Source organism: Streptomyces sp. NPDC088252 (assembly GCF_044740965.1).
GTDB lineage: Bacteria > Actinomycetota > Actinomycetes > Streptomycetales > Streptomycetaceae > Streptomyces.
This window is the reverse complement of sequence record NZ_JBIURS010000027.1, coordinates 1-55027: the sequence shown is the minus strand read 5'-3', so window position 1 is coordinate 55027 and position 55027 is coordinate 1. Positions and strand designations below refer to the sequence as shown.

Below are 55027 nucleotides of genomic sequence, written 5' to 3'. Positions count from 1 at the left end.
AGTACGGGATGGTGTGAGGGCCACTTCCGTTCGGGTACCGCCGGCCGCGGCAGCACAGCGGCCTCGACAACCCGGCAGGTTGATCTGGTGGCCGAGGCCGCACATCGACTCCGAACCGGCAGCGAGCAACACCACGTCGACAAGATCCTCAGAGATCGCGGCGTCGGATTCATGGAACGAAGCCGCATCCTTACCGCAGCCAAGAATCTCAGCAAACGCTCCTGAGCATCGACCTCCGCATCAGCAACCGAGAGGTCTCCCGGCCTGGCGGCGTCCGCGTACCGTTTGACGGTTCGGCTCGTCATGCCGGGCTGCCGCTGGATCGCGCGACGGCTGTGCCGCGCGGAACGGCATGCACGGTGTCGAGGCTTGGATCAGCGCCGGGTGACACCCGCGGCGGGGGCCGGTTCCGGTGACGGGTCCGGTGGTGTCGGCATGGTACGGGCGCTCTCCTGCACGGCGACAGGTGTGTTGCTGCTTGCCGCAGTGATGGCGAGGAAGCGTTGGCCGGGCGCCGACTTCGCGGAGCTCGGCGGCGTCAGCACCTCGCGTAGCAGCCCGATCATTGACTCACCTGTGCGCCCGCGGCGTTGGCGGTGAACATGGTGAGCGCCTGCTTGCGACCGGAGGGCGCGGTCCGCCGCTCCGTGAGCCAGAGTGTGTACGTCTTACCGGGCACAAGTCCCGTCGCCGCGACCTGGATCAGGTCAAGGGCGCCGAGCGCGTTCACCGAGACGGTGGCATGCGCACGCCCGCCCTCGCCCATCCGCGCGGACAAGCTTCCGGTGCGGGCCTGTCCCTCCCCCTCGCGTCACTGCCTGAGACGCGTCCCGGTGAGCCACGGGCGTTGCCGCCAGGCGGCTCCGCATCACGCCGATCCCCCGCTGCTGGGTGACAATGATCTCCTCCGCCAGCCTGCGCGGGACGGGGTCCTTGCCGTGCTCCAGAACCGCCTTGGCCAGGCGACGGCTCCCTGGTGGTGAGGGACCATCATGGCCGCGAAGTCACGGTCGGCGTCACCCGTCATGGGAGCGTCCGCCATGGCCTTCACCATGGTCTCCATGCTCGCGTCCCTCTCTGCGACGAAGGGGCTGTGCGCGCCGCTCGCGTGAGCCACACGCGCTTGTGGTGAGTCGGGCGCCTGCCCGGCCTGGCAGGCGATCAGGCCCCATGCCATGGCACCCGCTGTCGCGGTGATGCGGAGCCGACGATGTGCGGTGCATGCCACGGCTTTCTCCCTGGCTGTCACCCTTGCGCTTGCATCGGCCCCGTCTTCTCGGTCGACGAAGGGGTGTCACCTTCAGGCGTGCAGGCAGGTGATCCGCGGGGCCGCACATTCGGCTACGTGTGGGCTGCTCCGTCCTCGGCACAGGGCGCGGGCCTCGGCCTCGGCCTCGACGTCGTAGCCGTACATCCGGGGCATGCCGGAGATCGGGGCTTCGTCCGCAGCCTTGAGGTCAGCGTTGCACCGGGAGCCCTGCTGGAACCGGGCCGCACGATCGCACCGCAGTGTCTGGCAGCGGTGCCTGGTTGGCGCCCGGCCTCATATTCGGCAGCACCGGATGAGCCGCGACGCCGAGCAACGCAAGCAACTGTCATAGGGAGATGGCTTTGTGACTGCTCGTCATCGAAGCACGAAACCCGGCACCATGTCGTCGTCGGGGTCGACGATGAACCGGTGCTCGCCGGTCTGGTAGGCCCGGCCGGTGACCACCGGCACCACGGCCTCCCGGCCCGCCTCGTGCGTGGTCCTTTGCACCCGCGCAAGCCAGGTCGCCTCGGTGATCGAGCTGTGCGCGAGCACTTGGCCGGGCTTGAGCCGGCCGGTCGAATGCAGCGCGGCGACCCGCGAGCAGGTACCCGACCCGCAGGGCGAACGGTCGACCTCGCCGTCGGCGAACACGGTGACATTGCGCTGCCGCAGGCTGCCGTCGGGACCGATCCCCTGGTCGTCGACATAGATGACGCCGTAGATGCCGCTCAGCCTGTCGTCGAGCGGGTGCTCGGCGAAGGCGGTGGGATTGAGGAAGCCCTTGATCTCGCGGCTCAGCTCGATCAGCGCGGTGAGCGAGGCCACACTCACGTCGAGGCCGACCGCTGCGGCAGGGACGTGAGCATAAATGGCGCCACCGAAGCTGATCCCGCACCGGACCTCCCCGCGCGAGGTCGGCACCGCCACCTCGTCGTGCAGGACGTAGCTGGCAACACTGACGAAGTCGACGCTGACGACCCGGTCGCCGTCGGTGGCCACATGGGCGCGGACCCGTCCCGAGGGCACGTCGATCACCACCTCCGTGACCCCGCCGGGATCGATCGGAACCCGGCCGCTACGCACCGCCCACGCGCCAAGAGCGATGGTGCCGTGACCGCAGGCGGTCGAAAAACCGTCCTTGTGCCAGAAGAGCACACCGAAATGGGCCCCCGCGTCGTTGGGCGGAACAATGAACCCGCCGTACATGTCGGCGTGGCCGCGGGGCTCGGAGCACAACAGGGCACGCAGCCCGTCGATCCCGGGATCGGAGATCGCGCTCACACGCTTGTCCGCCACGGTGTCGCCCGCGATCACGGGCACGTCGGTGACGATCCGGAACGGCTCGCCGCCGGCATGGTAATCGACGGTGCGGATGTCGGTGGTGGTCATGGTGGGGTCCGATCCTGATAGGGGACAGCGGGGCGGGCCGTCAGGCCATGGGCGCAGAGGGGGAGTTCGGCCGGCGCGGCGAAGGTCCCCTTGATCGACCGTGCGGACACCCGACACCTCCCGAGCCGGCCTCATTGCCCGCGAGTGAACCATGTGACATGGCACTGCGCAATGACACATCCGGGATTCTCCGCGGAGCTACCCAGCGAACGCCGACCGCCATTGCCGAAAGCCCGATCCATGCCGCCGCCCAGCGGGGCGGCAGATCGTGCGGCAGGCAGTCGGGCCGTGCCCCAAGGCCCGCCTGCGGTACCCGGCCGTCAGCCGGTTGGTCCGGCAGCGGCGGCGGGCGTCGCGGGGCCGCCCAGGCCGAGCCGGTGTCCGAGGCCGACGCCGTGCCGGTAGAGGGCCATTCCTTCAGCGAGCCGGTTCTTCTCCCACGCCCGCAGGGCGCCGTCAAGGGAGGGAACCTGCTGCAGGGCGGTGAAGAGGGTGATGGCGTCGGCGGCCGCCTTCTCCGCGCTGGCCGCGGTGTGCGGCCGGACGACAAAGGCCGCGTCGCCGGTCAGCAGCATCCGGTCGTCGCGCATCCGGGTGACCCGCCCATCGAGGATCGCCTGCGCGAACGGCTCCCTGGTGTGCTCCACGAGCTCACGCATGGGCTCGGGAAGCAACTTCCGCGTGCGGTCCAGGAGCTCGTCGTGCACCCGCGGGGCCATCAGCCCCGGGGGCAGGGAGAGTCCGTGGGCGGTGCCGTTCCGGTCGGTGGTGATGCGGTCCAGGCCGGCCGCGTCGGCCCGTACGTACCACACCCAGTTCATCCGGCGCTTTCCCGGCGTGGTCGTGCCGAAGTCGCCCGGGATGAAGTAGCACAGGAACTGGGTGCGGTCCCCGTCGTAGAAGCTGAAACGGTCGCGGAAGACTGCGCTCAGGCCCTCGGAGAGGTCAGCCTCGCCGATGACGCCCCGGTAGGCGACATACCCGGCGTAGCGGGGAGCACTGTCGGGTGCGACGAGCCCGCGATGGCGAGAGGCGGAGCCGTCGGCGATGATTGCGAGGTCCACGGAGCGGACGGTGTCACCGAGGTGGACGTCTACGCCGTCGGGCCTGGGTGCGAGCGCCGTCACTTGCTGCCCGTCGTGGTAGCGCGCGGGGTCGAGGCCGTCCCGCAGGGATGTGTAGAGCGCGCCCCAGGAGATCATCTGTTGCCGCATGAGCGTGTGATGGCTTCGCCCGTCCCGGCTGAAGAACTGCCGGTGCGTGACGGGCACGCTGATCCGGTCGGGGTCGACGCCGCAGAACATGTTGAGGAACCAGGCAACGCTCGGCTGGAGCACGATCCCCGCCCCGCGGTCGTCGGGACGGCCGGAGGACCGCTCCCAGACGGTGACGTCCAGTCCCAGCTCGGTGAGCGCGACCGCCTGGAACAGGCCCCCCAGCGAACCGCCGACGACGCCCACTGACTCGATGTCCGGCACGGTGGTCACAGCGAGCACACTCCGTTCTCGCACACGGCGCCGTCCGGCGCCTGGGTGGCATGGCGTCGAAGGATCTCCACGAGCGTGCCGGTGCCGACGGCGCCGTTGATCGCCTTGCCGCCGGTGATCAGCAGCGGCACTCCGCGAAGGCCGATGCGTTCGGCCAGTTGTTCGTCCTTCGCCACGGCCGTCTCCGGCGCAGGGTCCGTCAGCCGTGTGGCCACGTCGTCGCCGAGCCCCACCTCCTTGCCGATCCGGGCCAGCACGTCCACATCGCCGATGTCCTGCCCCTCGGAGAAGTAGGCCACGAGCAGGCGGTCGGCCATGGCCGCACTCGGCTGTGCGCTCTGCTCGGCCAGCGCGATCAGCCGGTGTCCGGCCCGGGTGTTCGGTGTCCTGGTGATCGCCTCGTAATCGAAGACGATGCCCTCGTCCCGGCCGACCGTCACCGTGCCGGCGTCCAGCCGCTGCGAATGCTCCCAGCTGCCGAACTTCTCACTGCGATAGGTACGCCGGTCCACACCGACCGTCGGCATCGCCGGGTTGAGCTCGAAGGCGTGGTGGCGGATGCGGAACTCCTGACCGGTGCGTTCCGTCACGATGCCGACGGCCCGTTGCAGCCGGCGCCCGCCGATGTAGCACCAGGGGCAGATCAGATCGCTGAACACATCAAGGTCGATCATGGGTAGAGCCTCCCAATCGAACCGACTAGTCTGTTCGATGACAACGGCGGTGGGGCCTCCCCCATTCCCGCGCTTCACCGGAGGTGCCGATGACCGCTTCTGAGACCACCCGCGCCAGGATCGTCACGGCGGCGGCCGACCTCTTCACCCGCTGCGGCGTGCGCGCCGTGGGTATCAATGAGATCTGGCGCGCCTCCGGGGTGGCCAAATCGACCCTGTACCAGCACTTCCGCTCCAAGGACGAACTCGTCGCCGCTGTTCTGCGTCGGCGCAACGACGCGTGGTGCGCGCGCCTGCGCGCAAGCGCCGCGGCCGTGAGGACGCCTCAGGACCGGCTCCTTGCGATCTTCGACCTGCTGGCCGGGGAGTTCGCCGACCCCGCCTACCGCGGCAGTGATCTGGTGAACGTCGCCGCCGAATACCCCGACCCCGACCACCCCGTGCGTGTCGCCATCCGCGACCACAAACGCGAAATCCTCCACTACCTGGGAGCACTCGCCGAGGAGGCGGAGGAGATGGATCCCGAGGCGACCGCGGCCACCGTGCTCATGCTCGCCGACGGAGCGGCCTGCGCCCGTGTCAGCCTCGGCGACACTGCCGCCGCCGGCCTGGCCCGGAAGGCGGCGTCGCGTCTGCTGGCGCACGCCTGAACAGGGCCGGATCAGTCGCCGACGCGCTGAGTGCGGGCATCTGCCCCGGCAGAAGTGGATGCGCACCAGCCACTACGGACGACGAGGCCACGCACCACCGGAAGCCGACCCACCGTCCCCGTGGTGTTCCTCGGCTTCGCCCTGACGGGAGCCGAGGGCCTGTCCGCACTCGCCTCCGTCGTCTCTCTGGCCGCCTTTCTCACCGGCGCGCTGGCCGGCGGCCGCTTCGGCGTCCGGTTCGCCATGCACCGAGGCCGGTTGCTCGCCTCGGCCATGGCCGTACAGGCGGTGCTGTTCGCCGGAGCGCTCGGCACGACCGTCGCGGGGCACGGCAAGGTGGGGACCACCGTCCAGTACACCCTGATCGTGCTCCTCGGCCTCGCGATGGGGCTGCAGAACGCGGTCGCCCGGCGGCTCGGCCTCCCCGACCTGACGACGACCGTGCTCACCCTCACCCTCACCGGGCTCGCCGCCGACTCCGGCCCGGCCGGCGGATCCTGTCCGTGCCGGCGATGTTCCTCAGCGCCCTCGTCGGAGCCGTACTCCTGAAGATCGGGATCTCCCTCGTCCTGGCGGTGGCGCTGGCACTGCTCGCCACGGGCGCGGCGGTTCTGTGGCGATTCTCGGTCCCGGGTGCGGGGTGGGCCGCAGCGCCGTGAGCCGGATCATGCGCTTCAGCGGGAGGGGGTCTCCCGTACCGGGTGCTTGCTCAGGATCGAGACCCGGTTGAAGGCGTTGATGGTGATGGCCACCCAGATCACAGCGGACAGCTCGTCGTCGCTCAGCGCCTCGTGGGCCTCGGCGTACGCCCGCTCCTGGGCGAGGGCGTCGGCGGGGTGGGTGGTGGCCTCGGCGAGAGCGAGGGCGGCGCGCTCGCGGGTGGTGAAGAGTTCGGTGTCGCGCCAGGCCGCGAGCACGCCGAGGCGCCGGGTGGTCTCACCGGCCCGCAGCGCGGCCCGGGTGTGCACGTCGAGGCAGTAGGCGCAGCCGTTGAGTTGGGAGACACGGAGGTTGACCAGCTCGACCAGGATCCGGTCGAGACCCGCATCGGCAGCGGTGGTACGGACGGCGTCGGCCGCCTTCACCAGTGCCTGGTACGCGGTGGGGCTCTGCTTGTCGAGGTGGATCCGTCCGGTGGACCGGAGGGCCGCCGTGACCTGTGCCGTCTCGCTCACCCTGTGCTCCTTCGTCTGTTGCCGGGCGTTGTCGTCACGACTATCATCCTCCATGATTGTTGAAATCAAAACTAATTGGAGGGGTCAGGAGATGGGTGACACAGAGGTCGAGGTCCTCACGGCCCGGGACGTCCCGCTGGGCGGCCCGCGCGCCATGACCGTACGCCGCACGCTGCCCCAGCGGGCCCGGACACTCATCGGGGCCTGGTGCTTCGCCGACCACTACGGCCCCGACCTGGTCGCCGACTCCGGCGGCATGGACGTCGCCCCTCACCCGCACACCGGACTGCAGACCGTGAGCTGGCTCTTCACCGGCGAGATCGAGCACCGCGACAGCCTGGGCACCCACGCCTTCGTACGGCCCGGAGAGATCAACCTCATGACCGGCGGACACGGCATCAGCCACACAGAGGTCTCCACACCCGACACCACCGTCCTGCACGGCGTCCAGCTCTGGCTCGCCCTTCCCGACGAACACCGCCACGCCCCTCGCGACTTCCAGCACCACGCCCCGGAGCCGCTCCGCGTCGACGGCGCCGAACTCAGGGTCTTCCTGGGCACGCTGGCCGGCGAGACCTCCCCCGTCCGCACCTTCACCCCGCTCCTCGGCGCCGAACTCCTCCTCGACCCCGGCGCCACCGTCACCCTCGACGTCGACCCGGCCTTCGAACACGGCCTGCTCGTCGACGAAGGCGACGTCCACCTCGCCGGCACGGTCCTCCACCCCGCCGAACTCGGCCACGTGGCCACGGGGCGGACGACACTCACCCTCACCAACGCCTCCGACCACCGCGCACGGGCGGTCCTGCTCGGTGGCACGCCGTTCGACGAGGAGATCGTCATGTGGTGGAACTTCATCGGGCGCAGCCATCAGGACATCGTCGAGGCGCGGGAGGAATGGGAGCGGGCCTCCGACCGTTTCGGCAGCGTCGACGGCTACCCCGGCGACCGGCTGCCCGCCCCCGCCCTGCCGAACGCCGTCATCACACCCCGCAAGAACCCCTCCCACCGCTGAACCCCCCACCGAAAGGACCGTCATGAACGAGCCGACCACCACCCCCCTCGTCCGACGCGTCGACGCCCGCCACCGCTACGAGATCCTCGTCGACGACAAGCGCGCCGGCCTGACCGCCTACCGCGACCGCGACGACCGGCGGGTCTTCTTCCACACCGAGATCGACGACGCCCACGCCGGCCAGGGACTCGCCGGGATCCTCGTCGAGCAGGCCCTGATCGATGTCCGTGCCTCCGGGATGCGGATCGTCCCCGTCTGCCCGTACGTGGCCAAGTTCCTCAAGAAGCACCAGGAGTTCGCGGACATCACCGACCCCGTGACCCCCGAGGTCCTCACATGGCTCGACGCCCGGCTGGGACGCTGACGCCACCGGACAAACAGCTCGAGCCGACCGAGCAAGGCGTAAAGTGTGGACGGGCGCGGCGTGATCACGAGGAGTAGGTGTGACCGCGGTCAGCCTTGAGCACGCCACTGTCCCCGCCGACACCGGCGAGGTGACCCTTCTGACAGCCGGCCGGGTGGAGCCCGGTTACGAAGCCGCCTTCGCGCCGTGGGCGAAAGGCATCCTCGACAGCGCGGCCGCCTTCCCCGGCCGTCTGGGACACGGACTCTTCCGCCCCTCCGGCGGCGACGCCCTCTGGCTCCTCGTCCACCGCTTCCGGGAGGCGGAGGCCTGCCGGGCCCGGTAGGAGTCGCCTGCCACTCTCCGTGGGCGTGGGCGCGGACATGTCCCTGTCGTCTCCCCGGACTCAGGCCGTGTGCAGTGTGCAGGGCCGCGTGCAGCGTGCGAACGGCCAGGTCGATGGCGGCCTCCGCGGCGTAGGTGCCGCGCAGCACGTTGAGCGTCACGAAGTCGTGGATGAGGCCTGGAACCGGACGGCGGTGACGGGTCTGCCCGCCTCGCGGAGCTTGTTGGCATAGGCCTCGCCCTCGTCGCGCAGCACATCGGCCTCGCCGGTGATGACGAGGGCCGGCGGCAGTGACGCTCGTGCAGACCGCCTCCAGCCTGCCCGTCGTGCTGCTGGCCCTGCCCTCCGGGGTGATCGCCGACCGCTTCGACCGCCGCTCGGTGCTGCTGGTCGCGCAGTTCGCGATGCTCGCGTGTCCGGTGCGCTGGCCGTGCCGGCGTTCACGGACGCGCTGTCGCCGACGGTGCCGCTCGTCCTCACCTTCCTGTTGGGGTGCGGTACGGCACTGATGGGCCCGGCCCGGCGCGCGATCCAGCCGGAGCTGGTGGAGGGCCGACGGCTCGGTCAGGCGGCGGCGCTGGGCGCGGTGATCCTCCGATCGCCGGGCACCTGAGGACTACGACGGCGGGTTCCTCAAGTAGTCGACGGCGGCGAGGTCGTCGTTGTCGTGGCCGGCTGCGACGGTCGCTTCGAGGCGGTCACGGACGGCCTGGAGCAGAGGGGTGGGATTGGCGGCCGCTGCGGCCAGTTCGATGTCCTTCAGGGCGAGTTGCACCGCGAATCCGGGCGTGTACGAGGCATCGTCCATGACGCCTACCTTCTGCAATTCGTACGGCATGGCGAGCGGGCCGGCCTCAAGCACCCGGACGAACGTCGTGTGATCGACGCCGAGCGCGTCGCACAGCACGAGGACGTCGCTCATGGCGACCGTCGAGGCGGCCATCCACGCGTTGACGACGAGCTTGACGGCGCTGCCCTCGACCCCTGTTCCGACGTGGAGCACGGACGAGCCGAGATCGTCGAGCAGGGGACGCGCCCGTTCGAGGACGTCCTCGGGGCCGGCTGCCAGCCAGACAAGCCTGCCCTGCCGAGCGGGCGCGGTACTTCCCGAGACCGGTGCGTCGAGGTACGCAACACCGTGATCACGGGCCAGAGCGGCCAGCAGGCCGGCGTGCCGCGGCCCTACCGTGCTCGCCTGCACCCAGACGGCATCGCTTTCGAGCCGACCGAGGGCATCCGACATGACTTCCGCGACCGCATCGCCGTCACGGAGCACGGTGATGACGACGGGCGCGCCGGAAACCGCATCGCCCACCGTCCTCACCGCCGTGACCCCGGCAGCGTGCTCCGCCACCGTACGGGCCCTCTCCCCCGTGCGGTTCCAGAGCCGTACCTCGTGGCCGGTATCTCCGAGGCGCATCGCCATCGCGGCGCCGAGTGCGCCTGCTCCCAGAACAGCGACGGTGGAAGCGTGAGACATGGAAGACCCCTTCTCTGTTCCCCTTGTCCATGTTCCGCCGGCAACCCGCGTCCCGGGGTATCCGGGTCCCGGGCGCCGGCGTCTTCGACGCGGGCACTCACGGTTTGGCGGTACGCCGCACGGTCAACTCACCGCCACGCCGTAGGGGCTGGCACCGAGAGTGACGGTCGCGACGACCTTGTGGGAATTCGGGTCGATGACCTTGAGGGTGCCCGCTCCCTGGTTCGTGACGTAGATCGCCTCACTGGTGACCTCCAGGTTGAACGGGTCGGTGCCTGGAGGGCCCAGGGCAATGGTCGAAGAGACACGGTGGCTCCCGGTGTCGATCACGGACACGTTGCCCGGACCGAGGTCGGCGGAGTAGGCGAAGCGGCCGCCGGGCTCGACGGCCACGTCGAAGGGGCCCTCGCCGACGGACACGGTGGTCACCTTTCCGGTACGGGTCTCGACGGCGAGGACGTGCGCTGCCACCTCGTCGGCGACGTAGGCCGACTTGCCGTCCGGTGTGATGGCGACGCCCACCGGAGAGCGCCCTGCGGGAAGGTCCCGGTCGACCCGGCGCGTGCGGGTGTTGATGACCGACAGGCTGCCGGACCCGGAATTCGCCACGTAGGCCGAACCGCCGTCAGGGCTGAACGCCACGTTCACCGGAGACTTGCCGACCGGGATGGTCGAGGCCACCCGGTGGGTGCGGGTTTCGATCAACGAGACGTTGTTCGAACTGCCGTTGGTGACGTAGAGGAAGGCGCCATCGGGGCTGAGGCCGACACCGGTGGGACTCTTTCCCACCGGCACGGTTGCGACGATCTTGTTGTTCCTGGTGTCGAGGACCGAGACCCGGTCCGAGCCGCTGTTGGCGATGTACACGTGCTTGCCGTCCTTGGCGACCGCAACACCTTCGGGCGCCACGCCGGCCGGTACGGTCGCGATGACCTTGTAGGTACTGGCGTCGATCACCGAGAGCGTGTCGTCCTGCTGGTTCGTGACGTACACGCGGCCACCGGCACCGGTGTGGACGGGCGCGACCGGCACGTCGGAGTCCTTGCGGACCGAGGTGGCGGGCGTACAGGAGATCAACAGGATCCCGATGCCCGCCGCGAGTACCGGCCGCAGCGTCCCGCCGGTGCGCCGGCGGCCGTTGCCGACTCGGGTCCGCAGGGCAGAGAACATCTCGCCTCCTGTGCGCATTGCGATGGTTCGGTCGGGGGCCGGGCGGGGCGGCGTCTCGCCGACGCCCGCCGGGGGCAGTGAAGGATCAGGTCAGGAGCCCGCGAGCGTAGTAGTCCTTCTCGTCCCGAACTCCGGGCAGTGCGAAGAAGTAACCGCCGCCCCGGGGGCTGATGTACGGCACCAGTGTTTCGTCCTCCAGCCGGGTCTGCATGGCGACGTAGGTGTTCAGCTCTTGCTGGAAGCAGACGAAGGCATGCCCCATGTCGAGTTCCGGTGGGTTGGGGCTCCGGTCGTAGTCGTAACTGCGCCGCAGGATGGTGCTGGTCGCCGCGGTCTGCGGAGTCTGGGGATTGGCGAGGCGGATATGAGAATTCAGCGGGGTGATCAGGCCTTGCGGGTCGTTCGTGTAGATGGGGTCGAGGAGATCCGTGACGTTCTCATCCACGGCGTACATGGGGGCGCCGCTCGCCTTGCGGCGGCCGAAGATCCGCTCTTGTTGAGCAACGGGCACCTTCTGCCAGGCCTCGATATGGAAGTGCACGATACGCACCACGTGGTACGTGCCGCCTGCGGCCCAAGCCGGTTCGGCGCCCTTCGGCTGGACCCAGACCACCTGATTCATCTGGGCGTCGTCGGTGACGCTCGGGTTGGAGATGCCGTCCTTGAAGCCGAACCAGTCACGCCGGACACCGACGGGACGCTCCGGATTACGCTGGCCGTCAATGCGCCAGCGCAGCTTCATCGCGGACTTGGTGTGGGTCAGGATGTCGAGCAGCGCGTGCACCGTCGTGTCGCGGTGATCGGCGCAGATCTGGATCAGCAGGTCGCCCTGGCTCAGCGAGGGGTCCAGATCGTCGTGCCGGAAGGGCGTCATCGTGACGAGCTGGACCGGCTTGCGCGTGCTCAGTCCGTAGCGGTCGTCGAAAAGGGACGCGCCCACTCCGACCGTGAGGGTGAGACCATCGGCCACGAACGTGGGTCCCATGATGCCGTTGTCCGATGGCGTTGCGGTCGGGGGCACCTCCGGTGGCTTGCCGCCCGCCGTGAGGAAGCGGCCCCGCGCGGTCAGCATGCGGAACAGGTCGGTGAGCTCCGCGCGGTCGGAAGCGGTCACGTCGAACGAGACGAAAATCGCGTCCTGTTGGGGCTCAGTGGCGATGCCTGCCTGGTGATGACCGTGAAAGGGGACCGTGCGGGATTTCGGTTGCTCCTTGATCTCGACCATCGTGTCGGCGAGCGCCTCACCGCTGCCAGAGGCGGCCCCACCCGCCACTCCGGCCACGCCCGCGGCGGCGCCGTGCAGAAACGACCGCCGGGCCAACGCACTCGCCGGGCACCCTTCGCCGCTCCACCCGTCCTCCGGGCTCGCGGATGTCTCGTCAGTCATGGTTCCTCTCAGGCAAGGAGCCCGGTGTCAACCGTACGGCGCTGCCGCCGTCGGATTCCGTGAACCGGCCCCGGCCCAATCGGCGCGCGACCGCACACGGCAGCCCAACCGGCCTCCGGACTGCCGCCGGTGACACACCGGTTTACAAAACGTAATATATGGGACGATCAGGCTCACGCCACTTGAACAGACACCGCTCGGCAGACCTGTCCCCACCGATGTCGCGCCGGGATCACGGCCCGTCGAGCGCGCGACGGCGAGAGCGTACCGGTGGCGCAGACATGGGCCAGGTACTCACGTCGACGGTCGGGGGCAGTGCCGCATGCGATGTCCCCCTGAACGCCGCCACGGACGTACGTGCAGGCCACGACAAGATTCCGGCGCATATCGGTCGCTTACGCCGGGCGGGTGCGCACCGCGTGGTCGCCGAAGCACAGACCTCCTTGCGCTCGCCGTCGTGACTGTCGGCCTTCTCCGGGATGGTCTGCCGGAGTCGCATCGCCCCACCACCCCGCTTCGGGATTCGAGGGAGCCGGCCCCCATTGCGGACCGCGGGCCGCTGTGCGGTCACGTCCGGTTCGAGGGCGGCCATGCGCACCCGTCCGGGTCCGGGAACGGCACAGGTCCCGACCGAAAGGGACACCTTCAAAACTAGGCAGGAAGCCTGCTAATGTTTGTCAGGTGGCCTGCCTATATACACCGGGATCTCCGCAGCAGGCATGCTCCATCGCAGAGGTCCCGGAGGATGGAGTCGCTCCGTGTCCCTTGCCGGTGACACCAACGCTCCGCGGCAGACAGCCGGGATCAGCGCGCCCGCAGGCGATCCGTTCGGCCCGCGCTTCGTCGCCCCGCTGTACCTCGGAGCCGCACTCAACCCGGTCAACAGCTCGATCATCGCGACGGCGCTGGTCGCCATCGCCGCCGCCCTGCACGTCTCCGTCGGGGACACCGCGATCCTGATCTCCTGTCTCTACCTCACCAGCGCACTGGCCCAGCCCGCCTCCGGGCGCCTCGCAGAGGAGTTCGGACCCCGACGGGTCTTCGTCACCGGCATCGTGCTGGTGCTCGTGGCCGGGATCGTCGGCTCGCTGGCTCACTCACTGACGGCGCTGATCGTTGCCCGGGTGCTGATCGGCGCGGGCACCTCGGCGAGCTACCCGTCGGCGATGCTGCTGATACGTCGCCGCGCCGAGCAGGCCGGCCACGAGGCCCCGCCGCGCGGGGTGCTCGGCGGCCTGGCGATCACCGGAGCCGCCACCGTCGCCATCGGTCCCGCCATCGGCGGGCTGCTGGTCGGCCGGCTCGGCTGGCGGACCGCCTTCTGGATCAACATCCCGGTCGCGACGGTCGCCCTGGTGTTGGTGCTGGTCGGGCTCGCGCCGGACCCCGACCCGGTGCGTCCCGGTCCGCCGCGCGCCCTCGTCTCCCGCATCGACCTGCTCGGCATGCTCGGCTTCGGTGGCTCACTCACCGCCCTGATGGTCTTCCTCTCCGCCCTGCCACGCCTGAACTGGCCCGCGCTCGCCGCCGCCCTAGTCCTCGCCGCGCTGCTGATCGGCTGGGAACTGCGCGCCGGCCACCCCTTCCTGGACGTCCGCCTGCTCGCCTCCAACGGAGCCCTGACCCGCACTTATGCGCGCAACGGCCTGACCCTGATGGGCACGTACGTGATCCTGTACGGGCTCACGCAGTGGTTGGAGGCGGCCCGCGGGCTGTCCGCCTACCAGGCCGGGCTGGCGCTGCTGCCGATGGGCGTGCTGACCGCTGTGACCGCCCGGGTGGTATCGCGGCGGACAGGGGTGCGGTTGCCGCTGATCGCCTGCGCGGTACTGCTGCTCGTCGGGGCCGCGGCCGTGCTGTTCGTGGGCAGCAGCACCCCGATGGCGGCGGTCGTCACCGTCAGTGCGGTGTTCGGCCTGACCTCCGGTGCCGGGACGGTCGCCAACCAGACCGTCCTGTACCAGGAGGCCCCCGCCGCCGCGGTCGGCACCGCCTCCGGGCTGCTGCGCACCTTCGGCTACATCGGGTCCATCGCATCGGCGGCGATCACCGGCACCGCGTTCCACAGCAGCGTGGACGACAGCGGCCTGCACCTCATCGCGTGGGTGCTGATCGCGATCGCCGCCCTCGTCCTCGTCCTGACCGTCTGCGACCGCCGGTTGGGCAAGACCGGCCAACGGCACGCGAACTGAGATCCGACCAGTTGGTGCCCTCACCCGGGGCCCGTTCCGGCCCGCGCGGGCGAGGCGCCGGCCTGGGCCCGCACCCACGGCACGACGTCGTCTTCGTGCGCGTCGCGCTCGCCGCGACGGACGCTGCCGCCGTCCCCACCCGCAACAAGGCCTTCGCCCAGGTCGCCGCGGCCGGACACCTCACCGACGGCACACCCGCAACGGCGGTGCACGAGTCCTTGGAAATGTGGGAGCACGACCTGACCGTGCGCAAGATCCGGTTCAGCGCCTTCGCCGGCGACACCGATCTGCGCGCCGAGCGGCACGCCCGGGACGTGGACACCCAGGTCCTCGCGGGACTGTCCACCAGCGGCGTGGTACTTACGACCCTCCGGCAGGCAGCCGACGATGACCACCGCTTGTTCGTACTGGCCGACGCCATCGCCGACCCCGACCCCGAGGTGCACCGGGTGCTCATGGAGAAGGTCTTCCCGCGCCAGGCCGAGATCGTCGCCACCGCAGACCCCGTCGCACTGGGCATGGCCCGCGAGCCAGAGACGCGGAACCAAGGGCCGCCCCGTAACCCCTGGCGGGCGCCCGACGACAGCTACGGCACCTCGCCGCGTTGTCGGAACGTCTGCAAACATCCAGTATGCGGACGTCCCTCCGCCTTGCGATGCACCGCATCCGACGCCGCGCCCTGCTCCACCAGGGATTACGGGACACCCCTCAGAGGTCGGTATCCGCCAGGCGATTCATGATCTCCGCAGCCTTGTCGAGTGCCTTGCGCTCGTTGGCCCGAAGCGTGGACCCGATCACCTTGGACAGCCACGCCTCACGCGCCGCCGGGATCCGCTCGCACAGCACCCGCCCGGCGGGCGTCACGCTCACCAGAGACTTGCGCCCGTCGTTCGGATCCTTGGAGGTGATGATCAGCCCGCCGTCGCGCAGCGTGGCCAGAGTCTCCCCCATCGACTGCCGCCGCACGTGCTCGGCCTGCGCGAGCTCGGTCGCGGTCACCGGCCCGTCCTGCACGATGCGGTGCAGGGTGGTCAGATGCGACCAGTTCCACGGCAGGTCGTCGAGCGGGGTCTCGCTGCGCAGCCGGGCCCGCAGCCGTGTCATGGCCCGCATCAACTCGACGGCGGTGTCCTCGGGCGGAACCGGATGGCTACTCACCGGGCCAGCATATTGCAAGGCGTAAACGCCCTGATCAGGACCGCGATTCCGGCGCGCGAACGGGGAGGCGACTCCTCGGCCGACGCGGTGGCAGGTCCAGTGGGTGTCGGCCGGCTGTTGCACGAAAAAGGTTCAGCATGCACAGCAAGATGCTCCGTGGGCTCGGCGGCGGTGGCTGGTTCGCCGACGAGGACCCGGGCACCGAGATCCACCCGGACCGGGTTCATCCGATGGTTTTCCGTTGTTCCTGGGCCGCGCGCGTGATGGCGCGTCGGATGGGTTCGTAGCCTGTGCACCGGCAGATGTTGGAGCCGACGACGCCCGCGATGGCCTCAGGGTGGTCAGCGAGGTCGGGATCGGTGTCGAGCGCTCCTGCGGCCACCATGAGGAAGCCGGGTGTGCAGAAGCCGCACTGGAGCGCGTGCTCGGCCGAGAAGGCACGTTGCAGCGGGTGGGGTTCGCCGTCGGGTCCCGCGAGGCCCTCCACCGTACGAACGGAGCTGCCGTCGCACTGCACGGCCAGCACCAGGCACGCCCGGGCCGGCTCGCCGTCCATGAGCACCGTGCAGGCCCCGCAGATGCCGTGCTCGCACCCCAGATGCGTACCGGTCAGGCGCAGGTCGTCACGCAGGACGTCGGCGAGCAGGCGCCGGGGCTCCACGTCGAGGCGGTGTGCGGTTCCATTCACAGTGAGCGTGATCTTCATCGGTGGTCCCCCTCGCGTGCGGCGAGACGTGCGCGCAGATCGAGCGCCGCCTCTCGGAGTGTTCTGCCGACCAGGACGGCGATGGCCTGCCGCTTGTACTCCACGTCGGCGTACGGTTCGGCGAGCGGTGCGGCGTCCTCCTGGGCGGCGACGCGGCCGGCGCGGGCGAACGGATGGTCGTCGGGCAGCCGCCGCCCCGCGGGGAGCGGGCCGATTTCGGAATCGAGCAGGGTGCGTTCGGCGGCACGGGCCCGTACCGGGCGGTCGGCGGAATTGACCAGTCCGATCCGGGCGTCGCCGATCACTCCGTCGTGCACCGTGAGCGCGGCCGCGACGGCGACCTGGGCGAAGCAGAAGTGGGTACGGCGGTGCTCGATGAAGCCGACCCCGGTGTGCTCACCGAGCAGCGGGAGCCGTACGGCGGTGATCAGTTCCTGCGGTCGGCGTGCGGTGCGGTACGGCCCCAGGAAGTAGTCGCCGGCCGGGATCGCGCGGGCGTCGTCGGGGCCGGTCACCTCCACGACGGCGTCCAGGGCGACGCCGATGGCGCACCATTCCGAGGCGGGATGGGCCCAGCCGAAGCTGCCGGCCATGGTCCCGCGAGAACGGATCGGCGGGTGGGCGATGTTGACGACGGCCCGTGACAGCAGGGTGCCGAGCGGGCCCGGTACGGCACCGGCCGGCTCGAAGGCCGCGTGGCGGACGAGGGCGCCGACGCGCAGTTCGTCGCCCTCGACGCTCATGCGGTCCAGTTCCGGGATGCGGTTGATGTCGACGACGAGTTCGGGGCGGATGCGCTGCAGGTGCATCTCCAGGATCAGGCTCTGTCCTCCGGCGAGCACCTGGGCCTTGCGCCTGCTGCCGCCGAGTGCCTCGACGGCCTCGGCGACCGTGCGGGGGACCACGTAGTCGAAGGATGCGGGTTTCACCGGACGCCTTCCTCATGTTTCGGGGCCTGCGCCGCCCGCCAGACACTGTCCGGGGTGAGCGGCATCTGCAGCAGGCCGGGATCGGCGATCCGCAGGGCATCGGCCACGGCGTTGACAATGGCGGCCGGGGTGCCGATGCAGCCCGACTCCCCCGCTCCCTTGGCGCCCAGCGGGGTGCCGGGGCCGGGTGTGCGGGTGTCCTTGATGTCGATGGGCGGGACCTCCGTGAACGTCGGGAGCAGGTAGTCCAGGAATCCGTTCGCCAGCTGCGGCACGCCGGCGTCGTCGAACGTCATGCCTTCGTAGAGGGCCTGGCCGATACCCTGTACGGCCGATCCGAACGCCTGCCCGCGCACCACCGTGGGGTTGAGGACCACGCCGCAGTCGTCGACTGCCACGAGCCGCAGGACGTTCACCGTGCCCAGCTCCGGATCCACCTCGGTCACCGCAGCGTGTGCGCCGAAGGGGAACGCCATGGCGGCCTCGTAGCGCTCCTCCACCCGCAACGGGCCGGTCGACTTGACCAGATCGCCGAGGCCGGTGGCCGCCGAACCGTCGTGGGCGGCGTGTACGGCGCCGTCCGCCCACTCGATCTCGTCGACCGGCAGGTCCCACAGGTTCGCCGCCCGGGTGCGCGCCTCCTCGATCAGGCGGGTCGCGGCGTGCTGGAGCATGGCGCCGTCGACCTGGGCCGACCGGCTGGCGAACGAGCCCAGTCCTTCGGGCTGTTCGTCGGTGTCGCCCTCGACGAGGCGGACCTGCGCCTCCGGGATGCCGAGGACCTTGGCCACCAGGGCGGGGAAGACGGTCTCGTGCCCCTGGCCGCTCGGGGCCGCGCCGCAGCGGGCGGTGACGGTGCCGTCCTCGTGGACTTCCAGGCTGCCGAACTCGTGCAGGCCACCGGGTTCGCCGCCCGAACGCTCCACGTAGCACGAGACACCGATGCCCAGCGGCAGCGCGTCCGGATCCTCGCGGCGACGGGCCCGCTCCGCGCTCCATTCCTCGTGGCCGAGCGTCTGCAGCGCCAGGTCCAGGGCGGCGGCGTAGTCCCCGCTGTCGTAGCGGCGTCCGGTCGGCGTCTCGTACGGGAAGGCATCGGGCGGAATGAAGTTGCGCCGCCGCAGCTCGATCGGGTCGATCCCGAGCCGCCGGGCGAGCAGGTCCATCGCCCGCTCGATCGCGATCGCCGCCTCGGGACGCCCGGCGCCACGGTACGGGTAGGTCACCATGGTGTTGGTGAGCACCGACCGCAGGGTCGCATGGACGCGTGGGGTCGTGTACGCGCCAGTCGCCATCCACGCCGTCTGCATCGGCAGTCCCACGCCCAAGTGCGGATAGGCGCCGACATCGGCGTCGATCGTCAGCTCGTAGGCGAGGAGCCGTCCTTCCGCGTCGGCGGCCAGGCGCACGGTCTGGTCCTGTCCCCGGCCCCGGGTGGCGACGAGCGTCGACTCCAGGCGGTCCTCGATCCAGCGGACCGGCCGGCCGAGCTTCACCGCCAGGTGGACGACAACCACGAACTCGGGGAACGCGGCGCTCTTCGACCCGAAGGCGCCTCCGGTGTCCGGCACGACGACCCGGATCCGGTCGGCGGACCAGCCGAGTACTGCTGCCAGTTCACGCCGCAGCCGGTGCGGCATCTGGTGTCCCGACCACACCGTCAGCCGGTCTCCGTCCGGTACGGCGAGGATCGTCCGGCATTCCATGGGGCTGGGCATCAGCAGTTGCTGACGGTACGTGGCCTCGACCACGGCGGCGTCCTGCCAGACGGTCGGATCGACGGGCTCTCCCGCCTCGCCGCGCAGGGCGATGTTGCTCAGTCCGTCGAACAGCTGGACGGAGTCGTCGAGCGCCGCGGCGGGTGTCACCACGGCGGGCAGCGGATCGATCGTGACGGTGACCTCGGCGGCCCCGTCCTCGGCCCGGTACCGGTCCTCCCCGAGGACGACCGCCAGCGCCTCGCCCGGATATCGCACCCGGTCCGTCACGAGGGCCGGCCACTCCCGGCCCGCGACGGCGTCCTCCGTGGAGAGCCTGGCCAGCAGGGTGTACGGAACCGGCGGGAGCTCCGGCAGATCCGCGGCCGACCAGGCTCCCACGACCCCGGGCACATCCCGGGCCGCCGTGCAGTCCACGGCACGCACTACGCCGTGGGCCACCTTGCTTCTCACGAATGCCGCGTCCAGACATCCGGGAACGTGGATATCGGCAACATACCGGCCTTTCCCGGAAAGCAGCCGCTCGTCCTCACGCCTTGTCCATTGCTCCACAGCAACACCCCGTTCGTGTCTTTGCGGGAACTGACTCCATTCCGAGGCCATTTCGATGGAACGGCACGCCGGTGGAATTCAGCTGCTCGGATACTAAGGGCTGCCCCGTGATCCCTGGTGGATCAGCGCGCGGGCGTCGGATGCGGTGCCTCGCAAGGCGGAGGGACGTCCACATGCCGGATGTGTTCGGGTGTTCCGACAACGCGGCAAGGTGCCACAGCTGTCGTCGTGCGCCCGCCAGCGGTTACGGGACATCCCTTGACCGCGAGGGAAGCGGCAGAGCGAGCGATGGGCGGGCCCTGTGCACTCCGGGGACAGAAGCGGTGCGCGGTCAGCCCAATTCCGTGTCCAGCCACGGCAGGACATCGGACCGCACGGGGTCGGTGATATCGGCGAACTCCTCGTGTCGTTCCGAGAACTTGGCCACGCACGGACACACGGGCACGATCCGCTTCCCGGAGTTGCGTAGGTCGGTGAGCACTTCCTGGACCAGCCGGGAGGCCACGCCCTGTCCGGCGAAGGCGTCGTCGATCTCGGTCGTAATGGAAGACGCGCTGTTCCCCGCGGTCACGGTAGGCGGTCAGCCTGGATCGTGGCGTGTCCGCCTCTCCCGGATCCGGCGCGCCGAGGGGCACCCCCGCGTGCGCTCACGGACAACGCGGCCGTCGGTCCGGCCCCTGGCGTCGACCGCGCACGTTTCGGCACGACATCGCAGGAGGCACGCCATGACCACCAGCTCCCAGCCCACGAGCAGCCAGCCGTGGTTGCACCAGAAGGGCTCGGTCATCCAGGAGTTCGGGACCGTCAAGCAGTTCCCCGTCGTTTTGTCCCTGCCGAGCTGCTGGGCGGCGCCGAAGCCACCGCCACCTCGGTCCCGGACCTGGCGCTCGGCACCCTGGGCACCGCCGCGACATCCGTGTACAACTCCGGGACGCCGTTCCACCGGGCCGAACTGCGGCGGATCGGCGCCCTCCTCGACGACGCCGGCAATCCTGCCGCGCTCGCCTGGTCCCAGGCGGTCGTCGACCCGCACCGGCAACGGGCCCGGCTCCTGGGCCTCTTGAACGACGCGCTGGCCGCCATGTCACAGGACTCCCTGGCGGACCTCACGGCGCTCGGCGGCACCACCTGGATCCTGGACGGGACCGAGCAGGCCATACGCATTCTCGGACGGACCACGGACGTCATACGGCGGGCCGGCAGCGCGGGCACGAACGCGACCGTCACACAGGCGCTCGCCCTCGCCCTGTTCGAGAGCGGTTCGTGGACGGCGGCCCAGGACGCCGCGGACGAGGCGTTCTGGACGGCGACCGAGGCGGGAGCCGACAACGTGACCCTGGGCTCCTGCCTCCTCCAGGCCACCCTGCGCGCGCTGCGGGGCGACCACGCGACCGCGCGGACGCAGGCCCTGGAAGCCGTGCGAGGCGTCGACCTGCGCAGATCCCTGAGCCTCCAGGTCCGGCACCGGCACGCGCTGGGCATGGCCGCGTTCGTCGCCGGGGACCACGCCGACGCCTACGAACAGTTGCGCGCCGCCTTCACCCGCGACTTCCGCCCGGCGCCCGTCCACTACCACGCCTCCGTCTACTATCTGGGCGACCTGGCCGCCGCGGCGGTCCGTGCCGGGCAGCGGGAGGACGCGCGCACGGTGGTCGAGGCCGTCGAGCACGGCCTGGAACCCGACAGATCGCCCCGGCTGGCTGCCGTCCTCCATCGAGCCGCGGCCCTGCTGAGCGAAACCGAGGACGCCGAGCGGCACTTTCGCGCCGCCCTGGCCGACCCCGCCACCGACTGCTGGCTCTTCGAAAGGGCACTCACGCACCTCGACTTCGGCGAGTGGCTGCGCCGACGGCGGCGCAGCGCCGAGGCACGACCGCACCTCGGCGCGGCACTGGAGTGATTCCAGCGGCTCGACGCCCGGCCCCGGACCGACCGCACCGCCGCGGAGCTGCGGGCGGCGGGAGCCCCGACGGCACCACCGACGACCACGCGCGCCCCGAGCGAACTCACCGCGCAGGAACGGCGGATAGCCGAACTGGCGGCGCAGGGCCTCACCAACCGCGACATAGCGGCCCGGCTGTACCTGTCACCCCGCACTGTCGGCTACCACCTGCACAAGATCTTCCCCAAGCTGGGAATCCGCGCAAGGGCACAACTCCGCGACGCCCTTGAGCAGAATCCGCCGCAGTGACCGGATGCCGGGCGGACGTGGATCACCGTGACAACGCGACGAGGGCCTGGTCATGGCCCATACCGTGGCCGTCCCTGCGGCCTGCTGACCGTACGACGGGCACGTACGCTGCTGGACGCGTCACCCCGCGAAGGGTGGGGCTCAGCGATCCGAGCGTTCCACCATCAGTCCTGCCACGGGCGGCAGGTGGGCGACAAGGTCATCGACCTCCTCAACGAGTACCCGGCCGACAAGTTCCACGGCGTCTTCGCCGCGGACCTTCCCGGTCGGTCATCGACATCATGCAGGCTGCCCAGAGGCCGGACAGTGCGGCTCACCTCACCGATGTCACTCGGGCCGCCGCCTGGAATGACCTTCCCTCCTGGGAACTCGTCGCCGGTGCGGACAAGGCCATTCCTCCGGTGCTGCAGCGCTGCGAGTACCAACGCGCCTGTACTCGCGGACGGTTGAGATTTCCGGGGCTGCGCACTCCGTCATGGTCAGCCACCCCGACGCGACCGCAAAACCCCTCAAGGCTGCCGATCGCGCACACGCCGAACGTATTCGATCAATGGCAACCGCCCATCCGCTTACGGACAGGCCGTCCCTCGTCGACTTGATGTCTTGACCCCGCACTTCATGAGCGAAGGGCTCCAGTCGGCCGGACCGGACAGACGAACGCGGCGACCAGCCGTGATCCCATTTCTGTCAAGGTCTGTGACGATCTGTGACGAGGAGATCTCCTGCCGTTGGGGCGCCGTGGTCACTGTGCGCGTCACAGTTCATCGACAGCGCCAACCGAACATGCGGGTTCCCCCTCTTTGCGAGCGGGCTGACAGCCCCCGTCCGACGCCTGCACCAGCCGAGGAGACATCCGCCATGCCCAAGACTCCCGCTCCCGCGAACCTGCGTCCTCGTGGCCGGGCCACGGGACTCGCCGTGGCCGGTACGGCCCTCGTCCTCGCCGCCCCGATCCCGGCGACGGCCGTGGCCGGCCGGGCCGGCGCCTCCTCGGTCGACCCGGTCTCGGTCATGAGGTACACCGCAAAGGAACGTCGGGAAGCACTCGCCTACTGGACGCCCGCCCGAGTCAAGGCCGTCGGGAAGTCCGTGGACCTCGGTCCGACGGGACCGAAGGCCAAGCCGTGGCGCGGCACCACCCTGAAGACCGTGGGGCGGCTCTTCTTCGTCAACTCAAGGGGCGCCGACACCTGGTGCACGGCCACTGCCGTGCAGAGCGTCAACCGCTCCGCCGTGATGACCGCGGCCCATTGCGTGCGCCTGGGCTCCTCTCCCTACAACACCAACAGCACGATGGTGTTCGTCCCCGGCTACAGCAAGGCCAAGAGGCCGCACGGCGCCTTCGCGGTCCGCTCCGCCGCGACCCCGCGCAGCTGGGAAACGGACTCCACCAACGACATGGCCACGCTCGTTGTCGACACCGACAAGAGCGGCCGCAAGCTCACCGACGTCGTGGGCGGCCAGCCCATCGCCTTCAACCACCCCGTTGGCGGCATCATCTCCGCCTTCGGCTACTCCGCCACCCGCCCGCAACTCGGCGAGGAACTCTTGCACTGCGTCGGCAAGGCGAAGAAGAAGCACGGCGTGCGGGCCATCCCCTGCGACATGACCGGCGGCTCCAGCGGCGGCCCATGGCTTGCCGACTTCAACGCCGCCACCGGCAAGGGCGTCCTGGTCTCGGTGAACAGCGCACTGGACTCCCTGACACCGACCGAGATGCAAGGAGAGGTGCTGGGGACCACGGCCAGGAAGGTGTACGACCGGGCCCAGCGCGGCTGAGGTTGGAGACCGAGCAGTCGAGCTCGTTGCACTGACGTCCAACGTCGACCGCATCGCCGTCTTCGACGCCTTCCGTTCCGTCGAACTGATCGCTCCACGTCCCCTGTTGATGATCGTCGGGCGTGAGGCCGTGACCTCCTGGATGAGCGTGGAGGCGTACCAGCAGGCGCACGGACCGAAGGAACTGCTCCGAATCGACGGCGCTGTGCACAACGACCTCTACGACAAGGACGACTACGTCGTGCCCGCCGTCGCGGAGCCGGCCGACTTCTTCGCCACGTATTCGGTGCCCGGTCCCGAGCACCGCACGCTCTCGGGGTCGGTCTGAAGTGCGCAAACCGCTGCGACCGGGCAGCGCCTCGAGCCGCGCCACCATCCGCCGCCACGACGCTCACCGCTGCGGCTGGGGGCGCGGCTGCCGGCCCGGAGCGTCGGACGCCCGGCGCCACCGAACGGGCAGGACTCTGACCTGCGTGTGAGAATTGGGTACCGGAGCGGGCCCGGCACCCGACGTTCCCTGCCGCTGATCCCATCGACACGCTGGGAGGCTCTCTGTGAGCGAACGTCTCAATACGTGGCCGACGCTGGTCCATGAGGACCTGGCGCCGATGGTCGACTACGTGAACCGGGTGGTACAGGTCGCGGGCAAGTACACCCTCGACGAGCCCTTCGAAGTCGGCTGGGGAAACATCGTCCTCAATGTCACCCCCCGGGGACTCAGTACGCCGACCCTTCGGCAGCGGGGCGTGACCTTCGCGGTGCATCACAGCCTGCTCGACGGTGACGTGGTCATCGAGGCCGACAACGGTTCGCGAACGGTGCCGTTGTCCAAGGGGTCGGTCGCCATGTTCTATGCGTCCTTCTGCGATGCGGCGGACGAGCTCGGCATACACCGACCGCGCACCTCGTTGATCTGCGAGATTCCTGATGCCCCGCCGCGCTTCGAGGACGATCACGTCGAACGCATCTGGGATGGCCACGCGGCCCGGCTGATCTGGACGGCGTTGAACCTCGCCGCTGACGGGCTCGAGGCGTGGCAGGCCCCCTTCCTGGGACACCGCCCCCGGGTCGGTGTGATGTGGGGCGGCTTCGACCTGTCCGCCACCCGCTTCCGGGCGCAGCCCACCGTGCCGCCGTCCCACCAGCCGCCGTTCATGCAGAACGCCCAGCTCGACGCGTACGTGTCGGTGGGATTCTCCTTCGGGGACGCCAAGGCCCCGAACGTCGGCATGTACGCGTACATCTGGCCCCAGCCGGACGGTCTTGAGGGCCGGTCCTGGGGTGTTGAGGGCGCCGCCTGGCATCCCGACGCCGGTCTGGTTCGTCTGCCGTGGGCCGAGCTCAGGCAGACAGCGGACCCGCACCAGGCCATTGTGGCGTTCGGTGACGCAGTCTACGAAGCCGCCGTCGAGACGGCAGGCTGGCCGTCCGACCTCGTCGGACCCCGCGTCGAGGGTTGGTACATGAGCAGGACACCGCCCGCGCTCTTCCAGCACCAGCACGGCTGACTCACGTCGAGATTCCCGACTCGGAACTGGGCTGGGAACGAAGCCGGCTGTCGCATCAGGTCAGCCGCATGGAGACGCGCGGCATGGTTGCCCGCGAGCCGCGCGAGGACGACGCCCGCGGCTCGATGGTGCGCATGACCGCCCAGGGCCGGGCCGCGATCGAGGCCGCCGCGCCGCAGCACGTCGAGACCGTCCGCCGCTACTTCTTCGACCCGCTCTCCCACGACGAGGTCGAAACGCTGGGCGTACTCTTCGACCGGCCCCTCGCCTCACTCCCACGCGACACGGGCTGACCGTTCCTCCGTCCGTTCCCTCACGTAGCTGATCATGGGCGCAGTGCCCGCACGCGCCGCGCGGCGCCGCACTGGATGGCGCCGTCAAGCAGACCCTGCGTGACCCCGGCGCACAGGCGACCGTCACCGACGCGAGTCGGTCGACGCCGCTGCGAGTGTCGGCTGTGGCAGACCTGCGTGAGGAGTCGGGATGAAGATCATCGTTGTGGGGCGAGGACGCGTCGGAGGCGGCCTGGCCGGTCTGTGGGAGAAGGCTGGCCACTGGGTGACCGGTCTTGGCCGCGACGGCGGTGACGCGGCCGGTGCCGACGTCCTGGTGGTCGCGGTGCCGGGCATCGGCGGTCGCCGATGCGCTGGCGCGGGTGTCGGGGCTGGCCGGACAGGTGACCATCGACGCCTGCAACCTCTACGGACCGCGGGACGACTCCTTCCCCTCGCTGCCCCACCAGATGAAATCGATCGTCGGCGGACCGACCGCGAAGTCGTTCTCGACGACTTCGCCGCGATCTCTGACCAGATCCAGGCGCAGCGCGTTCGCCCGCGCGGCGGACGGCGACTGGGGCAGGCGTCCGAGATCGGTGGCGCCATGGCGTACCTCGGATCGGATCTGACGAGCTACGGGACCGGAACCGCCCTCGTCGTCGACGACGGCCCGACCCCGGTGATCTGACACCTGTTCAAGACCTGTGCGAGCCGAACCGACCGACCGCACCTTCCACGAAGGAATCCCATGAACGAGAACAGTCCGAGCGAGGCCGCCAAGGCGATCGTCCGTCGCAACACCGAGGAGGTACAGGGTGGCGGGGACTTCGCCCTCTTCGACGAACTGTTCGCCGACGACTTCCTCGACCACACACCGCAACCGGGACGTACGGCCGACAAGGCGGGCGCACGCCGGCTGTACCAGGTGCTCCGCGAAGCCTTCCCCGACTTCCACGCCGTCATCCACTGGCAGTCCGCCGACGGCGACCTCGTCACCACGTACAAGACGTATCACGGCACCCACAAGGGCGAGTTCTTCGGCATCGCGCCCACCGGCAAGCAGATCAGCTTCGAAACCGTGGACGCCATGAGGGTACGCGACGGGAAGATCACCGAGCACTGGGGCGTCGCGAACCTGTTCTCGCTGATGCAGCAGCTCGGCGCGCTGCCTGCTGCCGTATAGGTGCTCGGCCTCCCCGTACGAGAATCCGGCCCGGCAGACCCCCACGGTGGCCGCCGATCGGCGGCGCGGTTCAATCGGCGGGGTTTTGGTGACGGCCGACGGTCCGGGCGGGGCGGCCCTCTTCGACGGCTTCACGTTCACCTACGCCGTCCTCGTGGCCGTGCATATCCGTCCGCTGCCCGTGCCTGGTCCGGTGGCGGCCGGTCAGTGACAGAGGAAGCTTCTTCACCGAGACCGCCGACCGTCCTCCAGACCTTCCTGGACCAGAACAAGATCCCCGACCCACGTCCTGGCGAACCCTCGGTAGCTGAGCCCGACCATCCAAGAACCCCGACAGAGTCACGTCAGAAATACGGAAGCCTCACCCCGCCGTTCTGGCCGGAAGGGTGGGTCCTCGGTGTCAGGACTCGACGATCCGCGTCTCGACTGCCGGATGGCATTCGTGGAGGGGGCAGTGGGATGTACTGCCATGCCTCAGCAGTCCTCCCCTCCCCCGTCGAGTGGGACCGTCGAACACCTGGATCGCCCGCCTCTGTTCGGCGTCCGTCAGCTCGGCGAACGACTGCGTCATTGCGTTCAGGCTTTCACCCCTGCCCCGACCCGAGTCACCGCTCACCCGCAAGATCAAGATCGCGATTGCCCTGATCCTGAGCAACGTCCGTTGCCGCGCTGCGGCGCCAGGGGTGCGCGATCGGGGCAGCCACGGCCCGCCACCAGGGATCGAGGGGAAGCGTTCCTGCGGGCTCGAAGGGCTCGCCCGGCCGGGGAAACGCGGCCGGCTGCCCGGCTTCCTCGGCGGCATCCTTCGTCCACTCGCCGGGCTCTGCCCACGGGTGCGGAGCGAGGTTGAAGGTGGCCCAGTGGATCGGGAGCATCGCACCGAGCGGCTCGCCGCCCTGGAGATCCAGATGGGCCCGCATGCCTTCGGCAGGCGTCATATGGATGTCCGGCCAGTACTCGGAGTACGCGCCGATCTGGATCATCGTGGCGTCGAACGGGCCGTGTTCGGCGCCGATGTCCTTGAAGCCGGGGAAGTACCCGGTGTCACCGCTGTGGTAGATCCGGTGCTCGGGCCCCGCGACGACCCAGGACGCCCAGAGCGTGTGCTGCTGGTTGCGCAGGCCGCGGCCGCAGAAGTGCCGGGCCGGGGTGGCGGTGAGACTGATCCCGGCGATCTCGGTGGTCTCGTTCCAGTCCAGCTCACGCATCCGGTCGGCGGGTACGCCCCACCGCTCCAGATGTGCGCCGACGCCCAGCGGGACGGCGAACACCGTGTCCGTGCCCGCGAGGGTCCGGATCGTCGGCAGATCCAGGTGGTCGTAGTGGTCGTGGGAGATCACCACGGCGTCCAACGGGCCGAGCGCGGCGATGGGCAGGGGGACGGGGTGCAGCCGTTTGGGCCCGGCGAAGGCGAAGGGCGAGCAGCGCTCGCCCCACACCGGGTCGAAGAGCACCCGTCGGCCGTCGATCTCGGCGAGCACGCTGGAATGGCCCATCCAGGTGAGCCGCAGCCCGGTGGCGGGCGGCTCGGCGAGGTCGGCGTACGTGGTGGCGTGGACGGGCACCGTGCCGACCGGCGCCCGGCGCACCCGCTCCTCCTTGCGGAAGTAGACCTTCGCGAACTCCAGAGTCGATCCGGACGGCCTGGTCCGCGCCCCCACCGGGTTCTGGAAGACACCGTCGGCGAAGTTGGGTGAGCGGCGGATGCGCTCCATACGGGCATCCGCCGGATCGGCGCCGAATGCGGCGGGGCGCAGCGAACGCAGTCGGGTGCGGAGCGGGAGCAAGGGGTCGGCGCCGGTCACATCATCTCCTGAGGGAGTCGGTGTCGTCTCATTATGGGTGGGGGGTATGACGGTGCGAGTGCGAAGCGGCCGGCGGACGGACGGCCGGACCGGACGCCGTCAGCCACGCGGCTGCCCGTACGCGCGCTCGATGTGCAGCCGCAGCACCACACGCCGGTCCCGGACCATCGCCGCGCGGTAGTCGTCCCAGTCGGGGTGTTCGCCCTGGACGTCGCGGTAGAGCGTGATCAGTCCCTCCACCGTGGCATCGTGCGGGTCGGCCGCGACCGGGGACAGTTCGGCCGCGCCGTCCACGACCGTCCAGGCCCAGCGGTCCGCACTGGTGACGTGGTAGCTCGCCCGCGGGTCGCGGCGGAGGTTCTTCGTCTTCGCCCGGTCCTCGGTGATCGAGACACGGACGACGCGCTCCTCGGGACAGTAGAAGTGTTTGACATTGGACAGCTGGGGTCTGCCGTCGCGCCTGAGCGTCACGAGCACGCCGCCGCTCTCCTCGCCGAGCAGCCCGAGCAGCGCGTCCTGCTGTGCGTCGATTCCCGTCATGCCGAATCCAACGTCCGTACTTGCCAGAGGATTCCGCATCCGGCCGCACTCCATGTCACATCCGGGGCTGCCCCGTCCGTCCCATCCGTGAACACAGCCGCCGATGCCGTCCCTCGGGGCCGCCGGACGGCATCGGAGCCGTACTGAAGGAGACCGGTCATGACGAACGCCCGCATCTCGCTCGACCCGCCCCGCACCCTCCTGTTCCGCGCCGTGTCGTGGTACTCGAACCGTACGTACGGCAAGGTCATCGATCCCGTACGGGTCAGTGCCCATCACACCGGGGTGCTGTGGGCCGGAAGCCGGTTCGAATTGGCGGTGGGCCGCTGGAAGAAGCTGGACCCGCAGCTCAAGGCGCTGGCCGTCATGACGTCCGCGGCCACCGTCGGATGCAGCTGGTGCATGGACTTCGGCCATTGGGAGAACCACCGCCACGGCATGGATCCGCGCAAGCTGCGTGACGTGCCGGTGTGGCGCGAGAGCGAGGCGTACACCTCGCTGGAGCGCGACGTCATGGCCTACGCGGAAGCGATGAGCCTCACTCCGCCCGAGGTCGGGGACGAGCTGGTGGAGCGGCTGCGGACCGCGCTCGGTGAGGCGGCGCTCGTCGAGCTCACGACCATGGTCGCGCTGGAGAACATGCGCTCGCGCACCAACTCCGCCCTCGGACTGACCAGCCAGGGCTTCAAGGACCGGTGCGAGGCGGAACCCCCCACGAGCCGACCGACGCGGCCCGGCCACTGAACGACGATTCAGCACAAGCTGCATTGACACGAGCGCTCCCGCCTCCCAATACTGACCGATGGTTCAGTAAATCGATTGGTCGGCACCGACCTGTCAGTGGAGGGAGGCCGGGTGGCCGGGCAGCCGAGAAGCGCGTCGCCGACCGGTGGCGAGGCCGTGGTCCGCGCCCTGGTGGCCCACGGGGTCACCACGGCGTTCGGGATTCCGGGAACGCACAACCTGGAGATCTACCGGCATCTGACGCAGTACGGGATCGCTCATGTCACGCCCCGGCACGAACAGGGCGCGGGATACGCGGCGGACGCGTACGCACGGGTCACCCAGCGGCCCGGCGTGGCGATCACCACCACCGGACCGGCGCTTCTCAACATCACGGCCGCGGTGGGACAGGCGTATTCGGACAGCGTGCCGCTGCTGGTCGTGTCCCCCGGGATGCCGTTGCGCCACCCGCGTCAGCCGACCGGTCTGCTGCACGAGATGCGAAGCCAGTCCGAGGCACTGCGTGCGGTCGCGGCGTTCAGCCACCGGGTGTCGACGATCGAGGAGATCGGCTCCGCGGTGGCGCGGGCGTTCACCCTGTTCCGTTCGGGACGCCCGCGTCCGGTCCATGTCGAGGTGCCGCTGGATCTGCTGGAGACGGCGGGGCCCGTGGGACCGGTGCGGCTCACGCCACCGCTGTCCGCCCCGGTCCCGGCCGGATCCGCGCTCCGGGACGCGGCCGAGGTCCTGCGTGCGGCCCGGCGGCCCGCACTGGTCCTGGGCGGAGGGGCGCGGTCCGCGTCCGCCGGGTGCCTGGCGCTCGCCGAGGCGCTGGCCGCCCCGGTCGTCACCACCGCCAACGGCAAGGGGATCGTCGACGAGACGCACCCGCTCTCGCTCGGGGTGTCACTGCACAGCCCCTCCGTACAGAAGTGGCTGGCGGGCTGCGACGCCGTCCTCGCGGTCGGCACCGAGCTGGCCGAGTCCGACCTGTGGTCCGCGCCGCCGTCACTGGGCGGCACGCTGATCCGGGTCGACATCGACCCCGCCCAGATGTACGCGGGACTGCCCGCCGGTCTGGCGCTGGTCGGCGCGGCGCACCCCACGCTGGAGGCGCTGCGCGACGAGCTGACGCAGCCGGGTACCGGCAGCCCGGAGATGCGGGAGAGTTCCGCCGCGGTACGTGAGCTGCGTGCCGCGCGGGATGCCGAAACCGCGCAGCGCGACGTCCGCTGGGTACCGTATCTGCGAGCCGCGCGGGCCGTGTCGGCCGCCGACACCATCTGGACCTCGGACAGTGCACAGTGCTGCTACTACGGCGCGCTGCCCCATCTGCCGGTCGGCCCGCGCGGGCGCTATCTGCACCCGACCGGCTTCGGCACGCTCGGCTACGCGCTGCCCGCGGCGATCGGCGCGAAGACGGCGTACCCCGGCCGGCAGGTCGTGGCACTCAGCGGGGACGGCGGGCTGCAGTTCTCCGTCCAGGAGCTCGCCACGGCCGCCCAGCTGCGGCTGCCGCTGCCGGTGGTGGTGTTCGACAACGGGGGCTACGGGGAGATCCGCGACGAGATGGCGGCGCGCGGCGACACCCCCATGGGCGTCGATCTGCCGTCGGTCGACCTGCCCGCGCTGGCGCGGGCGTACGGCGGCCACGGCGCCCGTGCCGACACCCCCGAGGCGCTCGCCCGCACCCTGTCCCGGGCCCTGAGGACCCCTGGGCCCACCGTGATCGCTGTGACCGAGGAGACCCCCCGATGACGACACCTCCGGTGTCCCGCGCCACCACCCCGCCCGCCCCGCTGATCTCGCTCACGTGGACCGATCACGTCACCGGCCGTCAGGGCCATCTGGTCGTCGACCGGCTGGTGCGCGGGGTCTCCAGCGGCGGGCTGCGGATGCGGGCGGGCTGCACGCTCGACGAGGTGGTCGGGCTGGCCCGCGGCATGACGATGAAGGAGGCCCTCCACTTCGATGTCGACGACATGGGGGCCCGTTACATACCGCTCGGCGGCGCGAAGGGCGGCATCGACTGCGATCCCCGTGACCCCGAGGCGTACGGCGTTCTGGTGCGCTATCTGCGGGCGGTGCGCCCGTACATCGAGAACGTGTGGACGACCGGCGAGGACCTGGGGCTCACCCAGGACACCGTGGACCGGGCGGCGGCCGAGGCCGGGCTCGTCTCCTCGGTCCAGGCCGTCTACCCACTGCTCGACGACGAGACGGCGGCCCGCCGACGGCTCGCCGACGCGTTCGCCGTCGAGGTGGACGGCATCGGGCTCGACGAACTGGTCGGCGGCTGCGGGGTCGCCGAGTCGGCGCTCGCGGCGCTGGACCGGGCGGGCGTCGCGTACAGGGAGGCGAGGGTCTCCGTACAGGGGTTCGGCACCATGGGCGGGGCGACGGCCCGGTTCCTGTCACGGGCCGGGCTGGCCGTGGTCGCCGTGGCCGACATCAAGGGCACGATCGCCAATCCGGCCGGCCTCGATGTCGAGGCGCTGCTGGCCGCCCGGGACGGGTACGGGACGGTGGACCGCGGCGCGCTCCGGGACGACGACCGGGAGCTGCCCGCGGACGCCTGGCTCGCGCAGGATGCCGAGCTACTGGTCCCGGCGGCGGTCTCGTACGCGATCGACGCCACCAACCAGTCCCGGATCCGGGCCCGTTGGGTCGTCGAGGCGGCGAACATGCCGGTGCTCACCGAGGCGGAGACGATGCTGGCGGCGCGCGGGATCACGGTACTGCCCGATGTGGTCGTCAACTCCGGTACGAACGCCTGGTGGTGGTGGACCCTGTTCGGTGACATCGGCGCCGACGCCGACGAGGCGTTCGGGCACACCCGCCGCTCGATGCGGGCCCTGATCGAACGGATACTGGACCGCGCGGAGGCCGACGGCAGCACCCCGCGGGCCGCCGCCCATGCCATCGTCGCCGACCGGCTGCCGGTCATGGCGGAACGATTCGGCTGGTACCGCTGAACCCGATCGGCCTGTGGCCGGATCCTTTCCGGCCACAGGCCGACGTGTTCGGTGCATGGAAGCGCGCCTGGCGGGCGGGTACGACTGCCCGTGCCGGCATCCCGGGCCGCCGGCGCGGGCACTCCGGGCGTCCGGTCTGCCGGGCGCATCTTCCGTGCGGCTCCGCCCCCGGACTGCCTCCCGGGCGCGCATTCGTTAGGGTGACGCCGTGGCAAGAGTGCGGTTGAGCGTGGCGGAGCGGCGCGAGGAACTCCTGCGCGCTGCCGTCGAACAGATCGAGGTGCGGGGGGTCGCGGCGGTACGGATCGCCGATGTGGCCGCTGTGCTCGGCGTGAGCAACGCACTGGTGCTGTACCACTTCTCGACCAAGGAAAAGCTGGTCGCGGCCGCCTTCGCGCATGCCGCCGAGGCCGATCTCGCCCATCTGCGCAAGCTGCTGAGCCGCCGTACCAGCGCGGTGCGACGCCTGCGCACCGCTGTCCGCTGGTACGCGCCGACGGGCCAGGCCAAGGGCTGGCGGCTGTGGATCGAGGGCTGGGCCGCCTCGCTGCGCGATCCGGCGCTGCGCAATGTGGCCGGTGATCTCGACCAGCAGTGGAAGGCGGAGCTGGCCGAGGTCATCGAAGAGGGCGCCGCGGCCGGCGAGTTCCAGTGCGACGACCCGATGTCCGTGGCCTGGCGACTGACCGCTCTGCTGGACGGCCTGGCCGTGCAGATGATCTCGTACGCGGGTCCGCTCTCCCGGGCCACGATGCTGGCCTGGACCGACGAGGCCCTCGCTCGTGAACTCGGCATCGACCGGGCGGCGCTGACGACCTGAGACGCTTCCCCGTCTCGGTGGTTCATCCGGGCGTGTCGGCTGTCCGGCGGTCCTGGTGGTGGATGCCCAACCGTTCGGCGTCGTGTTCGGGGCGAATGGCAACGAACGCGAAGACCCCGGCGGCGACCATGACCGCGGCTGCCATGAGGAAGGCAATGAGGTAGCCGACCGACTCCGAGCCCGCGGTGTCGATGATGCGGCCCGTGAGGAAGGGGGCTACGAGGCCGGGCCGTGTGCCGGTGGCCGCGACGACACCGAAGAGCGCGCCTCGTTGACGGGTGGGCACGACTTCCGCGCTCGCCGACCAGGGGCTGCTCGACCGCGACGCCCTGGTGTCCCGTTACGTCCCCGAACTCGCCGGAACGGCATTCGGGGACGCCCGGGTCGACGACCTGCTGCACATGAGCACCTTGATGAGCTACGCCGGTCGGCCGTACGACAAGGCGACAGAAGCCCAGCGGTACTTCGCCATTCTCGCCCCGCAGTTGCGCCCCTACGGCTACAGCGGCCCCACCAGCATCCGCGAGCATCTCGCCACAGCTCGGGCCACCGGCAGACCGGGGACGGAATTCCGCTACGAGAACGGCAACGTCGAGGCCCTCGCGGAGACCCTCCGCCGGGTCACCGGCATCAGCACGTCGGCGCTGCTCAGCGAGGTGATCTGGTCCCGCATCGGGGCGGAGGAGGACGCCTACTGCATCCTCGACTCCGAGGGAGCCGACGCCGCGTGCGGCGGCTTCAGCGCCACCGCACGTGATGTGGCCCGGCTCGGCGAGATGATCCGCTGCGGCGGCGCCATCGGTGACCGGCAGATCGTGCCCGAGGGCATCGCCAGGCCGATCGCCACCGGCACCCCGGACGGCTACCCCCGGCGTGTCCGCTTCCCGGCGGCGCCCCCGAGCTCGCCCGCGACGCTCTCCTATCACGACTTCTGGTGGATCCTGAACGACCCCTACCAGTCCTTCATGGCCAGTGGCATCCACGGACAGCTCCTGTTCATCTCTCCCGAACTGGACCTGGTCATCGTGCACTTCGCGTCCCAGGTCATGTCACCGTCCGTCCCCCCGGCGCCGCTGGTCCAGGCCTTCATCCGGATCGGCACCCACCTCGGCGCCGGCGTTTGAAAGGCACGCCGTACGCTCGGACCTCCGGCGGTCAGGTCTGGCGCAGGGGTGCGTATGCATCCCCCTGGAGCCCGAACGTCCAGGCCACCCCCTCCTTCGCGGTCCTCGTGGCGGGCGGTACCCGCAGCCAGTAGGTGCGGCTGGTGCCGTCCGGCTCCGGGGTGGAGTTGACCACTTCGACCATCACCACGTCCTCGTCGCCGTCCAGCGCGATCCGCCACAGGACGCCCGTCTCGTCCCGGTGGACCGGCTCGGCGCCCGACTCGCTGAGATAGCGGTCGTAACCGTAGAACTCCAGCATCACGCGGCGCAGTTCCGCGTTCTCCTCCTCACGTATCCGTTCGGGGGTCAGGGAGTTCAGTTCCGCGAGGAATTCGGCGGGCACGGGCATGCCGCGCCATGCGTGGAGCGCGAAGCCGTCGCGGTAGGCGAGCGCCGGGCCGTCCCCGCGGTCGAGCCGGCCCGCCTCGTCCCGGTGGAGTGCTTCCGGGCGCTCACTGATCACCACGACGCGCTCGTAGGGCCACCACCAGCCCGCATGTCTGGCCACCTCGGCCAGGCCGTTCAGCCGCTCGCCCCGGCCGTCGAACGCGGCGAGCCAGGCCGCGTCGTGCTGGCCCAGGACCGCGTCCAGCAGCACCAGCCGGACAGCGGACTCGTCCTCGGGACGCTCCGCGAGGTCGGCGACGACACCGGCCCTGATCCGGTCGGCGAGCGCGACCGTGGTCTCCCACAGCTGTGCCCCCGTGGCCGACCACAGGGCGGACCAGCCGGCCGGGCCCAGCTCGTCGTACATCCGGCGCCGCTCCTGCGCCCAGGGCCGGGTCCGTACCTCGTCACGCACCGACTTTCCGGCGTCGACGAGCTTCCCGACGGCCTCCACGGCGGCCCTCGGCGAATCCACCCAGACGAACCGCTCCGGCTCCGCCAGTCCCGCGCTGCGGTAGGCGAGCCGCAGCCCGTCCTCGGCGGCGGCCCGGTCCGCACCGCCGGTCGCCGCTGCCACGGCCCGCCATGAGTCCACGTACTGCATCGGTCTTCCCCGTCCCCTGAATCCTGAGTTCGTATGCGGTATTCGGTGTGCTGTCTTCTGTACTGCGCGCTTCACTGATCGGATGCGCCCCGTCGCCGAGGCGTGATCGGGTGAGCGCCCGTCACCGAGGTGCTTCCCCGATTCGCCGCCACCGGCCGGGCGGCGGCGTCAGTCCGCGACGATGCGGACCGCTCCCGGCACGTACTCCCGCTGGCGCACCACCCGGTACCAGCCCTTCGACAGCGGTATCGCCGCGTGCTCCTCGTGCACCACCCGGCCGCCTTCGGGAAGATGGAGCAGCATCGGCCCGAACGCCCCCGCCTCGCGCATCAGCCGGCCCGGCCCCTGCACCGCGTGGGCATGGCCGGTGACCTCGCCCAGGGCGAGGATCATGCGCCCCCGGCCGTCCCTCGGTTCACCCGGCGCGTCCACAAGATGCGCGGGCACCGCCGACTCCTCCAACGACACGATCAGTACATCGCCCTGCCGGTACACAGACGTCTCCCCTCGATGGCGGCACCCGCTGTGCCGACCACGGGGAAAACGCTACGGGGAGGGTCTGACAACCGGCCGGTGGCCGGCCCCGGCGGGCGTCGGTGGACACGTCCCGGACGGTCCCCGGTCGCCGGGTTGTCAGTGCCGCTTGATAAACCTTGCGGACATCAGCCGTCCCCCAGTACCAGGAGCTCAGGGCCATGTCCGGTGTGGACCATCTGCACGAGTTGCTCGGCCTTCCCGCGGTCGACTTCCAGCACGCGACGAAGGAGGCGCCGATACAGGCCGCCGACGCGGCTGCCTGGCGCATCTCGGTCGATCCGTACGACGACGAGTCCGAGACGACGTGGGAGGAGGCCTTCCAGGCGTTTCTGCAGACGGTCGATCCCTCCGGTGTGCGGGCACTGATCATCGGTCAGTGGGGCGAGTCGTGCGACGAGACCTCTTCCTATCCGATCGATCTGGTCATCGCCGCGGCCGACCGGCTGACCTCGTTGGAGGCTGTCTTCGTCGGCGATCTGACCATGGAGGAGTCCGAGATCTCCTGGATCGAGCAGTCGGATGTCACAGCACTCCTGAGGGCCTTCCCCGGCCTGCGCGAACTGGGTGTGCGCGGCGGCACCGACCTGGTCTTCTCCCCCTCCGAGCACAAGCGGCTGCGTTCACTGACCATCGAGACCGGCGGTCTGCCGGTCGGGGTGATCCGAGGCATCCTGGACAGCGAGCTGCCCGCGCTGGAGCGGCTCGATCTCTGGCTCGGTGTCTCCGAGTACGGGGGCGACGCCGATGTTGCGGACCTGGCCCCGCTGCTCTCCGGCTCCCGCTTCCCCGGTCTGACCCACCTCGGCCTGCGCAACAGCGAGCTGCAGAACGAGATCGCGACGGCCGTCGCGAGTGCCCCGGTCGTCGCCCAGTTGCGTGTCCTCGACCTGTCGCACGGCACGCTGGGCGACGAGGGCGCTGCAGCGCTGCTGGACGGCCAGCCGCTCACCCATCTCGAACGGCTCGATCTGCACCACCACTTCATGACCGAGCCGATGCAGGACCGGATCACCCAGGCCCTGGAATCCCACGGTGTGCGGGTCGATGTGTCGGAGCGCAACAAGCCGTGGGGCGACCGCGGTGCCGAAGGCCGCTACACCTCTGTCGCGGAGTGATCCACGATGACCGACATCGAACACCCTGAGACGTTTCACGGCCTGCCCGTCCTGACCCTGCCGGGGCCGGACCGGTCGCTCGCCGGCCCACTCCCGGCCGCCGACTCGGTCGCATGGCGGCTGGAGAGCGACTGGGACGGCGATCCGACGTTCGCCACGCTCTGGCAGCACTTCCTGGACACGGTCGACACCTCGCGTGTCCGGGCCCTGGTGATCGGTCCCTGGTGGCACGGCGACTACGAGTCCATCGCTCCGGTCATCGCACTGCTGACCGGTCACGCGGACCGCTTCCCGGCCCTGCGGGCACTCTTCCTCGCCGATGTCGTCGGCGAGGAGTGCGAGCTGTCGTGGCTCGTCATGTCCGACATCACGCCGGTCGTCGAGGCATTCGGCCGGCTGGAGGAACTGACGGTACGGGGCTGCGGCGAGCGGAGCGAGGGCCGGACGACGCTCGATCTGCGCCCGGTGCGGCACAAGTCGCTCAGGAAGCTGCGGTTCGAGTCGGGCGGGCTCCCGTCCGGCATCGTGCGGGCGATCGGAGCGTCGGAGCTGCCCGCGCTGGAGCACCTCGAACTCTGGCTCGGCGTCACCGAGTACGGCGGAGACACGACGGTCGAGGACCTCGCGCCGCTGCTGTCCGGCGCGGCGTTCCCGGCCCTGCGTCATCTGGGGCTGCAGAACAGCGAGATCCAGGACGAGATCGCGGCGGCGGTCGCCTCCGCACCGGTCGTGGCCCAGCTGGAGTCGCTCTCCCTCGCGATGGGAACGCTGGGCGACGAGGGCGCCGAGGCGTTGCTCTCGGGCCAGCCGCTCACGCATCTGACCTCGCTGGACCTGCACCATCACTACATCAGCGGCCCATTGATGGACCGTCTCAGGAGTCTCCTGGGTTCCGACCGGGTGAACGGCGAGGTCGACGAGGTCGAGTACTGGGATCCGGAAGAGGACGACGACCGCTATGTCGCCATCAGCGAATAGCGCAACCGGCCCGGGGCCGCGTTTCGCCGTCGTGGGTGTACCCGGCAACCGCCGGGTCACGCTCTTCCAGGACGCCGTGCGGGCCGCCGGTCTGCCTCCCGCGCGGGTCGTGCCCTGGTTGGACGTGCTCCGCGGCGAGGCCGTCTTCCGGCCGGGTGAGACCGTCCGGATGGACTCGCCCGGTGAGGACACCGATGTGGAGCGACTGCTCCGGGCGGTCGACGATCCGACGAGGGTCGAGGGGACCGCCCTGTGGTACGCCCGGTTCACCGCGGCCGTGCGAGCGGTGGCCCGAACGGCCACCGCTTCCGGTGCCACGCTGCTCGACGGCCCCGGGGATGTCGCGGTGCTGTTCGACAAGCGGCTCTGCCATGCGCTGCTGGACGGCTCCGGTGTGCCCGTGCCCGCGTCGCCGACGTCGGGGGCGGCCGCCCCCGTACTGCGCGACTGGGCGGACGTACGCGACCGGATGGCGGCGCTGGGCATGCCCAGGGTCTTCGTGAAGCTCGCGCACGGCTCGTCCGCCTCCGGGGTCCTGGCCGTGGAGACGGCCGGGCCCGGCCGGATCAGGGCGACCACCTCGGTGGATCGCGACCCGACCGGCCGGCTCTTCAACTCCTTGCGGGTGCGCCGCTGCACGACGGAACGGGAGATCGCGGCGATCGTCGACGCGCTCGCACCGGACGGGCTGCATGTCGAACGCTGGCTGCCCAAGGCCACGCAGCGTGGCCGCGCGGCGGATCTGCGGGTCGTGGTGGTGGCCGGCCGGGCCACCCACGCCGTCGTGCGCACCAGCCGCTCCCCCATGACCAATCTTCACCTCGGCGGCGAACGCGGAAGTCTCGACGACGTCCGTGCGGCCGTCGAGACCGCGGGCGGCAGCTGGGCGGAGGCCCTGGCCGTGTGCGAACGGGCCGCGGCCTGCTTCCCGGACACGCTGTGCGTGGGCGTGGACCTGCTGCCCACGGCCGGCTGGCGGCGCTTCGCCGTCGGCGAGGTCAACGCCTTCGGTGATCTGCTGCCGCGGCTGACCGGACTTCCCGGCAGCGGCGCCGAGGGCCTGGACACCTATGCGGCGCAGGTCGCCGCCGTACTGAACAGAGCAAGGAACCACCGTGCGAACGCCACTGCCTGACACCGCGCCCGCCCCCGCCGAGGCCCGGAACCCGGACATGAGTGAGATCGTGGGCAGCCACGATCTGCTGCTCGTCACCCTCGACACCCTGCGCTACGACGTGGCGGCCGAACTCGCCGCCGCCGGACGCATCCCCCATCTGGCGCGCCATCTGCCGGGCGGGGTCTGGGAGAAGCGGCATGCGCCCGGCAGCTTCACCTACGCCTCCCACCAGGCGATCTTCGCGGGATTCCTGCCGACACCGGTCGGCCCCGGGCCACACCCGCGGCTGTTCGCGGCACGCTTCGCGGGCAGTGAGTCCACGGCTTCGGGCACCTTCGTCTTCGACACCCCCGATCTGCTGTCCGGCCTCGCCGAAGTGGGCTACCACACGGTGTGCATCGGCGGCGTCGGCTTCTTCAACCGACAGGGGCCGCTCGGCTCCGTACTGCCCGGCATGTTCCAGGAGAGCCACTGGGAACCGGAGTTCGGCGTGGCGTCGCCCACCTCGTTCGAGGCCCAGGTGGCCCGTGCCGAGCAGATCGTCGCCGAACTCCCCGCCGAGCAGCGTCTCTTCCTCTTCGTCAACGTGGCCGCCCTGCACCAGCCGAACTGGTTCCACCGGCCGGGGGCCACGCGTGAGGCGGGCGACTCCCGCGCCACCCATGCCGCCGCCCTCGAATACGTCGACGCCCACATCGGCCAGCTCCTCGCCGCCGCGAGCAGCCGACGCCGCTGTTTCGCCATCGTCTGCTCCGACCACGGCACGGCCTACGGGGACGACGGCTACACCGGTCACCGGCTCGGCCACGAGTCCGTCTGGACCGTTCCGTACGCGCACTTCTTCCTGGAACCGGGGGTCACCGCACCATGAGCCGCACCACGACCGTCCCGCACACCCCCCGCCCGTACCAGAGCTATGTCTACGCCTATCCGCACAAGACCGCCTATCGCCCCCTCGCCGAGCGGCCGGCGCTGCGCGAGCTGTGGGCGGCCGAGCGCAAGGACGCGCTCTCGCTCTATCTCCACATACCGTTCTGCGAGGTCCGCTGCGGCTTCTGCAACCTCTTCACCCGGATCGGCGCCCCCGACGAGCTGACGACCCGGTATCTCGACGCGCTCGACCGTCAGGCCACCGCCGTCCGCGACGCGCTGGGCGACGCCGATCCGGTGCGATTCGCGGCGGCGGCGTTCGGCGGGGGCACTCCCACGTTCCTGACGGCGGCGGAACTGGAGCGGCTCTGCGACATCGCGGAGAAGCGGATGGGTGCCGATCTGCGGTCCGTCCCGCTGTCGGTCGAGACCTCGCCGTCGACCGCGACGGCCGACCGGCTGGCGGTCCTCGCCGACCGCGGAACGACCAGGATCAGCATCGGCGTGCAGAGCTTCGTCGAAGCCGAGGCGCGTGCCGCCGTACGACCGCAGCGCCGCGCCGAGGTGGACAGGGCGCTGGACCGGATACGTGAAGCCCGCATCCCGGTCCTCAACATCGACCTGATCTACGGCATCGACGGGCAGACCGAGGACAGCTGGCGCACCTCCCTGGACGCGGCGCTCGGCTGGCGGCCGGAGGAGCTGTACCTCTACCCGCTGTACGTGCGCCCGCTGACCGGTCTGGGACGGCTCGGCACCGACGGCGAGGCGGCGGCGGACGCCGCCTGGGACGAACAGCGGCTGCGGCTGTACCGCGCGGGCCGGGACCATCTCCTGGCCCACGGCTACGAGCAGGTGTCCATGCGGATGTTCCGCCGCTCCGACGCCCCCCGGACGGACGGCCCGGACGACTACGCCTGTCAGACCGACGGCATGATCGGCCTGGGGTGCGGCGCCCGCTCGTACACCACGGGTCTGCACTATTCCTTCGACTACGCGGTGGAGATGCGGGAGGTACGGGCGATCATCGACGGCTACACCGCGACCGAGGACTTCTCACGCGCCGAGGTCGGCCGGTACGTCGACGGCGACGAGGCCCGCCGGCGCCATCTCCTGCAGTCGCTCCTGCAGGCCGATGGGCTGCGCCCGGCCGACTACCGGGAGCGGTTCGGCAGCTCCCCGGCCGACGACTTCCGCACCGAACTGGCCCGGTTCGAGGCGCGTGGCTGGCTCGACGCGGCGGCCGGTGCGTCCGGCCTGCTGCGGCTCTCCCCCGAGGGCCTGGCCCACTCCGACGCACTGGGCCCGGAACTCTTCTCCCCCGGCGTGCGGGCCGCGATGGCCGCGTACGAGCTGAAGTGAGCGCGCCCATGGACCTGACCATCCTCTATCGCGGCCCGCTCGCGTCCTGCGACTACGACTGTCCGTACTGCCCGTTCGCCAAGCGGCGGGACAGCCGGGAGCAGTTGCGTGCCGACCGCGCCGCACTGGAGCGGTTCACGGCGTGGGCCGCCGCGCAGACCGGCGATCGGCTCTCGGTCCTGTTCACCCCGTGGGGCGAGGGTCTGGTCCGCTCCTGGTACCGCCGTGCGCTGGTGGAGCTGGCGCGGCTGCCGCACATCGGCCGGGTCGCGATCCAGACCAACCTCAGCAGCCGTACGGGTTGGCTGTCCGAGGCGGGTGACGCCGGTCGCGAGAAGATCGCGCTCTGGTGCACGTACCACCCGGGGCAGACGCCGTACGAGCGGTTCCTGACCAAGTGCCGGGAACTGACCGCGCTCGGCATCCGCCACAGCGTCGGAGTCGTCGGTCTCGACGACCATCTCGACGAGGCGCGACGGCTGCGGGCCGCGCTGCCGGACGAGGTCTATCTCTGGGTGAACGCCGCCGAAGGGCAGAGCTACACCGACGCGGAGGCGGATCGATGGACGGCCCTCGACCCGCTCTTCCCGTACAGCAGGCATCCGCACCGGTCGGCCGGGCTGCCCTGCCGTACGGGCGAGTCGGTCATCTCGGTGGACGGTGACGGCACGGTGCGCCGCTGCCATTTCGTCCCGGCGGAGCTGGGCAACCTCTACGACGGAAGCTATCGCCGCTCGCTCGGCCCGCGGGCCTGTCCACTCGCCGTCTGCGACTGCCACATCGGCTATGTGCATCTGGAGACGCTGCCGCTGTACGACGTCTTCGCGGGCGGAGTGCTGGAGCGGATACCGGCACCCCCGTTGTCGTCCCTCGCCGGACGGTCCTGAACCTCAGGACCGTCCGGCGGACGAGGGAACCACGGGTGGCGTGGCGCCGGCCGGGGCGAAGGCGCTGTTTCTGCTGCTGTCCGGCGACCTGCACGCCACTGGAGCCAACCCTGCCGACATCATCGGCGAAGCTGCGGCCGGCGGGGTCCGCCGGGTCGTCCTGCTCTCCACGCCGGGCGTGGTGACCAGGCCCTCCGGCCAAACGCGTGTCGCGATGCGCGCGCTGGAGGACCTGCTGCGGGAGCCCGGCCTGGAGTGGGTCATCCTGGGGGCCGGGCGGCTTCGCCTCCAACGCCCTGTGGTGGGCCGGGTCCGTCCGCGCGCATCAGGTCGTCGCCGCGCCCTTTGGTGACGTCGGGGTGCCGATCATCGACCCGGCGGACATCGCCGCGGTCGCGGCGGCCTGCCTGCCGGATGACCGGCACACCGGCGGCGTGTACGAGCTGACCGGTCCGGAGGTGATCACTCCGCGCCAGCAGGCGGAGGCCATCGCCGCTGCGCTGGGCTCGCCAGTGAGGTTTCACGAGCTCACTCGCGAGGAAGCCGAGACCGCCATGACCCGGAGCATGCCGGCGGAGCTTGCCGACGACACTCTGGACATCCTCGGTTCCCCGAGCCCGGACGAGCTGCGCGTCAGCCCGGACGTCCAGCGGGTCCTCGGCCGCGCCACGCGCCCCTTCGCCGGCTGGGCCGCCCGCCATGTCGCCGCGTTCCGCTGAGACTGGTCAGCGACGCTGCCCCATCGGGACCGACGCCGACCACGGAGGCCGGATCCAGGGGACCGTGCCGGTGCGGGTAAGCGGCGGCACGGCCTCACACATAGACAAGTGTGAAGCGCTGAGAGTCGGACCCGTCGCAAGCGTCGCCCTCGATCCTGGCACCGTCGCTGACGCCCGTCACGGTCCAGCAGAGCCCCATGGACAACGACCTGAACCCGATGCCCGACTGACCGTACTCGGCGAAGTACGTGAAGCGCTGGTGAAAGGAACCTTCCCTGCACTCCTGCTGGACGATCGGCCAATTGATCCCGCCACCCCCGGATGCGCCGTAGATGGTCAGGCACTTGTCCGCGAACGTCCTGATCTCGTGGGTCGGGTTTACGACGCCGTCGTTCATGCTCTTGAAGCGCTGGGCGGGAAGATTCTGGCACCGGTTCTGTTCAAGCGAAGCGCCGTCGCTGGTGCTTTGGTTCCTGATGGTCAGGCACTTGCCCGTGGACGTCTTGATCTGAACGAGATGGTAAGCCGGGGATGCCTGCGCGGGCTGAGCTACTCCGATCATGGAGGCAAGGACTGCCGCTGCGCCGACTACGGCTACCGTCGGCCGTCGCAGGAACCTCATCATGGTGCCGATCACGTGGTCTCTTCTCCTTTGCGGGACGCGCCAGCTCGCACGCTCGCCGCTGGTCAGCACCGCTCAGACTTCCCTTTCGACAGCATGAGGAAAGGGCAGACCACCCGGTGTGGCCGATACCCGGCGCACCTGCCACCCCTGCGGGTGACTGGACTGATCGGATCCGGCCAACACGCTCACCGTTCGCGGAAAGCGCGGCCCACGAGCACGGCGTCAGCCGCGGCGCCATCCGCACGGCCGTCGCCCACCTCATGCCCGAACACACCGCCGTCGGCCGCGAGGGCGCCCCGGCCCTGGAACTACCGGTCACCCTCGACATGCCGGGCAAGGTCGCCGACTTCCTCCGCGCCGCCGACCTGGAGCCCGCCGAACGGGCCGCGCTCGACCACGGCATGACCGTACGCCGCGGCCAGGGCTACACCCTGCGCGTCACAGCCGCGCCCGCGGTCCACCGCCAGTTCCTCGCCCGCTGTCAGCCTCTCGATGGCGCCCAGGGCACCCCGGCGGTCACAGCGCAAGACCCGCCGCGAGTACGAGAACCGCGTCGACACCCTCGTGGCTGACACCCAGCGCTGAGTAGCCGGAGCCAGCCCGCCAAGATCGACCCGTGGAGGGTTTCTGGCGTATCCGGGTCATGCCCCTACCAGGCGTCGCACGACAGACCGCGCTTCGACGAGACGGCCTGGTGCTGCGGCCGGGAAGGTGTGCCGGGAAGCTCGCGGCGTCCGGTGCGGTGCGTCGCAAGGCGCGAGGATCGCCCTCGTGCCGGACACACTCGCGTGATGCGACAACGCGGGGTGGTGCCGTGCCGGACGCCGCGAGCCGGTGAACCCTCCCGGCCACAGCACTAGAGCGGCAGGAGGTCCGGCCGCTTCGCCTCGACGTGGTCGCCGGAGGACTCGCCCCGCAGCCGACGGCCGATCCACGGCACCAGGTACTCGCGTGCCCAGTGGATGTCGTCGCGCCGGACTTCGAGCGTGCCGCGCTGTGCCTGCGGGGGCCATTCCTGGTCGGGGTCGGCCGGCACGTCGAGGCCGAGGACCTGGGCGGCCCGCAGCGCGACCCTGGTGTGTCCCTCGGGCGACAGATGGAGCCGGTCGTCGTCCCAGGCGCGCCTGTCCTGAACGGACCGCAGCGACCACAGGTCGAGGACCGGGCAGTCGTAACGGTCGGCGATGGACCGCACATGGGCGGTGTAGGTGGCGATCTTGCCACGCAGATGGCGCAGCACGGGAACGCCACGGGTGTCGAAGCCGGTGGTGACCAGGACGGTGCCGACCGATCCGGTCAGCTCCGCGACCGCACGCTCGAAGCGCTCGGCGACGTCGTCGGGGTCGGTGCCGGGCCTGATGATGTCGTTGCCGCCCGCGCAGAAGCTGACCAGGTCGGGTGCGAGCTCCTTGGCGCGCGGCACCTGCTCCTCGACGATCTGGTCCAGGAGTCGTCCGCGTACGGCGAGATTGGCGTACCTGAAATTCCCGTGCGCGGAGCCTTCGGTGTCCGTCGCCGTACCGGGGTCCGGGAGCTGGTCCGCGAGAAGCACCGCGAACCGGTCCGCCCAGCCGACAAAGGTTCCGTCCGGGCCGGGGTCGCCGACCCCCTCGGTGAAGCTGTCGCCAATCGCCGCGTACGACCCGATGACACCATGTCGGTTGATGACGCCACGTTGATTATTTCTCGAATCGTCTGCCACAAACGCTTATCCTGCACCGCCGAATGTGACCTACGCGACCGTAATAAGGGGTTGACGGGTGGTGAGATAGGCCACCCGGTCAGGTTTTGGTAAAGGGGGAATAAGCAGAAGGGGCGGTGCGCTGCCGCGCACCGCCCCTTCTGTGCGGCTCGGGTCACCCCCAGGGCCTGTCGTCCGGATCACGCCGGGCTCGCGTGCCCGGCACGCCGATCCGGCCCGATCCGGACGAAGGACGCCGGTTGTTCAACTGCCCGGCTGTTCGGCTCAGACGTAGATGCCGTGCGAAGCCAGGAAGGCGATCGGGTCGATGTCCGAACCGTACGCCGGGCCCGTGCGGACCTCGAAGTGCAGGTGCGGTCCGGTGGCGTTGCCGGTGGCGCCGGAGAGCCCGATCTGCTGACCGGTGCTCACGGACTGGCCCGCCGAGACGGAGATCGAGGACAGGTGACCGTACTGCGAGTAGTGGCCGTCGGCGTGCTTGATGACGACCTGGTTGCCGTACGCGCCACCCCAGCCGGCGGTGACGACGGTGCCGGAGGTGATGGCCTTCACGCTGGTGCCGGTGAAGACGGGGAAGTCGATCCCGGTGTGGCTGCCGCTGGACCAGTTGGAGCCGGAGGCGCGGTAACCGGTGGTGTGGTTGCCGGGAACCGGGTGGGCGTAGCCGGAGCCGCTGCTCTGGGCGGCCGGGGCGGAGGTCTTGGACTCCTTGGCCGGGGCGGACTTGGCCGGGGCGGACTTCTCCACGACCGACGAGGGAACCGAGAGGGCCTTCGAGGGGAGGGCCGATCCCGCGCCGGCGCCGGTGGCCGCGTCGTCGGCCGACGCCTTGCCGCCGAGCGTCAGCTTCATGCCCGGGAAGATCAGACCGGGGTCGTTGCCGACGACCTCGCGGTTGTCCTGGTACAGCTTCTGCCAGCCGCCCTCGATCTTGTGCTCGGCGGCGATCTTCGACAGGTAGTCGCCGGAGACGACGGAGTAGGTCGTGGTGGCGGCCTGCTGCTGCGCGACCGGCTGGGCCGGGGCGGCATGCGCGGCGATGGAGGCGGACTGCGCGGCGGCGGCCGGGGCGGCCTGTTCCGCGGCGTGGGCACCGGTGGCGCCGAGCAGCGGCAGCGCGATGACGGCGCCACCGGCGCCTGCGGCGGCGACACCACGGGCGATGACGCTGGACTTCGTACGACGATGCTTACCCGATATGGGCATGGGGTGTTTCCTCTCCGGCGCCTACGAGGTGAGCTGTCGGGTTCGGGCTGGAGATGCCCGGCCGCGCCGAGCGCGACTTCACCCCGAGCCGGCCGGATTTCTCCGATCGGCGGCCTACCTGGTTCCCCCGCTCCTGCCACACGATGAGTGGGTGCGAATTCCGGACGGCGGCAGGATTAGGCGGTCCGACCGGATTGACGGCGACCGTAAGCGAGTCGGGACGGCGAGAACAAGCCACCGGTTCCGCACCGGAATCCGCGCCGAGAATTCGACGCGGAATTCCGGTCACACTCCGTGGATCGAGGATCTTGAATTTCCGCGCCGCGCACGGAATACCCGACCACCCCGCCAGCACACACCGTCACGGATATGATCCCGCTCACGAGAGGGCGACCATCCACCCGACAAACAGTGCGAGTTCGGGGTGAATCTACGCATTACGGACACATCACGTTCATCGCTCGCGCCGCAGCCTCAGTACCCCCGCGTCGAGATCCCCCTGAAGCCCGGTGTGCAGCCCCTGGTGCAGCAGCACCGAGCCGTGGTGCACCGCCCCGGTGTCCAGGCAGGTGTACATCGCCGCGGGGTCGAGCCCGCGCAGCCTGAGGGCCGGGGGCCGCTCCCCGTACCTCTGCGCCTCCAGCCACATCAGGACCACGCTCTCCTCCCCGTGGACGTACTGGAGCGCACTGAGTCCGCCCCGCGGGGCGCGCAGCCGGTACAGGGAGCCGTGCTGCACCACCGGCCGGATCTCCTTGTAGAGGCCCACCCAGTCCCGCGCCTCGGCGAGTTCGCCCTCACTCCATTCGGTGAGGTCCCCGCCGACCCCGAGCACACCGGCCATCGCGCTCACGAAGCGGAAGCGCAGCGAGCTGACCCGGTCGTTGAGCTGGACGTTCGGACTGTCGGTGACCCAGGCGGCCATCACCCGGGCCGGATGGATCTGACCGAAGCCCTCCTGGATGGCGAGGCGGTCGAGCGGGTCGGTGTTGTCGGAGGTCCACACCTGGTCCGTGCGGGACAGAATCCCCAGATCGATCCGGCCGCCGCCGCCCGAGCAGGACTCGAAGGCGACCGAGGGGTGCGCGGCCCGGAGTCGGTCGATCAGCGCGTAGAGGGCGTGCACATGCTCGACCCAGAGCTTCTGCGGATACTCCTCGCCGGGCCAGCCCGCATCGGTGAAGGAGCGGTTGAAGTCCCATTTCACATAGTCCACGGGCGCGCTGGAGAGCAACGTGTCCAATTGCTCGTAGAGATGGTCCCGCACATCGGTGCGGGCCAGATTGAGCACCAGCTGATTACGGAACTCGGTACGCGTCCGGCCGGGGAAGTGCTGCACCCAGTCCGGGTGTGCGCGATAGAGATCGCTGTCGGCATTGACCATTTCCGGCTCGACCCAGATGCCGAACTGCATTCCGAGACCGTGCACTTCGTCGGCGAGCGGCTTCAGCCCGCCGGGGAAGCGGGCCGGATTCGGCGTCCAGTCCCCGAGCCCCGCCCGGTCACTGGTGCGACGGCCGAACCACGCGTCGTCCACGACGAACAGTTCGACACCCATCGCGGCGGCCCGCTCGGCGAGGGCGCGCTGCTGCTCCTGCGAGATGTCGAAGCCGGTCGCCTCCCAGGAGTTGTAGAGCACCGGCCGCAGACTCTCGGCGTCCGGGATCACATGGGCCAACTGCCAGGTGTGCCAGGCCCGGCTCGCCCCGCCGAACCCCTCCGCGCTCCACAGCCCGGCGAAGACGGGTGTGACGTAGGACTCCCCCGGTCCGAGCAGCAGCAGCCCGGAGTCGTCGTAGCCCGCGCCGCCGGTGATCTGCACGAGCCCGTCGGGGAGCCGCTGTACGGAGATCCGCCACGACCCGGACCAGCCGAGCGCGCATCCGTACACCTCTCCGCTCTCCTCGGTCGCCGCACCGTCGGCATCGAGTGCGACCCACGGCAGGTACTGGTGGCCCGTATGGCCACGCCTGCTGGAGATGACGCTTTCGCCGTACGTCAGCTCCGCCCGTGCGAGCCGGGACTCCGCCGCCCAGCGGCCGTGCAGCCGGCTCAGCCGCCAGCCGTCGCGGGCGGGCAGCGCCCAGGCGGCGGCGTCGGCGCGCAGCAGCTCCAGCGGCGGGCCGTCGGGCCCGGCGTGGGCGACGGTGGCCCAGCGCTCGATCACATCGGAGTCGTTCCGCATCCGGTAGTGCAGCGTGAGGGCGAGCCGGTGCGCGGAGTCGGTGAAGCCGATGCGGAGTTCGTCCCCGTCCACCACGGCATCGGTGAAGGCCCACTCCGTGCCACGGACCTCGGGGGTGCGCACCGAGAGGGCCGGGCGGACGAACCGCGGGCCGCCCTCCACGGGATACTCCTCACGGCCGTCGAGCCAGGACTCGAACCCCCTGGCCGGTGGTTCCGGCGCCGCTGCCAGGGCCTCGGCCGCGGCAAGGGAGATCCGCGGTCCCCAGTGGAGATGGAGCAGTTCGTCCCGCTCGGTGATGCGCAGTGCGTAGCTGCTGCTCGCCCCGGTGAGCAGCCAGGTCCGACCCTTGTCGCCAGTCTCGATCATCGCTCCCCCACATTCCAACAGTTCCGCACATCATCGACCATCGTCGGGCAGGCGGGCAACGGTCTCGCGACGAAATTCACTGGACGGATTCACCACCGGAGCACGGAGGTTCACGAGGTATCGACAAGGAAAGGCCGAGATGATTGCCTGAGGAATCAATGTCGTATCGTCGCGGAAGTGACCTTGTCGGCGACTCGCGTCGACGCCAGACACCCCAGGAGTCCCTGTGACGCAGCAGTTGCCGCAGATCCCGTCGACGGAACCCGAACTGGCAGGTGTCCGCAATTTCCGCGATGTGGGCGGACTGCCCACCGCGGACGGCCGGCGGGTGCGGTACGGACGGCTCTTCCGCAGTGGTCACCTCGCGCACGCCACCGCCGAGGACGCCGCGTTTCTCGGCGGTCTCGGTCTGCACACCGTCTTCGACTTCCGCAACGCCGCCGACCACCGGCTCGACGGCCTGGACGTGGAACTGCCGGGCGTACGCAACGTGAGCATCCCGCTCTCCGACCCCGCCGACGGCGCCGAGTTCTGGCAAATGGTCCGCGACGGCGATCTCGACCAGCTGCGTTCGCTCCTCGCCGACGGCAAGGGGACGAACCGGATGATCGCCTCGTACCGCTCGATCATCCTGGACCGTACCGCCGAACACAGCCGGGTGCTGCACGCCCTGGCCGAGGACAGCGTTCCGGCGTTGATGCACTGCGCGGCGGGCAAGGACCGGGCCGGTCTGTCGATCGCGGTGTCGCTGCTGGCGGTCGGCGTCGAGCGCGAGGCCATCGAGGCCGACTACCTCAAGTCCAACGACGCCCACCGCCGCTACCGGGTGCGCCGCAGCGACACCTCGGCGAACGGCATGTCGCCCGAGGTGATGGAGCTGCTCAACCCCCTCTTCGGCGCCCACGCCGCCTATCTGGACGCGGCCTTCGCGACCATCGAGGAGACCTGGGGCAGCACCGACCGCTATCTCTCCGAGGGGCTGAAGCTCGCCCCCGAGACCCGTGAGCGGCTGCACGAGCAGCTCCTTGACCAGGAGTAGCCCGACCGCCCCTCGCGGCGGTCAGCCCTTGCCGGCCACCGCGAAGAGCAGGTACAGGAAGGCCGCGAAGATGTGTCCCGCGATGAGGTAGGCGAACAGCCGGATCACCACACCGCGCGGGAACTTCCGCTCCTGGGCCTCGTAGTTCTTCCTGGACCCGAGCGGGTCGAAGTTCTCTGAATCGGACATGACAGTCCTCTCTGGCGACCGGACGGACCGGTCTCAGCGACGGTGGATACCACTGCCGAGGCACAACTCGGCGGCGGGGCTCTGCAGCAGGGTGTGGACGAAGAGCAGCTCGGCACCGTCACGGTCGACGGCCGTGATCCGGTGCGGGGTGAGCGAGTCGAAGTGCGCGCTGTCACCGGGGGCGAGATCGTGCACGGTGTCCCCGAGCGTGACCCGCAGGTGCCCGGCGAGCACGTACAGCCATTCCTCACCGGGATGGACGCGTACGAGGTCGCCCTGCGCACCGTGCGGAACCCGGACGCGGAGCGCCTGCATCGCCCGGCCGGCACCGCCGGCCCGCCGGTACATCCAGCCGTCGGCCTCGGCCCCGTCGAACCTTCCGCCACGGATGATCGCGTCACGTTCCGGGGGCGTCTCGCCCAATAGTTCGGAGACCGTCGTACCGTAGATCCTGGCAAGGCCGAGGAGCATCGGCAGCGAAGGCTGACGACGGCCCGTTTCGAGCCGGGAGAGATGGGCGGGCGAGAGCCCGGCCCGCTCGGCGGCGGTCTCCAGGGTGAGACCACGGCTGCGGCGCAGATCGCGCAGGCGTGGCGCGATCCCGGGCAGCTCGTCGGCCACCCCTCCGTCCGGAGTGTTCATGTACCCATTGGGCCAGGAGCTTTCCTCAGAGGCAAATTCCTTACCTCTGAGGCAAAAACCCACGAGCCGCACATTCCGCGGGTCAGCGGTTGGCGACGGCCTGCTTGACCAGTGTCCTGCCGAAGTCCCACATCAGCCCGCCACCGCTGTGGGCGTCGTCCATCACGGCGGTGAACGCGGTGACGAACCGGTCGACCTCCGGCTCCCCGATCACCAGGGGCGGAATCAGCTTGATCACCTCCAGATGGTCGCCCGAGACCTGGGTGAGGATGCGGTGCTTCTGGAGCAACGGAACCACCACCATCTGCGCGAAGAGGCCCTTGCGGGCCGCCTGCAGCATGGTCCAGCGGCCGCGCAGCTTCAATGACGACGGCCGCCCGAACTCGATGCCGATCATCAGCCCGCGCCCGCGCACCTCGTGCAGCAGCTCGTAGCGGTCGACCAGTGCGGCCAGACGCTCGCGCAGCAGATCGCCGGTACGGCGCGCGTGGGCGACGGTCCCCTCGTCCTCCATCACCGCCAGGACCGCGAGACCGGCCGTCATCGCCTGTGCGTTGGAGCCGAAGCTCGCGGAGTGGACCAGGACCCGGTCCATGGACGAATAGACCTTCTTGAAGATCCAGTCCTTGCCCAGCGTCGCCCCGACCGGCACATAGCCGCCGGAGAGGGCCTTGGCGACACAGACCAGATCCGGTTCGACTCCCTCCTCGTGCTGGTACGCGTAGAAGTCGCCGGTCCTGCCGAGGCCGGTCTGCACCTCGTCGGCGATGAGCAGCGCCTTGTGCTGGTGGAGCAGGTCCTGTGCGGCCCGCAGGAAGCCGGGCGGCGCGGTGTGGACGCCCTTGCCCTGGATGGGCTCGACGACCAGCGCCGCCACGTCGCCGCGTTTCAGCTCCCGCCGCAGCGCGTCGAGATCACCGAGCCCGATGGCGGTGTCCGGCAGCAGGGGCGCGAAGCCGTCCCGGAAGCCGCTCTCCCCGTTCACCGAGAGCGAGCCGGTCGTCAGCCCGTGGAAGGCGTGGGCGCAGTAAAGGATCCTGGGCCTGCCGGTGGCGTACCGGGCGAACTTGAGGGCGGTCTCGACGGCCTCCGTACCGCTGTTGCCGAAGAACACCCGGTCCAGGTGCGGGCTGTACGTGAGCAGCTTCTCCGCCAGCAGCCCCGGCAGCGGCTGGCAGTCGAAGCGGGTGAGGTCGGCGAGCGAGGCGTCGAGGACGTCGTGCAGGGCCTTGCGCACCACGGGGTGGTGCCGGCCGAGCCCCATCACCCCGAATCCGGCGAGCATGTCGAGGTAGTCGTTGCCGTCCGCGTCCCAGAAGTGCGCGCCCTCGGCCCGTTCGTAGACCTTGTCGAAACCGATGGTGTGCAGCATGCGGGGCAGCTGGTGATTGAGGTGTCTGGTGTGCAGCTCATAGCGTTCGGCGCCGCGCTCCGCGAGGAGCTGTGCCAGATCGAAGCCCTTGGGCCCGTCGTCGTTCATGCCCCGCTCTCCTCGGTCCTTCTCGCTGCGTCCTTGGCGGCCAGGGCCGCGCTGATCCGCCCGGCGATCTCCACCGGTGTGAGCCCGATGTCCGCCAGTACCTCGGCACGCTTGCCGTGGGCGAGGAACTGCTCGGGGATGCCGAACGTCCGCAGGGGTACGTCCACACCGGCGTCCCGCAACGCCTGTCCGACCGCCGAACCGACGCCCCCCGCCCGGCTGTTGTCCTCCACGACGGCGACCAGCCGGTGCCGCTCGGCGAGCGGGGCCAGCTGTTCGTCGACCGGCTTGACCCAGCGCGGGTCGACGACGGTGCAGCGGACGCCGCCGCCCGCCAGCAGGTCCGCGGCGCCGAGACAGACCGGGGCGAGCGCACCGACGGACACCAGCAGTACATCGGGGTCGTCCGCCCGGTGCAGCACGTCCATGGAGCCGATCCTGTCGATGGCCGGGATCGGCTCCCCCACCGACTCCTTGGGAAACCGGATCACGGTGGGCGCGTCGTCGACGGCGACGGCCTCGCGGAGCTCGGCCCGGAGCTCGTCGGCGTCGCGCGGGGCGGCGATCCTCAGCCCGGGGACGACCTGCAGCACCGACATGTCCCACATGCCGTTGTGGGAGGCTCCGTCGGGCCCGGTGACCCCGGCCCGGTCCAGGACGAACGTCACCCCGCACCTGTGCAGCGCGACATCCATCAGCAACTGGTCGAAGGCCCGGTTGAGGAAGGTGGCGTAGACGGCGACGACCGGATGCAGTCCGCCGGTGGCGAGTCCCGCCGCGCAGACCGCGGCGTGCTGCTCGGCGATCCCGACGTCCCAGACCCGGTCGGGGAACGCTTCGGCGAACTTCGTCAGTCCGACGGGGTGCAGCATCGCCGCGGTGATGGCCACGACGTCCGGCCGCTCGGCGCCGATCGCGGCGATCTCGTCCCCGAAGACGGCTGTCCAGGTCGGCGCTCCGGCCGGGGCCAGCGGTGCGCAGGTCAGCGGGTCCATCGCACCCACGGTGTGGAAGCGGTCGGCCTCGTCCCGGAGCGCGGGCGGGTACCCACGGCCCTTCTCGGTGAGGCAGTGCACCAGCACCGGACCGTGGAAGCGTTTCGCCCGGTGCAGTGCGGATTCGACTGCCGCGACGTCATGGCCGTCGATCGGGCCGACGTACTTGAGCCCGAGGTCCTCGAACATGCCCTGCGGGGCGAAGGCGTCCTTGAACCCTTTCTTCGCACCGTGCAGCGACTCGTACAACGGCTGTCCGATGACGGGCGTCTGCTGGAGCACTCCCTTGCCCCAGGAGAGGAAGCGTTCGTATCCGTCGGTGGTACGGAGCGTGGCGAGGTGGTTGGCGAGGCCACCGATCGTCGGGCCGTACGAACGCTCGTTGTCGTTCACCACGATGATCAGCGGACGGTCCTTCGCGGCCGCGATGTTGTTGAGCGCTTCCCAGGCCATGCCGCCGGTGAGTGCGCCGTCACCGATGACGGCCACGACGTGGTCGCTCCGCCCCAGTACCTGATGGGCCTTGGCGATGCCGTCGGCCCACCCGAGGACGGTCGAGGCGTGCGAGTTCTCGATGACGTCGTGCGCGGACTCCTCGCGGGAGGGGTAGCCGGACAGGCCCCCCTTGCCGCGCAGCTTGGAGAAGTCCTGCCGCCCGGTGAGCAGTTTGTGCACATAGCTCTGGTGCCCGGTGTCCCACAGGATGCGGTCCACGGGCGAGTCGAAGGCCCGGTGCAGGGCGATGGAGATCTCCACCACCCCCAGGTTGGGCCCCAGATGACCGCCCGTCCTGGCCACCGCCCGGATGAGGAACTGTCTGATGTCCTCGGCGAGTTCGTCGATCTCCGCCGCGCTCAGCGCCTTGAGGTCGTACGGCCCCCGGATGTTCTCCAGAATCGTCACGCTCGGGCCCCTCTCTGGTTCTGTTTCAGCTCACGGTGACGGCGGGAACCCCCGATGGCGTTCCCGCGGCGTCCATGCCCTCGGCGATCTTCAGGGCTTCCTCGATCAGCGTCTCGACGATCTTCGACTCCGGCACGGTCTTGATGACCTCGCCCTTCACGAAGATCTGCCCCTTGCCATTGCCCGAAGCGACACCCAGATCCGCCTCACGCGCCTCACCCGGACCATTGACGACACAGCCCATCACGGCCACCCGCAACGGCACCTCCATGCCCTCAAGACCCGCACTGACCTGATCCGCCAGCTTGTACACATCCACCTGCGCCCGACCGCACGACGGACACGACACAATCTCCAGCCGCCGCTGCCGCAGATTCAACGACTCCAGGATCTGGATACCGACCTTGACCTCCTCGGCCGGCGGCGCCGACAACGACACCCGGATCGTGTCCCCGATCCCCTCCGACAGCAACGCACCGAACGCCACCGCCGACTTGATCGTCCCCTGGAACGCCGGACCCGCCTCCG

58 protein-coding genes, 6 pseudogenes and 1 riboswitch (1 of these 65 cut by a window edge) are annotated in these 55027 nt (G+C 70.3%); of the genes and pseudogenes, 34 read left to right on the top strand and 30 right to left on the bottom strand.

The window, feature by feature from the left end:
- Positions 1–17: the 3' portion of a hypothetical protein gene (locus ACIOHC_RS36740; RefSeq protein WP_351079805.1), read on the top strand. The gene continues 148 nt to the left of window position 1, outside the view; 17 of the gene's 165 nt are visible here — the last part of the coding sequence; its start codon lies beyond the left edge, outside the window; it ends in the stop codon at positions 15–17.
- Positions 18–374: 357 nt separating this feature from the next.
- Here ACIOHC_RS36740 and ACIOHC_RS36735 read toward each other — a convergent pair whose 3' ends face one another.
- The 6 genes from ACIOHC_RS36735 to ACIOHC_RS36710 form a co-directional block, all read right to left on the bottom strand.
- On the bottom strand, positions 375–566 hold the full coding sequence (locus ACIOHC_RS36735) for a hypothetical protein (RefSeq protein ID WP_351079807.1): 192 nt from the start codon (positions 564–566) through the stop codon (positions 375–377).
- The gene (locus ACIOHC_RS36730) at positions 563–778 is read right to left on the bottom strand and encodes a hypothetical protein (RefSeq protein ID WP_365690748.1); all 216 of its coding nucleotides are present in this window, start codon (positions 776–778) and stop codon (positions 563–565) included. Before ACIOHC_RS36730 ends, ACIOHC_RS36735 begins: the two co-directional genes overlap by 4 nt.
- 90 nt (positions 779–868) lie before the next feature.
- Positions 869–1042: a hypothetical protein gene (locus ACIOHC_RS36725; protein WP_401845956.1), complete on the bottom strand. Its 174-nt coding sequence runs from the start codon at positions 1040–1042 to the stop codon at positions 869–871.
- Positions 1043–1624: 582 nt separating this feature from the next.
- Positions 1625–2641, bottom strand: coding sequence for a proline racemase family protein (locus ACIOHC_RS36720; protein ID WP_351079809.1), 1017 nt, complete (start codon positions 2639–2641; stop codon positions 1625–1627).
- A 320-nt stretch (positions 2642–2961) separates the two neighbouring features.
- Positions 2962–4128 (bottom strand): hypothetical protein, encoded by a 1167-nt coding sequence (locus ACIOHC_RS36715; protein WP_365690710.1) that lies wholly within the window; start codon positions 4126–4128, stop codon positions 2962–2964.
- A complete protein-coding gene (locus tag ACIOHC_RS36710; protein ID WP_401845927.1) occupies positions 4125–4802 on the bottom strand; it encodes a DsbA family oxidoreductase in 678 nt (225 codons plus the stop codon). The genes ACIOHC_RS36715 and ACIOHC_RS36710 overlap by 4 nt, the downstream gene beginning before the upstream one ends.
- A gap of 89 nt (positions 4803–4891) precedes the next feature.
- Here ACIOHC_RS36710 and ACIOHC_RS36705 point away from each other — a divergent pair, with 89 nt between their 5' ends.
- From ACIOHC_RS36705 to ACIOHC_RS36695, 3 genes are all read left to right on the top strand, one after another.
- Positions 4892–5452 carry a TetR/AcrR family transcriptional regulator gene (locus tag ACIOHC_RS36705; protein WP_351079815.1) on the top strand — a complete coding sequence of 187 codons (561 nt, stop codon included), beginning with the start codon at positions 4892–4894 and terminating at the stop codon, positions 5450–5452.
- Between the two features lie 123 nt (positions 5453–5575).
- Positions 5576–6001, top strand: a complete 426-nt coding sequence (locus ACIOHC_RS36700; RefSeq protein WP_365690712.1) for a DUF1275 family protein — start codon at positions 5576–5578, stop codon at positions 5999–6001.
- Positions 5965–6111 carry a hypothetical protein gene (locus tag ACIOHC_RS36695; protein WP_351079819.1) on the top strand — a complete coding sequence of 49 codons (147 nt, stop codon included), beginning with the start codon at positions 5965–5967 and terminating at the stop codon, positions 6109–6111. The genes ACIOHC_RS36700 and ACIOHC_RS36695 overlap by 37 nt, the downstream gene beginning before the upstream one ends.
- Before the next feature lie 15 nt (positions 6112–6126).
- Here the strand turns inward: ACIOHC_RS36695 and ACIOHC_RS36690 are convergent, their stop codons facing one another.
- Positions 6127–6627: a carboxymuconolactone decarboxylase family protein gene (locus ACIOHC_RS36690; protein WP_351079821.1), complete on the bottom strand. Its 501-nt coding sequence runs from the start codon at positions 6625–6627 to the stop codon at positions 6127–6129.
- A 91-nt stretch (positions 6628–6718) separates the two neighbouring features.
- Between ACIOHC_RS36690 and ACIOHC_RS36685 the strand changes: the two genes are divergently transcribed.
- The 3 genes from ACIOHC_RS36685 (at position 6719) to ACIOHC_RS36675 (ending at position 8331) form a co-directional block, all read left to right on the top strand.
- Positions 6719–7642 carry a pirin family protein gene (locus ACIOHC_RS36685; RefSeq protein WP_351079823.1) on the top strand — a complete coding sequence of 308 codons (924 nt, stop codon included), beginning with the start codon at positions 6719–6721 and terminating at the stop codon, positions 7640–7642.
- Between the two features lie 22 nt (positions 7643–7664).
- Positions 7665–8006: a GNAT family N-acetyltransferase gene (locus tag ACIOHC_RS36680; protein WP_351079825.1), complete on the top strand. Its 342-nt coding sequence runs from the start codon at positions 7665–7667 to the stop codon at positions 8004–8006.
- 79 nt (positions 8007–8085) lie between these two features.
- Positions 8086–8331, top strand: coding sequence for an antibiotic biosynthesis monooxygenase (locus ACIOHC_RS36675; RefSeq protein WP_351079827.1), 246 nt, complete (start codon positions 8086–8088; stop codon positions 8329–8331).
- 73 nt (positions 8332–8404) lie between these two features.
- On the opposite strand, the pseudogene ACIOHC_RS36670 reads toward ACIOHC_RS36675, so the two are convergent.
- Positions 8405–8622 (bottom strand): annotated as a pseudogene (locus ACIOHC_RS36670) (alpha/beta hydrolase fold domain-containing protein); the annotation flags it as partial.
- On the opposite strand from ACIOHC_RS36670, the pseudogene ACIOHC_RS36665 reads away from it, so the two are divergent.
- A pseudogene (locus ACIOHC_RS36665) lies at positions 8622–8944 on the top strand (MFS transporter). The pseudogenes ACIOHC_RS36670 and ACIOHC_RS36665 sit on opposite strands and share 1 nt — an antisense overlap.
- A 3-nt stretch (positions 8945–8947) precedes the next feature.
- Here the strand turns inward: ACIOHC_RS36665 and ACIOHC_RS36660 are convergent.
- The 3 genes and pseudogenes from ACIOHC_RS36660 to ACIOHC_RS36650 all read right to left on the bottom strand — a co-directional run.
- Positions 8948–9847 (bottom strand): annotated as a pseudogene (locus tag ACIOHC_RS36660) (NAD(P)-dependent oxidoreductase); the annotation flags it as partial.
- Positions 9848–9934: 87 nt separating this feature from the next.
- Positions 9935–10981, bottom strand: a complete 1047-nt coding sequence (locus ACIOHC_RS36655) for a beta-propeller fold lactonase family protein (RefSeq protein WP_351079829.1) — start codon at positions 10979–10981, stop codon at positions 9935–9937.
- A gap of 85 nt (positions 10982–11066) precedes the next feature.
- On the bottom strand, positions 11067–12263 hold the full coding sequence (locus tag ACIOHC_RS36650; RefSeq protein WP_401845921.1) for a Dyp-type peroxidase: 1197 nt from the start codon (positions 12261–12263) through the stop codon (positions 11067–11069).
- An 863-nt stretch (positions 12264–13126) separates the two neighbouring features.
- Between ACIOHC_RS36650 and ACIOHC_RS36645 the strand changes: the two genes are divergently transcribed.
- Both ACIOHC_RS36645 and ACIOHC_RS36640 read left to right on the top strand, forming a co-directional pair.
- On the top strand, positions 13127–14560 hold the full coding sequence (locus ACIOHC_RS36645) for an MFS transporter (protein WP_365690719.1): 1434 nt from the start codon (positions 13127–13129) through the stop codon (positions 14558–14560).
- 95 nt (positions 14561–14655) lie between these two features.
- Positions 14656–15300 carry a cysteine hydrolase family protein gene (locus ACIOHC_RS36640; RefSeq protein ID WP_401845919.1) on the top strand — a complete coding sequence of 215 codons (645 nt, stop codon included), beginning with the start codon at positions 14656–14658 and terminating at the stop codon, positions 15298–15300.
- Here the strand turns inward: ACIOHC_RS36640 and ACIOHC_RS36635 are convergent.
- The 5 genes and pseudogenes from ACIOHC_RS36635 to ACIOHC_RS36615 form a co-directional block, all read right to left on the bottom strand.
- Entirely contained in the window at positions 15269–15718 is a 450-nt protein-coding gene (locus tag ACIOHC_RS36635) for a MarR family transcriptional regulator (RefSeq protein ID WP_351079835.1), read from the bottom strand. The genes ACIOHC_RS36640 and ACIOHC_RS36635 overlap by 32 nt on opposite strands.
- A gap of 223 nt (positions 15719–15941) precedes the next feature.
- Entirely contained in the window at positions 15942–16424 is a 483-nt protein-coding gene (locus ACIOHC_RS36630; RefSeq protein WP_351079837.1) for a (2Fe-2S)-binding protein, read from the bottom strand.
- Entirely contained in the window at positions 16421–17353 is a 933-nt protein-coding gene (locus tag ACIOHC_RS36625; RefSeq protein ID WP_401845916.1) for an FAD binding domain-containing protein, read from the bottom strand. The genes ACIOHC_RS36630 and ACIOHC_RS36625 overlap by 4 nt, the downstream gene beginning before the upstream one ends.
- The gene (locus tag ACIOHC_RS36620; RefSeq protein ID WP_401845915.1) at positions 17350–19524 is read right to left on the bottom strand and encodes a xanthine dehydrogenase family protein molybdopterin-binding subunit; all 2175 of its coding nucleotides are present in this window, start codon (positions 19522–19524) and stop codon (positions 17350–17352) included. Before ACIOHC_RS36620 ends, ACIOHC_RS36625 begins: the two co-directional genes overlap by 4 nt.
- A 430-nt stretch (positions 19525–19954) precedes the next feature.
- A pseudogene (locus ACIOHC_RS36615) lies at positions 19955–20258 on the bottom strand (GNAT family N-acetyltransferase).
- Positions 20259–20348: 90 nt separating this feature from the next.
- Here ACIOHC_RS36615 and ACIOHC_RS36610 point away from each other — a divergent pair.
- From ACIOHC_RS36610 to ACIOHC_RS36565, 10 genes and pseudogenes are all read left to right on the top strand, one after another.
- Positions 20349–20453, top strand: a pseudogene (locus ACIOHC_RS36610) (DNA starvation/stationary phase protection protein); the annotation flags it as partial.
- Between the two features lie 251 nt (positions 20454–20704).
- A complete protein-coding gene (locus tag ACIOHC_RS36605; RefSeq protein ID WP_401845914.1) occupies positions 20705–21523 on the top strand; it encodes a hypothetical protein in 819 nt (272 codons plus the stop codon).
- 48 nt (positions 21524–21571) lie between these two features.
- Positions 21572–21814 carry a helix-turn-helix transcriptional regulator gene (locus ACIOHC_RS36600; protein WP_401845955.1) on the top strand — a complete coding sequence of 81 codons (243 nt, stop codon included), beginning with the start codon at positions 21572–21574 and terminating at the stop codon, positions 21812–21814.
- Positions 21815–22672: 858 nt separating this feature from the next.
- Positions 22673–23593, top strand: a complete 921-nt coding sequence (locus ACIOHC_RS36595; RefSeq protein ID WP_351079843.1) for a trypsin-like serine protease — start codon at positions 22673–22675, stop codon at positions 23591–23593.
- Between the two features lie 109 nt (positions 23594–23702).
- Positions 23703–23921: a hypothetical protein gene (locus ACIOHC_RS36590; protein ID WP_351079845.1), complete on the top strand. Its 219-nt coding sequence runs from the start codon at positions 23703–23705 to the stop codon at positions 23919–23921.
- 226 nt (positions 23922–24147) lie between these two features.
- Positions 24148–25101, top strand: coding sequence for a DUF5996 family protein (locus ACIOHC_RS36585; RefSeq protein WP_401845911.1), 954 nt, complete (start codon positions 24148–24150; stop codon positions 25099–25101).
- An 83-nt stretch (positions 25102–25184) separates the two neighbouring features.
- The gene (locus tag ACIOHC_RS36580; RefSeq protein WP_401845909.1) at positions 25185–25394 is read left to right on the top strand and encodes a hypothetical protein; all 210 of its coding nucleotides are present in this window, start codon (positions 25185–25187) and stop codon (positions 25392–25394) included.
- 190 nt (positions 25395–25584) lie between these two features.
- Entirely contained in the window at positions 25585–26064 is a 480-nt protein-coding gene (locus ACIOHC_RS36575; RefSeq protein ID WP_401845907.1) for a dinucleotide-binding protein, read from the top strand.
- 60 nt (positions 26065–26124) lie between these two features.
- A complete protein-coding gene (locus tag ACIOHC_RS36570; protein ID WP_401845904.1) occupies positions 26125–26559 on the top strand; it encodes an ester cyclase in 435 nt (144 codons plus the stop codon).
- Positions 26560–26647: 88 nt separating this feature from the next.
- Entirely contained in the window at positions 26648–26770 is a 123-nt protein-coding gene (locus ACIOHC_RS36565) for a hypothetical protein (RefSeq protein WP_365690729.1), read from the top strand.
- A 394-nt stretch (positions 26771–27164) separates the two neighbouring features.
- Here ACIOHC_RS36565 and ACIOHC_RS36560 read toward each other — a convergent pair whose 3' ends face one another.
- Together ACIOHC_RS36560 and ACIOHC_RS36555 are read right to left on the bottom strand one after the other, a co-directional pair.
- Positions 27165–28364 carry an MBL fold metallo-hydrolase gene (locus tag ACIOHC_RS36560; protein WP_365690731.1) on the bottom strand — a complete coding sequence of 400 codons (1200 nt, stop codon included), beginning with the start codon at positions 28362–28364 and terminating at the stop codon, positions 27165–27167.
- A 99-nt stretch (positions 28365–28463) separates the two neighbouring features.
- Positions 28464–28904, bottom strand: a complete 441-nt coding sequence (locus ACIOHC_RS36555; RefSeq protein ID WP_365690732.1) for a PPOX class F420-dependent oxidoreductase — start codon at positions 28902–28904, stop codon at positions 28464–28466.
- Positions 28905–29063: 159 nt separating this feature from the next.
- Here ACIOHC_RS36555 and ACIOHC_RS36550 point away from each other — a divergent pair, with 159 nt between their 5' ends.
- From ACIOHC_RS36550 to ACIOHC_RS36535, 4 genes are all read left to right on the top strand, one after another.
- The gene (locus ACIOHC_RS36550) at positions 29064–29648 is read left to right on the top strand and encodes a carboxymuconolactone decarboxylase family protein (RefSeq protein ID WP_351079859.1); all 585 of its coding nucleotides are present in this window, start codon (positions 29064–29066) and stop codon (positions 29646–29648) included.
- Positions 29649–29759: 111 nt separating this feature from the next.
- Positions 29760–31385, top strand: a complete 1626-nt coding sequence (locus tag ACIOHC_RS36545; RefSeq protein WP_351079861.1) for a thiamine pyrophosphate-dependent enzyme — start codon at positions 29760–29762, stop codon at positions 31383–31385.
- Positions 31382–32602, top strand: a complete 1221-nt coding sequence (locus ACIOHC_RS36540) for a Glu/Leu/Phe/Val dehydrogenase dimerization domain-containing protein (protein WP_351079862.1) — start codon at positions 31382–31384, stop codon at positions 32600–32602. Before ACIOHC_RS36545 ends, ACIOHC_RS36540 begins: the two co-directional genes overlap by 4 nt.
- A gap of 208 nt (positions 32603–32810) precedes the next feature.
- On the top strand, positions 32811–33422 hold the full coding sequence (locus ACIOHC_RS36535; RefSeq protein ID WP_351079864.1) for a TetR/AcrR family transcriptional regulator: 612 nt from the start codon (positions 32811–32813) through the stop codon (positions 33420–33422).
- A gap of 22 nt (positions 33423–33444) precedes the next feature.
- On the opposite strand, the gene ACIOHC_RS36530 is transcribed toward ACIOHC_RS36535, so the two are convergent.
- Positions 33445–33708, bottom strand: a complete 264-nt coding sequence (locus ACIOHC_RS36530; protein ID WP_351079866.1) for a hypothetical protein — start codon at positions 33706–33708, stop codon at positions 33445–33447.
- Here ACIOHC_RS36530 and ACIOHC_RS36525 point away from each other — a divergent pair.
- A complete protein-coding gene (locus tag ACIOHC_RS36525; RefSeq protein ID WP_401845901.1) occupies positions 33701–34546 on the top strand; it encodes a serine hydrolase domain-containing protein in 846 nt (281 codons plus the stop codon). The two genes, ACIOHC_RS36530 and ACIOHC_RS36525, sit on opposite strands and share 8 nt — an antisense overlap.
- A gap of 31 nt (positions 34547–34577) precedes the next feature.
- Here the strand turns inward: ACIOHC_RS36525 and ACIOHC_RS36520 are convergent, their stop codons facing one another.
- Positions 34578–35579: a DUF6745 domain-containing protein gene (locus ACIOHC_RS36520; protein WP_351079869.1), complete on the bottom strand. Its 1002-nt coding sequence runs from the start codon at positions 35577–35579 to the stop codon at positions 34578–34580.
- A 168-nt stretch (positions 35580–35747) separates the two neighbouring features.
- The gene (locus tag ACIOHC_RS36515; RefSeq protein ID WP_351079871.1) at positions 35748–36074 is read right to left on the bottom strand and encodes a hypothetical protein; all 327 of its coding nucleotides are present in this window, start codon (positions 36072–36074) and stop codon (positions 35748–35750) included.
- Between the two features lie 200 nt (positions 36075–36274).
- On the opposite strand from ACIOHC_RS36515, the gene ACIOHC_RS36510 reads away from it, so the two are divergent.
- From ACIOHC_RS36510 to ACIOHC_RS36480, 7 genes and pseudogenes are all read left to right on the top strand, one after another.
- The gene (locus ACIOHC_RS36510) at positions 36275–37231 is read left to right on the top strand and encodes an STM4015 family protein (RefSeq protein WP_389638067.1); all 957 of its coding nucleotides are present in this window, start codon (positions 36275–36277) and stop codon (positions 37229–37231) included.
- Positions 37232–37237: 6 nt separating this feature from the next.
- Positions 37238–38209, top strand: a complete 972-nt coding sequence (locus tag ACIOHC_RS36505; protein WP_351079874.1) for an STM4015 family protein — start codon at positions 37238–37240, stop codon at positions 38207–38209.
- Positions 38190–39344 carry an STM4014 family protein gene (locus ACIOHC_RS36500; protein ID WP_401845899.1) on the top strand — a complete coding sequence of 385 codons (1155 nt, stop codon included), beginning with the start codon at positions 38190–38192 and terminating at the stop codon, positions 39342–39344. Before ACIOHC_RS36505 ends, ACIOHC_RS36500 begins: the two co-directional genes overlap by 20 nt.
- A gap of 37 nt (positions 39345–39381) precedes the next feature.
- The gene (locus ACIOHC_RS36495; RefSeq protein WP_401845953.1) at positions 39382–40197 is read left to right on the top strand and encodes an STM4013/SEN3800 family hydrolase; all 816 of its coding nucleotides are present in this window, start codon (positions 39382–39384) and stop codon (positions 40195–40197) included.
- Complete coding sequence (locus ACIOHC_RS36490) at positions 40194–41558, top strand: STM4012 family radical SAM protein (RefSeq protein ID WP_351079878.1); 1365 nt, start codon at positions 40194–40196, stop codon at positions 41556–41558. Before ACIOHC_RS36495 ends, ACIOHC_RS36490 begins: the two co-directional genes overlap by 4 nt.
- 8 nt (positions 41559–41566) lie before the next feature.
- Positions 41567–42445, top strand: coding sequence for an STM4011 family radical SAM protein (locus ACIOHC_RS36485; RefSeq protein WP_401845898.1), 879 nt, complete (start codon positions 41567–41569; stop codon positions 42443–42445).
- Positions 42345–43164: pseudogene (locus ACIOHC_RS36480) on the top strand (NAD(P)H-binding protein). Before ACIOHC_RS36485 ends, ACIOHC_RS36480 begins: the two are co-directional and overlap by 101 nt.
- Positions 43165–43258: 94 nt before the next feature.
- Here ACIOHC_RS36480 and ACIOHC_RS36475 read toward each other — a convergent pair.
- Positions 43259–43801 (bottom strand): RICIN domain-containing protein, encoded by a 543-nt coding sequence (locus ACIOHC_RS36475; protein ID WP_365690737.1) that lies wholly within the window; start codon positions 43799–43801, stop codon positions 43259–43261.
- A gap of 248 nt (positions 43802–44049) precedes the next feature.
- On the opposite strand from ACIOHC_RS36475, the gene ACIOHC_RS36470 reads away from it, so the two are divergent.
- Positions 44050–44361, top strand: a complete 312-nt coding sequence (locus tag ACIOHC_RS36470) for a hypothetical protein (protein WP_351079884.1) — start codon at positions 44050–44052, stop codon at positions 44359–44361.
- A gap of 284 nt (positions 44362–44645) precedes the next feature.
- On the opposite strand, the gene ACIOHC_RS36465 is transcribed toward ACIOHC_RS36470, so the two are convergent.
- From ACIOHC_RS36465 to ACIOHC_RS36455, 3 genes are all read right to left on the bottom strand, one after another.
- Complete coding sequence (locus ACIOHC_RS36465; RefSeq protein WP_351079886.1) at positions 44646–45491, bottom strand: SGNH/GDSL hydrolase family protein; 846 nt, start codon at positions 45489–45491, stop codon at positions 44646–44648.
- Positions 45492–45755: 264 nt separating this feature from the next.
- Entirely contained in the window at positions 45756–46697 is a 942-nt protein-coding gene (locus ACIOHC_RS36460) for a LysM peptidoglycan-binding domain-containing M23 family metallopeptidase (RefSeq protein ID WP_351087069.1), read from the bottom strand.
- Positions 46698–46700: 3 nt separating this feature from the next.
- A riboswitch (cyclic di-AMP (ydaO/yuaA leader) is annotated at positions 46701–46861 on the bottom strand.
- Between the two features lie 290 nt (positions 46862–47151).
- On the bottom strand, positions 47152–49251 hold the full coding sequence (locus tag ACIOHC_RS36455; protein ID WP_351087067.1) for an alpha-galactosidase: 2100 nt from the start codon (positions 49249–49251) through the stop codon (positions 47152–47154).
- Between the two features lie 226 nt (positions 49252–49477).
- On the opposite strand from ACIOHC_RS36455, the gene ACIOHC_RS36450 reads away from it, so the two are divergent.
- On the top strand, positions 49478–50290 hold the full coding sequence (locus tag ACIOHC_RS36450; RefSeq protein ID WP_351087066.1) for a tyrosine-protein phosphatase: 813 nt from the start codon (positions 49478–49480) through the stop codon (positions 50288–50290).
- Between the two features lie 21 nt (positions 50291–50311).
- Here the strand turns inward: ACIOHC_RS36450 and ACIOHC_RS36445 are convergent, their stop codons facing one another.
- The 5 genes from ACIOHC_RS36445 to ACIOHC_RS36425 form a co-directional block, all read right to left on the bottom strand.
- A complete protein-coding gene (locus ACIOHC_RS36445; protein WP_176729046.1) occupies positions 50312–50479 on the bottom strand; it encodes a DUF6126 family protein in 168 nt (55 codons plus the stop codon).
- 33 nt (positions 50480–50512) lie between these two features.
- A complete protein-coding gene (locus tag ACIOHC_RS36440; RefSeq protein ID WP_351087063.1) occupies positions 50513–51121 on the bottom strand; it encodes an XRE family transcriptional regulator in 609 nt (202 codons plus the stop codon).
- 82 nt (positions 51122–51203) lie between these two features.
- The gene (locus ACIOHC_RS36435; RefSeq protein ID WP_351087061.1) at positions 51204–52601 is read right to left on the bottom strand and encodes an aspartate aminotransferase family protein; all 1398 of its coding nucleotides are present in this window, start codon (positions 52599–52601) and stop codon (positions 51204–51206) included.
- Positions 52598–54499 (bottom strand): 1-deoxy-D-xylulose-5-phosphate synthase, encoded by a 1902-nt coding sequence (dxs, locus tag ACIOHC_RS36430; protein WP_351087059.1) that lies wholly within the window; start codon positions 54497–54499, stop codon positions 52598–52600. Before dxs ends, ACIOHC_RS36435 begins: the two co-directional genes overlap by 4 nt.
- A gap of 25 nt (positions 54500–54524) precedes the next feature.
- The coding region (locus ACIOHC_RS36425) for a flavodoxin-dependent (E)-4-hydroxy-3-methylbut-2-enyl-diphosphate synthase (RefSeq protein ID WP_401845896.1) at positions 54525–55027 on the bottom strand (503 nt) is incomplete at its 5' end.

Coding starts and splice junctions, on each gene's coding strand:
- ACIOHC_RS36735 (WP_351079807.1), bottom strand. CDS start 566: ATGATCGGGCTGCTACGCGAGGTGCTGACGCCGCCGAGCTCCGCGAAG.
- ACIOHC_RS36725 (WP_401845956.1), bottom strand. CDS start 1,042: ATGGCGGACGCTCCCATGACGGGTGACGCCGACCGTGACTTCGCGGCC.
- ACIOHC_RS36720 (WP_351079809.1), bottom strand. CDS start 2,641: ATGACCACCACCGACATCCGCACCGTCGATTACCATGCCGGCGGCGAG.
- ACIOHC_RS36710 (WP_401845927.1), bottom strand. CDS start 4,802: ATGATCGACCTTGATGTGTTCAGCGATCTGATCTGCCCCTGGTGCTAC.
- ACIOHC_RS36705 (WP_351079815.1), top strand. CDS start 4,892: ATGACCGCTTCTGAGACCACCCGCGCCAGGATCGTCACGGCGGCGGCC.
- ACIOHC_RS36695 (WP_351079819.1), top strand. CDS start 5,965: ATGTTCCTCAGCGCCCTCGTCGGAGCCGTACTCCTGAAGATCGGGATC.
- ACIOHC_RS36685 (WP_351079823.1), top strand. CDS start 6,719: ATGGGTGACACAGAGGTCGAGGTCCTCACGGCCCGGGACGTCCCGCTG.
- ACIOHC_RS36680 (WP_351079825.1), top strand. CDS start 7,665: ATGAACGAGCCGACCACCACCCCCCTCGTCCGACGCGTCGACGCCCGC.
- ACIOHC_RS36655 (WP_351079829.1), bottom strand. CDS start 10,981: ATGTTCTCTGCCCTGCGGACCCGAGTCGGCAACGGCCGCCGGCGCACC.
- ACIOHC_RS36630 (WP_351079837.1), bottom strand. CDS start 16,424: ATGAAGATCACGCTCACTGTGAATGGAACCGCACACCGCCTCGACGTG.
- ACIOHC_RS36605 (WP_401845914.1), top strand. CDS start 20,705: ATGTCACAGGACTCCCTGGCGGACCTCACGGCGCTCGGCGGCACCACC.
- ACIOHC_RS36595 (WP_351079843.1), top strand. CDS start 22,673: ATGCCCAAGACTCCCGCTCCCGCGAACCTGCGTCCTCGTGGCCGGGCC.
- ACIOHC_RS36590 (WP_351079845.1), top strand. CDS start 23,703: ATGATCGTCGGGCGTGAGGCCGTGACCTCCTGGATGAGCGTGGAGGCG.
- ACIOHC_RS36580 (WP_401845909.1), top strand. CDS start 25,185: ATGGTTGCCCGCGAGCCGCGCGAGGACGACGCCCGCGGCTCGATGGTG.
- ACIOHC_RS36575 (WP_401845907.1), top strand. CDS start 25,585: ATGAAGATCATCGTTGTGGGGCGAGGACGCGTCGGAGGCGGCCTGGCC.
- ACIOHC_RS36570 (WP_401845904.1), top strand. CDS start 26,125: ATGAACGAGAACAGTCCGAGCGAGGCCGCCAAGGCGATCGTCCGTCGC.
- ACIOHC_RS36555 (WP_365690732.1), bottom strand. CDS start 28,904: ATGACGGGAATCGACGCACAGCAGGACGCGCTGCTCGGGCTGCTCGGC.
- ACIOHC_RS36550 (WP_351079859.1), top strand. CDS start 29,064: ATGACGAACGCCCGCATCTCGCTCGACCCGCCCCGCACCCTCCTGTTC.
- ACIOHC_RS36540 (WP_351079862.1), top strand. CDS start 31,382: ATGACGACACCTCCGGTGTCCCGCGCCACCACCCCGCCCGCCCCGCTG.
- ACIOHC_RS36520 (WP_351079869.1), bottom strand. CDS start 35,579: ATGCAGTACGTGGACTCATGGCGGGCCGTGGCAGCGGCGACCGGCGGT.
- ACIOHC_RS36510 (WP_389638067.1), top strand. CDS start 36,275: ATGTCCGGTGTGGACCATCTGCACGAGTTGCTCGGCCTTCCCGCGGTC.
- ACIOHC_RS36505 (WP_351079874.1), top strand. CDS start 37,238: ATGACCGACATCGAACACCCTGAGACGTTTCACGGCCTGCCCGTCCTG.
- ACIOHC_RS36500 (WP_401845899.1), top strand. CDS start 38,190: ATGTCGCCATCAGCGAATAGCGCAACCGGCCCGGGGCCGCGTTTCGCC.
- ACIOHC_RS36495 (WP_401845953.1), top strand. CDS start 39,382: ATGAGTGAGATCGTGGGCAGCCACGATCTGCTGCTCGTCACCCTCGAC.
- ACIOHC_RS36490 (WP_351079878.1), top strand. CDS start 40,194: ATGAGCCGCACCACGACCGTCCCGCACACCCCCCGCCCGTACCAGAGC.
- ACIOHC_RS36485 (WP_401845898.1), top strand. CDS start 41,567: ATGGACCTGACCATCCTCTATCGCGGCCCGCTCGCGTCCTGCGACTAC.
- ACIOHC_RS36470 (WP_351079884.1), top strand. CDS start 44,050: ATGCCCGAACACACCGCCGTCGGCCGCGAGGGCGCCCCGGCCCTGGAA.
- ACIOHC_RS36460 (WP_351087069.1), bottom strand. CDS start 46,697: ATGCCCATATCGGGTAAGCATCGTCGTACGAAGTCCAGCGTCATCGCC.
- ACIOHC_RS36455 (WP_351087067.1), bottom strand. CDS start 49,251: ATGATCGAGACTGGCGACAAGGGTCGGACCTGGCTGCTCACCGGGGCG.
- ACIOHC_RS36445 (WP_176729046.1), bottom strand. CDS start 50,479: ATGTCCGATTCAGAGAACTTCGACCCGCTCGGGTCCAGGAAGAACTAC.
- ACIOHC_RS36440 (WP_351087063.1), bottom strand. CDS start 51,121: ATGAACACTCCGGACGGAGGGGTGGCCGACGAGCTGCCCGGGATCGCG.
- ACIOHC_RS36435 (WP_351087061.1), bottom strand. CDS start 52,601: ATGAACGACGACGGGCCCAAGGGCTTCGATCTGGCACAGCTCCTCGCG.